Source organism: Christiangramia sp. (assembly GCF_029937855.1).
Lineage (GTDB): Bacteria > Bacteroidota > Bacteroidia > Flavobacteriales > Flavobacteriaceae > Christiangramia.
In genome coordinates, this window is the sequence record NZ_JAPYPC010000017.1 from 1 (window position 1) to 57671 (window position 57671).

Genomic DNA, 57671 nt, shown 5'->3' on the forward strand with positions numbered 1-57671 from the left:
GCCGTTGGCTTTAGGGTTAGATTATCTGGCCATTGCACTTTCAGAACTCGCAAATATTTCAGAAAGAAGAATATATCAACTGGTTTCCGGACTCAGGGGGCTCCCTAATTTCCTGGTGGAGAATCCGGGATTAAATAGCGGCTTTATGATTCCTCAATATACCGCGGCCAGTATTGTGAGCCAGAATAAACAATTATGCACACCAGCTTCTATAGACTCTATAGTTTCTTCAAACGGACAGGAGGATCACGTAAGTATGGGAGCAAATAGTGCCACCAAACTACTTAAAATAGTTGAAAATTTAAATTCTGTATTAGCGATTGAATTGTTCAACGCATCACAAGCCCTACATTTTAGAGAACCTGCAAAAACTTCAGACAAATTGAATAAAGTAATAAAGCTTTTTAGAGAACATGTTCCTGTGCTTACTGAAGACAGGACTATGGCTCCATTCATCAAAAAAGCAAAAAGCTTTGTGAATCAGTTTGAAGTAGAAGAATACCTGGATTAAATTCTGGTATTCATCCAGGCTACTGCCTCTTCGAGAGTTTGGAAAACCCCAAAACAATTATTGTCTTTATAAAATTTCTTTTCCACTACTTCAGCGTTTCTGCGAGTCATACTAGTTTCACTTACTACTGCGATGGCTTTTAAGTTGGAAGTTTTCGCAGATTCCATATAAACCATTGGATCTACCGCATAAGAATTTACTCTATGTGAAATATAACCGTAGTCTTTTCCTTTAAAAATTTCGGCTCCTATTTCAAGTAGCTTATTATTTGATGCTACATCGAAAAGGATACCTTCGTCAAGCTTCGCGATTAAAATATTATCGTGAATAAAAACTTTTCCAAAGTGGAGTTCAATCTGTTTTGTTAGCATGTTGGGTAGGGCTGTTTTGTGCTAATTTATGATATTTAAACAACTCATAAAAGCATATTAAAAAAAAAGCCGCTTCGTGAAAAGCGGCTTTTTTTTGTGACTATAGTAACTTCTTAAGATTCAGTTTCTTTTACTGATTTTTGAATATCTATAGTTAGTTCATTTTTTTCTTCATCCAGGTCCATTTTAATCTTATCACCTTCTTTTAAATTAGAAGTAATAATTTCTTCTGCCAATGAATCTTCGATATACTTTTGAATGGCACGATTTAAAGGACGTGCACCATATTGTTTGTCAAAACCTTTTTCGGCTATAAAATCTTTAGCTTTATCTGTTAAGGTTAAGTCGTATCCAAGACCCTGGATCCTGCCAAATAACTTTTCCAGTTCAATATCGATGATTTTATGAATATCTTCTCTTTCAAGACTATTGAAAATTACTACATCATCAATACGATTTAGAAATTCAGGAGCGAAGGCTTTTTTAAGCGCATTTTCAATTACACTTCTTGCATTATCATCCACCTGGGACTTTTGCGCTGAAGTTCCAAATCCAACACCCTGCCCAAAATCTTTCAGTTTTCGCGCCCCAATATTAGAGGTCATGATAATAATAGTATTTCTAAAGTCAATCTTTCTACCTAAACTATCTGTTAAATACCCATCATCCAATACCTGAAGTAGCATATTGAAGACGTCTGGATGGGCTTTTTCTACTTCGTCCAGAAGGATTACGGCATAAGGTTTTCTTCGAACTTTTTCAGTTAGTTGACCACCTTCTTCGTAGCCCACATATCCTGGAGGTGCTCCAATTAGGCGTGATACCGCGAATTTCTCCATGTATTCACTCATGTCTATTCGAATAAGGGTATCCTCATTGTCAAATAATTCACGGGCAAGTACTTTGGCCAACTGGGTTTTTCCAACTCCAGTCTGTCCAAGAAAAATAAAGGAACCAATTGGTTTATTTGGATCTTTAAGTCCAGCCCTATTTCTCTGTATGGCTTTAACAACTTTTCCTACAGCTTCATCCTGGCCAATTACTTTACCTTTAATCTTTTTTGGAAGCTCTACGAGTTTGTTACTTTCTGTTTGGGCAATTCTGTTAACAGGAATTCCGGTCATCATAGACACTACATCTGCCACACTATCGTCTGAAACAGTTTCTTTATGCTTTTTGGATTCTTCTTCCCATTTTTCCTGAGCAATGCTAAGCTCTTTTTCAAGATTTTTTTCATCGTCCCTTAGCTTGGCAGCCTCTTCATATTTCTGTTTTTTAACTACAGAATTTTTACTCTCCCTTACTTCCTCAAGTTTTCTTTCTAATTCCAGAATTTGCTTGGGAACATCAATATTTGTAATGTGAACACGGGAACCTGATTCATCCAGGGCATCTATGGCCTTATCTGGCAGGAATCTATCCGTCATATATCTATTGGTAAGTTTCACACAAGCCTGGATCGCCTCATCTGTGTACACCACGTTATGGTGATCTTCATACTTATTTTTAATATTATTAAGTATCTCAATTGTTTCCTCAACTGTCGTTGGCTCTACAATCACCTTCTGAAACCTTCTTTCTAAAGCACCATCCTTTTCAATATATTGCCGGTACTCATCCAGAGTCGTAGCTCCAATACATTGAATTTCACCTCTGGCCAAAGCCGGTTTAAACATGTTGCTGGCATCCAGGCTACCTGTAGCGCCCCCGGCACCAACAATGGTATGAATCTCGTCAATAAAAAGGATGATATCATCATTCTTTTCAAGCTCGTTCATAACGGCTTTCATGCGTTCTTCAAATTGGCCCCTGTATTTTGTTCCTGCAACAAGGCTGGCTAAATCTAAAGTAACCACTCTTTTATCAAATAGGATTCTTGAAACTTTACGTTTTACAATTCTAAGTGCTAATCCTTCGGCAATGGCAGATTTACCAACGCCGGGTTCTCCTATAAGGAGTGGATTGTTCTTTTTTCTCCTACTTAATATTTGCGAAACCCTTTCAATTTCTTTTTCTCTTCCCACCACCGGGTCTAATTTATCAGCTTCCGCCAGGGCAGTGAGATCCCTTCCAAAATTATCCAGCACCGGCGTTTTGGATTTCTTGGATGGTTTTCCTGTGGTTCCACCACCACTGAATGGGTTTTCCCTGGTAGTATCATCACCATCGTCATCTGAAAACGACTCAGCGGTAGGACTATCAGAAAAATCGTTTTCATCGCTGGCGATCATATATTTAAATTGATCTTTTACGCCGTCGTAATCTATCTTCAATTTATTCAGGAGTTTAGTTGTGGGGTCGTTCTCGTTTCTTAAAATACATAACAAAAGGTGAGCAGTATTTATTGACGAACTCTGGAAAAGTTTAGCTTCCAGAAAGGTCGTTTTTAAAGCACGTTCAGCCTGTCTTGTTAAGTGCAGGTTCTTCTTCTCGTTATTTATAGTAACGGTATTTGGATTTGCGGGGCTTAAAATTTCTACTTTACGTCTTAAATGACTAAGGTCTATATCAAGTGCGCTAAGTATATCTATAGCTTTCCCGTCTCCATCTCTTAGTAAGCCAAGCATTAAATGTTCTGTACCAATAAAATCATGGCCCAATCTAAGAGCTTCCTCTTTACTGTATGCAATAACATCTTTTACTCTCGGTGAAAAATTGTCGTCCATTTTATCTTCCTTTCTCAAATTTTATTTCACTACGAATTAAGTCAAAAACTATACCTAATAGGGAGTTAGTAGCTAATTGACAAAATTACTTTCAATTATCAAAGGGTAAAATACTGAACTTATTAACCAAACCACGATAAAAATTTGTTAATAAAAAGAAGGGTATCTGGTGCTTCAATGCCCGTTAAAATTGATAAAATATGTAAATTGCCCCTTAGATTTTTTGAGATAAATTAAATTTTAAAATATGGCTGAAGGAGAAAAGCTAATTCCTATCAACATTGAAGATGAAATGAAATCGGCCTACATTGATTATTCAATGTCGGTCATTGTGTCACGTGCCCTACCAGATGTTCGTGACGGATTAAAACCAGTACACAGAAGGGTTTTGTACGGTATGTACGAGCTTGGAGTTCTTTCAAATAGGGCCTATAAAAAATCAGCAAGAATCGTAGGAGAGGTATTAGGTAAGTATCACCCGCACGGAGATTCATCAGTATACGATACCATGGTTAGAATGGCGCAGCATTGGAGCATGAGGTACATGCTTGTGGATGGTCAGGGTAACTTTGGTTCAGTAGACGGCGATAGCCCGGCTGCGATGCGTTATACTGAAGCACGTATGCGTAAGATAAGCGAAGACATGCTTGCTGATATTGATAAAGAAACTGTTGATACTCAGTTAAACTTCGATGATTCGTTAAGCGAACCGGTAGTAATGCCTACCAGAGTTCCAAATTTACTTGTGAACGGGGCCAGTGGTATTGCTGTAGGAATGGCGACCAATATGCCGCCACACAATCTTTCCGAAGTTATTGACGGTACCATCGCTTATATAGATAATCATGATATCGAAATCGATGAGCTTATTCAGTATATTAAAGCTCCCGACTTTCCTACAGGTGGAATTATCTACGGTTATGATGGCGTAAAAGAAGCTTTCAAAACTGGACGTGGTAGAGTGGTGATGCGAGCTAAATCCCATATGGAAGAAATTAGTGGGAGAGAATACCTGGTAGTTACTGAAATTCCATATCAGGTAAATAAGGCAGATATGATAAAGAAAACTGCCGATCTTGTTAATGACCGAAAAATTGAAGGAATCAGCCTCATTAGGGATGAATCCGACCGTAATGGTATGCGCATCGTTTATCAGTTAAAGAGAGATGCCATTCCTAATATTGTACTTAATACTTTATTCAAACATACCGCATTACAGTCTTCTTTTAGCGTAAATAATATCGCACTGGTAAATGGAAGACCGGAGATGCTGAATCTTAAAGATCTTATTTACCATTTCGTAGAGCACAGGCATGATGTTGTGGTGCGTAGAACCGAATTTGAATTAAGAAAAGCAAAAGACAGAGCACATATCCTGGAAGGATTAATTATTGCTTCAGATAATATTGACGAAGTAATTGCCTTAATCAGAGCATCCTCAAATGCCGATGAAGCCAGAACCAAATTAATGGAGCGCTTTGAGCTTTCCGAAGTTCAGGCAAAGGCGATCGTGGAGATGAGGCTAAGACAACTTACGGGTCTTGAGCAGGATAAACTGAGAGCAGAATATGACGAAATTCTGAAAACCATTGAAGACCTTGAAGATATTCTAGCCCGCAAGGAACGTAGAATGCAGGTAATCAAGGACGAGCTTCTTGAGGTGAAAGAAAAATATGGTGATGAAAGACGTTCCCAAATAGAATACGCTGGCGGAGATCTTAGTATTGAAGATATGATCCCAGACGAGAAAGTGGTTATTACTATTTCCCACGCCGGGTATATTAAAAGAACTTCCCTTAATGAGTATAAAACTCAAAATAGGGGTGGAGTTGGTCAAAAAGGCTCAAATACCAGAAATGAGGATTTCCTTGAGTATCTTTTCGTAGGAACCAATCACCAGTACATGTTATTCTTTACACAAAATGGGAAGTGTTACTGGATGCGTGTTTATGAGATTCCCGAAGGAAGCAAAGCTTCTAAGGGAAGAGCGATTCAAAACCTTATAAATATAGAACCAGAGGATAAAGTAAATGCTTTCATCTGTACCCAGGATCTAAAAGATGAAGAATATGTAAATGATCATTTTGTTATCATGGCCACGAAAAAAGGTCAGGTTAAGAAAACAAGGTTAGAAAGATATTCCCGCCCCAGAACCAATGGAATCAATGCCATTACTATTAAGGAAGGGGATGAATTATTGGAAGCAAAGTTAACCACAGGGAATAGCCAGGTAATGCTTGGTCTTAGAAGCGGTAAAGCCATCAGGTTTGAAGAGTCTAAAACCAGACCAATGGGTAGGAATGCTTCCGGTGTGCGAGGAATTACCTTAGCCGGTGATAATGATGAAGTAGTGGGAATGATAGCCGTAAATGATTTTGAATCAGACATTCTTGTTGTTTCTGAAAATGGATATGGGAAAAGATCCAGTCTGGAAGATTATCGTATAACCAATCGTGGAGGTAAAGGTGTTAAAACTATTTCGGTAACCGATAAAACGGGACAACTTGTCGCAATTAAAAATGTTTCAGATGCCGATGATCTGATGATTATAAATAAATCTGGAATTGTGATACGTATGGCTGTGGAAGATTTACGCGTAATGGGTCGTGCTACACAGGGAGTTAGGCTTATTAATCTCAAAGGTAAGGATGCTATTGCAGCGGTTGCAAAAGTACTACATGACGAAGATGACGTAGAAAGTATGGAAGATGCTGAAAAGCCTGTAGGCAGTGAGGAGTCAGCGAATGGCACAACTATTGCAGATGATAGTGAAGAATAAATAAAAACCAAAATAACAATGAAAACTAATATTTTGACCGCGGCAGCAGTATCATTTTTAACTATGACTGCATTCGCACAGAAGGACCAGGTAAAAAACGCAGAAGACGCCCTGGATGATGGCAATTATACAGAGGCTAAGGCTCAACTAAAGGTTGCAGAAGCAAATCTTGGTGAACTTAATGATAAATGGCAGGAAAACTTTTATTTATATAAAGGTAAGGCATATGCTGGTGGTAACCCAACTGCTGAAGATATGAAAACTGCCGCAATGGCATTTCAGAAAGCTGCTGAAATGGGTAATGATGATGCTCAGGAAGAACTTGCTGCCTTAAAAAATAACCTTATTCAAAGTGCGATTTCAGATCAAAATAAGCAGGAATTTGCTTCTGCTGCCGATAAGCTCTATACCAGCTATGAATTAAGCAAGCAGGATACAATTTATCTGTATTATGCTGCTAACAATCTTGTACAGGCGCAGGAATACGGAAAGGCTGCTGAATATCTTGAGATGCTGAATGCACTTGATTACGATGGTTCAGGAAAAGCCTATACTGCTGTAAATGTGGAAACGGGGGAAAGAGAAAATTTAGGTTCAAAACAGCAAATGGATCTGATGATCAAAACTAATCAGTACAAAGAGCCACAGGTTGAAAATATTCCTTCTAAAAAAGGAGAGATTGCGGCTTTAATTGCGAGAATATACATCAATCAGGAGGATTACGAGAAAGCAATTGCTGCTATGGATAAGGCAAAAGCTACAAATCCTGATGATCTGGGTCTTCTTCAGGCAGAAGCTAATATGTACTACCAGATGGGGGAAAAGGATAAGGCCAGAGAAATTCTAGAAGAAGTAGCTTCTAAAGATCCTTCAGATCCTGCAACCTTCAATAATATTGCATTAATGTATGCTGAAATTGATGATACAGAAAAGGCCATAGAATTTTATAAGAAAGCTCTAGAGGTAGATCCTGAATTTAACGAAGCAAGAGTAAATATGATTGCTGCTATGTTGAGCGAGGAAAGAGGGATTATTGATGAAATGAATAATCTTGGAATGAGCAAAAAAGATAATGCTCGTTATGATGAATTAGATGCTGAGAGAAAAGAGCTTTATCGAGAAGTACTTCCTTATCTAGAAAAAGCGATGGAAGTAGATCCGGAAAACAAAGATATTATTAGAACAGCGATGAACCTTTACACTAATTTAGGTGAGGAGGAAAAAGCTGATGAATTAAAGGCTAAACTTTAATTAGATTATAATTTATAAAAAAAACCGCTGAATTATTTCAGCGGTTTTTTTATGTTATTTTTTTTAAAACAAGATCAAATGATTTTTTTGATCACCCGTAGTTTATGGGTATGTTTTTTCAATTCGGTATTAAAAATACCAGAGTGATCTATGCGATCTATCCGCACCTTGCCGTCTACGTGAATGATGTAGTTATCTTTCATCATTAAGCCCACGTGATTTATTACTCCTTCGTTATCATCAAAGAATACAAGATCTCCGGGTTCACTTTCTTCAATAAAACTTAATGCTTCCCCTTGTTTTGATTGATCGGCTGCGTTTCTTTTTATAGAATAGCCATTTAATTTATAAACTGTTTGTGTAAAACCACTGCAGTCTATTCCAAAGGGACTTTTACCCCCAAGAATATGAGGAGAATTCAAATATAATAATGCGGTGTTTATGAGATTTTGCTTTTTCAAAGATGAAGGTTTCACTTTTTCGCCCTCAAATGCATGACCTAATTTGTTAGTATAGTTTAAAACAGATCCCAATACCACAGGCATCAATAAACCATTATCATCGGTTATATATTCAATAAGATCTGAAGAAAGCTGAAGATCATCCTCTTTTAGAGCATCATATTCAGCTTCATCAATCTTTTTATACTGCTTATTATCGATCCAGGCTTCAAAATCATCAAAGGCATTTCGAATCCTGCTCCAATGGACACGTTCTTCTAAAACTTTAAAAAACTCCCCATATAGAAGCTGAGAGGTCATTTCACTTTCGTGAGATGTAGAAGCCCTAAGCGGTACAATACTTAAATGGCAAATCCCGTATTGCATTAATTACTTATTGATCAATTTTAGGAATTACGTTCAATTACCATTGCTGAAGCACCACCCCCGCCATTACATATGGCAGCAGCGCCTATTTTAGCATTATTTTGCTCAAGAACGTTTAGTAAAGTGATGAGGATCCTAACACCACTGCATCCTAAAGGATGTCCTAAAGAAACAGCTCCACCATTTACATTTGTATTTTTATCACTTAATCCTAAGATCTTCATATTGGCAAGGCCAACCACAGAAAATGCTTCATTAAACTCAAAGAAATCTACCTCGTCCATTTTAATACCTGCTTTATCAATAGCTTTGGGTAAGGCCTTAGAAGGGGCGGTGGTAAACCATTTAGGTTCTGTTGCCGCATCTGCAAAACTCTTTATGGTAGCCAGTGGCTTTAACCCAAGTTCATCTGCTTTTTCTCTACTCATCAGTACAACTGCTCCACCACCATCATTTATGGTAGATGCATTGGCTGCGGTTACAGTTCCTTCCTTTGAAAATGCAGGTCTAAGAGATGAAATCTTATCCATTCTTACATTTTTAAACTCTTCATCTTCTTTTACAATTATGGGATCACCCTTTCTTTGAGGAACTTCTACCGGCACAACTTCATTATCAAATTTTCCTTCTTTCCAGGCCCTGGCAGATCTTTCGTAAGATTGAATTGCAAATTTATCCTGGTCTTCACGGGAAAAGTTATGTTCAGAAGCACAAAGATCGGCACAAACACCCATTGCGTTATGATCGTAGGCATCTACCAATCCGTCTTTTTGCATACCATCTTCCATAGCAGCCGGTCCAAATTTTTTCCCGTTCCTTAAATGAATATAATGCGGGATTAAACTCATATTTTCCATTCCCCCAGCAACTACAATCGAGGTATCTCCCAACATTATAGATTGTGCTCCCTGCATAACCGCTTTCATACCACTGGCACATACCTTATTAATAGTAGTACATGGAACGGTGTCTGGAATTCCAGCACCAAGGGAAGCCTGTCTTGCCGGAGCCTGACCAACACCCGCCTGAACCACATTACCCATCAACACTTCTTCTACCATTTCGGGTTTCAGATTGATTTTTTCCAGAGCCCCTTTTATGGCAATAGAACCTAATTTTGTTGCAGGAACGCTTGATAAGCTACCTAAAAAACTACCAATAGGTGTTCTCGCAGCGCTTACTATTACTACTTCTTTATTCATGTTTTAAGTTTAATTAATTCAAGAAATGCGAAGTTAGTGATTTTATAAGGAATTAAATAACCTAAGCTTATTCAAGCCTATTTTTACTACATTTGGGCATTACCTGAATATCTATGAGCGATTTTGTTAATAAGCTTTACAAAAATCAGGCGCTTTTTTATAAAGTTTTCCTGTTTGTGCTTACCTCAGTATTAATCGTTTACCTTCTTCCGAAAGGTGGTAAATTTAAATATGATATCCCAAAAGGGAAGCCCTGGCAATATGAGAATTTATATGCGCCTTTTGATTTTGCCATTCTTAAGACAGATGAAGAGGTAGCTGCCGAAAAGCAGGATATCACCAAATCCCATATTCCTTATTACAATTTTGATTCAGAGAAACCCGGAGAGGTGAAGGAGGAGGCTTTAAATGAGGTTGAAAATGTATTTGCAGATACTACATTGAACGTTTATGAGACTATTATTGATGATTTTGTTGCAAAAACCGTTGATGATATATATGAATTTGGATTATTGCAGGAAAGTAACCGGTTGAATGCAGATCAACTTGTTTATTTATTAAAAGGAAATGAAGCTTCTGAGGTTGCTTATAAAAGAATCTTAAAACAAAACCAGATCAGGGATTTTTTAAGTGATGAAATAGCTAATGCGGGATTTTCTTCTTTTAAAACCGAGTTGCTCGAAGTTTTTTTTAATTCCGTAGAGCCCAATGTAACCTTTAACAATGAGCTTACTCAAAAAGAACTTGAAAGCAAACTCAATAATATTTCATATACACGCGGTATTATCGAACAGGGTAGTAGGATCATAGCCAAAGGCGAAGTTGTAGAAGGTAATAAATACAATATCCTGAGGTCCCTAAAAGCCGAATATGAGTCACAGGTATGGAGTCAGTCTAATTATAACTGGATCATAGTTGGTTACAGCACTTTAGTGGCGCTGGCTTTATTAATGCTGCTTCTCTTTATGAGAAAATATCGCATGAGTATTTTTGAGAATAATGTGAAAGTGACTTTCATTTTTTTCAATATTATCTTTATGTTAATGCTCACCACGCTGGCTGTAAACTTCAATATAGATTATGTGTATGTGGTCCCCCTGTGCATTCTACCCTTAACCTTAAAAGCATTCTTTGATGCCAGGCTTGGGCTCTTTACCCATGTTATTACCGTATTGCTTTTAGGTTTTATAGTCCCTAATAGTTATGAATACATGTTCCTGCAAATTATTGCGGGAATTGTAACTATACTTACGGTAAGCGAATTATATAAAAGGGCAAATCTCTTTATTTCGGTTGGGCAGATAACGTTGGTTTATATTATCGCCTATTTTGCCTTTACAGTGATTCAGGAAGGAAATATTGATGATATGAAGCCAGAAGTTTTCCTCACATTTTTGCTTGGAGGTTTGGCAACTTTATTTGTGCAACCTCTTATCTATGTTTATGAAAAAATCTTCGGAATGGTTAGCGATATGTCTTTGCTGGAACTTTCAGATACTAATTCCAGGCTATTAAAAGAATTAGCTGAAAAAGCTCCCGGAACTTTTCATCATAGCTTAAATGTTGCGAATCTGGCTGAAGCTGCTGCCAATGAAATTAATGCAAACGCCATGCTAGCCAGGGTAGGAGCGCTATATCATGATATAGGTAAAATGCATAATCCAACTTATTTTACAGAGAATCAAACGACTTCTGTAAACTCTCACGATGAATTATCGCCAAGGGAAAGTGCCCAGATAATTATAGAGCATGTGATTAAAGGGATAGAAATTGCTAAAAAGAACAATCTGCCAGACAGGGTAATAGATTTTATTAGAACGCATCACGGCACCAGTACGGTTTACTATTTTTACATGAAAGAAAAGGAAGCCAATGAAAATACCTCTTCCGAAGATTTTAGATATCCGGGACCTATTCCTTTTAGTAAGGAAACTGCTATTTTAATGATGTGCGATAGTGTGGAGGCTGCTAGTAAAAGCCTCAAGGAACCTACGGCAGTACTTATAGATAATTTTGTGGAGAAGATCATTGATAAACAAATGGAGGAAGGTCAATTCTTAAACTCCAATATTACCTTTAAAGAAATACAGATGGTAAAGAAAATCCTTAAGCGTAAACTCAAGAATATTTACCATCTGCGTATAGAATATCCGGAATAAAATTAATGCACATTGAGTATTTTATGCTCTTTATCATTAAAAGAAAAGCTTTCCCCTGATTTTTTTCCTTTCATTTCCTGATATATTGGTGCATCTGTGGAAATAGCGTATACTGTACTTCCTTCCTCCAGCGTAATTTTCCCTAGTGCAGCAGATATAAAATAGTAATTTTCAGAAGTCTCTACAACACTTCCAAAATCAATTTGCTCTGTGTAGTGCTTTTTATCTATTCGATTAAGTTTTTCTTTCATTTTTCGTGAATGATCCAGGTATTCGGCATATTTTTCAAAATCCCCCAGTAGCTGGCCTTTGCTGTCATCTTCATCATAATCTGTATGGGCGTCATTATTTTCCATGGATTCTTTTATCTGGTCCATTTCATTTTGATACTTCTCAATTTGCCTGTTTACTGTATCCAGGCATTTATAGAATAATTCCTCTTTATTTGTTACCATTTTTTATAAATTTCTTGTTTGAAATTAAAATTAGTCAAGCTTTACTTGCTTACCGAAGTTTTAGCAAATATTTAATACCTTGTTTTTATTAGTCTGAAACCTTATAATCATACAATATAAGCCTAAAAGCTTATATTTATAAATTATAAGCTTGTAAGCTTATTTTTTATATATTTGTTTTATGGTAGCAGTAATTTCAGCCGATCTTTTGTCTTCTTCCAGGTATTCAAAGGCATTATTAGAAAAAGTGATTTCAAGCCTGAACATGGAATTTAAAGCTTTAGAAAAACATTCTAAATACGACCTGGGATTTAAAATTTTTAGAGGCGATAGTTTCCAGGGAATGCTTAAAGACCCTGGCTTATCTTTAAAAGTGGCAATTCAATTAAAAACAGCCATCAACAAAATTCATTTACACGACGAAGAGCGAAATAAAGCTTTTAAAAAAGAAGCCGATCTTCGATTAGCCATAGGAGTTGGCACTTACGATTTTAAGCGGGATTCTATTTCAGAATCCAATGGCCAGGCTTTTCAATTTTCAGGGCGAACCCTTGATGAGATGAAAAAAGAAAATCGTAAACTCCAAATAAAAACACCTATAGAAAATATCAATAACGAGTTCAATACATCATTGTTCTTATTTGATGCAATATCTGATAAATGGAGCACAGCTTCCGCTGAAGTTATTTATTATCTTCTGAAAGGATTCATCGAGACTGAAATTGCTTCAGAACTTGGAATAAGCCAGTCAGCCGTAAATCAAAGAAAAAAAGCAGCGGGATGGGATGCAATCCAGATGTTGTTAACTCGTTATGAATCGGTAATTAAAGAACATTTCTTGGATGGAGAATAGCACGCTCATACTTTTACAATTGTTATTAGCACATATAGTTACAGATTTTGTAATTCAACCCACAAAATGGGTAAATCATAAAAGAAAATATAAAGGGAAATCAAAATTTCTCTATCTGCACGCCTTTATTGCCGGTTTCCTCACATTTTTATTCCTTTCGGAATTGAAGTGGTGGTATATAGCTGTTTTTATTGGAATAACGCATTTTCTAATAGATCTTTGGAAATTACAATTTAAGAAAGATAACCTTAAAATGTTTGTTTCAGATCAATTACTTCATCTCCTGTTTATTCTGCTTGCGTGGTTATTTTTAATAGCTGGTTTTCAGAAAGTTCTTCCCTTTATTTCAAATTTAATTTCTTCGGAAACCATTCTGGCACTGGTCATAGGTTACCTAATCATTATTTTTCCTACAGGGTTTCTTATAGGCAAGGCTACAAAAAGATGGCAAAATGAAGTACAGGACGATCTGAAAAAAAATAGTCTGGATGCTGCCGGGAGGTATATTGGTATTTTTGAAAGAATTTTAGTTTTAACCTTTATTTTAACCACTAATTTTTCAGCAATAGGTTTTCTTATTGCCGCAAAATCCATACTTCGTTTTAGCGATAAATCTGAAACAGGAGCTAGAAAACAAACCGAATATGTACTCATAGGAACCCTGATGAGTTTCACAATTACAATTATGATAGGTTTTCTAGTACGCCATATGGCTTTCTAAAAGCTGGATGTTGCTTTGTATTCTTTCTTTTACAATATTCATCATTCTTTTATTCAGGGCAGAAGAATTTTTGATGTATCTGTCATATTCCGCTAAGGTAAACTGGCCAATAATCACTCCCTTTAGACTATTCCTGAATTTGATATCCCTTTGAATGGCATTTTCTATATACTCAAACCTTTTCTCCAGTTTAAGTTCATAGAACTTATTCTTATGCTTAGTAATATAATTCCTAAACATAGCCAATAACAGTTCATCCTGTAATTTGGCCACAGGGCGAAGGGTTTCATTTTGAAACCTTTCATCTAAACTCATGTTTGTGCTAATTTTTGCTGAAGGGATCTCAGGCCTTAAACCCATTAGGTTAATATCTCTCGTATTCATGGCAGGTAATGTTTCTTAAATATAATTATTAAAATAACTGCATTTACTATGCCGCTATGAGACTTGTAAACGGTTTATAAACAATAGGAGTTAAATATGTCTTAATCGTCTGTTGTTCTTGTATTCATCTTATTATATTTAAAAGAAAAGCTAATTAACATAGTATGATAGAATCAAAAAATCCATATACAGGAGAAGTCCTTGAAAAATTTAAGGAGCTTACCAAGACAGAAATCGATGACGCACTGGATAAGGCAGATTCCAGGTTTAAAAATTGGAGAAAAACCAGCTTTAAAGAAAGAGCTGATTTAATGAACAATGCGGCTGCCGAATTAAAAAAAAATAAACAGGAATACGCCAGGGATATGAGTCTGGAAATGGGAAAACCCATAACTCAGGCTATTGCAGAAATAGAAAAATGTGCGTGGGCATGTGAATATTATGCTAAAAATGCTGAAAAACATTTATCTCGAAAAAATATAAAAACCGATGCTGCTAAAAGTTATGTGAACTATGAGCCTATAGGCGTAGTTCTGGCTATTATGCCCTGGAATTATCCATTCTGGCAAGTATTTAGGTTTGCAGCTCCTGCTTTAATGGCTGGTAACATTGGAGTTTTGAAGCACGCCAGCAATGTGATGCGCTCTGCAAATAATATTCAGAAAGTCTTTCAAAGAGCCGGTTTCCCAGAAGGCTGCTTTCAAAATCTTGTGTTGGGGAGCAGTAAAATAGAAGATATCATTAAGGATCCACGAATAAAAGCCGTGACTTTAACCGGAAGCAAACCTGCTGGTGCTGCTGTAGCTTCTACGGCAGGCGGAGAAATTAAAAAATCTGTTCTAGAGTTAGGCGGAAGTAATGCGCTGGTAATATTTAAAGATGCTGATATTGCTAAAAGTGTAAGTACCTGTGTTCAGGCAAGATTTCAAAATACAGGACAGAGCTGTATCGCAGGAAAAAGACTTATTATCCACGATAGCATAGTGGATGAGTTTATGGAAGAATTCGTAAAACAGGTTCGCGAATTAAAAAGCGGAGATCCCTTAGATGAAGAAACTTTTATAGGCACCCTTGCCAGGGAAGACCTGGCTGTAGATCTTGAAAAACAAATTCAGGATTCGGTGAAGGCAGGAGCAGAGATCATCCTGGGAGGGAAAAGGAACCGTGCTTATTTAGAACCAACTATCCTCAATGGGGTAACTCCGGAAATGAGCATGTTCAAAGAAGAAACTTTTGGCCCTGCCATTGGCGTTACTACCTTTCATGAGGATAAAGAAGCCATAGAACTGGTTAATATTTCAGATTTTGGACTGGGTGTTTCCATATTCACTAAAGACATGGACTTTGCAGAAAAGATAGTGCCTGAATTTGAGGACGGGGCTGTATTTGTAAACGAACTCGTGAAAAGCGATCCGAGGCTTCCTTTTGGCGGTACCAAAACTTCAGGTTACGGTAGGGAGCTTTCTGAAGATGGAATTCAGGAATTCGTGAATAAGAAAACCGTTTATTTTAAATACAATAAATGAAATTTGGAAAAGTTGAGGATCCCGGAAGTATTGATTTTACCCTGCCACCCACGCATATACAAACTAAAGAAATACTCAACTCATTTAAAGATTCCAGTTTTGAGGATGTAAGAATTGGCTGTGCGAAATGGAACAAGGCAGATCTAAAGAATTTTTACCCAAGGGGAACTAAAGATGAACTGGAATATTATTCCACACAATTTAATTCAATTGAATTGAATGCTTCTTTTTATAGAATGTTTCCCGAAGAGCAATTTGCAAAATGGGCGTCTAAAGCAGCTGAAGATTTTAAGTTTTTTCCAAAGGTCCCAAGGCTCATTAGTCATATTAAAAGGCTAAATGAAACTGAGGTAATTACCGATGATTTTGTGAAGAATATATTGCCTTTGAAAGAGAAGATGGGAATGGTATTTCTTCAACTTCGTGATGATTTTGGCCCTAAAAATATAGACAGGCTTGAAAAATTCTTTAAACACTGGCCAAAGGAAATTCCTCTGGCAGCTGAATTCCGTCATGCCGGGTGGTATCAGGATTCTAAAGTTGCAGATACATTGAACGAACTTATGGAGGAGCATGGAATAACTCATGTAATTACCGATTCTGCCGGTAGAAGGGACCTGCTCCATATGAGATTAACTACCGGTTCCGCTTTTATTCGTTATAACGGGGCTAACCATCAGAGTGATTATGATCGTTTAGACGAGTGGTTAGAACGAATTGATGAATGGTATAAGATGTGCCTTAAAAATCTATATTTTTTCGTTCATCAAAATGTGGAAGAGGCATCACCATTATTATCGGCATATTTTATTGAAAAGTTCAATAAAAGATTTAATACCGGAATTAAGATTCCAGAAACATTAAACTAATATGGCACAAAATATATCTGTTACAGTTGATAGTGTTGTTTTCTGTAAAGCAAACAACCAATTTAAAGTACTGCTAATTCAGCGAAAAAATGATCCATTCAAAGATCAATGGGCGTTGCCCGGGGGATTTGTGAATGAAGATGAGAATTTAGAAACTGCGGCGAAAAGAGAATTACAGGAGGAAACCGGCGTAAAAGTAGAGTCCATGCAGCAGGTGCAGGCGTTTGGTGAACCGGGAAGAGATCCCAGGGGACGAATGATCTCTATTGCCTTCTTAAGTAGAATATTCTGCGAAGAACAATTAAAACCTTCAGATGACGCTAAAGATGCACAATGGTTCGCAATTGAAAAATTGCATACGATGAAACTCGCTTTTGATCATGATGAAATTATCAATGTAGCACAACAGTTTCTGTAATTATATCTTTTTAAAATTCATTAATCAGCAAATTTTTTATTTCATTTTGTGAATTAGGTAAATCTATAGCGATCCCTTTAATTACTCACTTATTCTGATTAATTTCAAAATAAAAACATGAGATTTCATACCCGAAAATGGATAAAACCAGAGGATCTTAATCCTAATGGAACATTATTTGGCGGACGCTTACTGGAGTGGATAGATGAAGAATGCGCTCTATACAGTATCGTTCAGCTTGAAAACCCGAAGACGGTTACCAAGTATATGAGCGAAATTGATTTCAGAAGTTCTGCACACCAGGGTGATATCATTGAAATAGGTATAGAAGTTCTAAAGTTTGGAACGGCGTCGTTAACCTTAAAATGTGAAGTTCGGAATAAAATGACCAGAGAAAGCATCATCACGGTAGATAAAATAGTAATGGTTGCTCTGGATGAAGCTGGAAAACCCAAGCCTCATGGTAAAACTGAAATCGAGTTCGTCAAAGACCGATTGAAATAAGCTCTTAACTTTTTTTAGCCGGAGATTCGGTATTAGGAGCAAGACGAACAGGAAATTCCTTTTCACCACCATACAGTTTGATTTCCTGAATATCTGCTGGCATATAATAACCATTGTCCTCTAATGCTTCTTTTACCGCTCTAACCACATTCCCTTTTGTTATGAGTGCCTGCATCCTGAAATCTGTAGTATCTACCCAAAAGAAAACTTTTAGATTTACCGTGCTTGTTGCCAGTTCGTCTTCTATTACAAAATTTTGATGGTCTTTGTCTTCAATTACTGTAGGTTCCTTTCTCAAAGCTTGCATTACAGTTTTCTTCGCGCCATCTATATTGTCTTCATACGCGATACCAATAATAAAACTCCACCGAAAAAAGCCATCTTCAGTATAATTGGTAACAGGCTCGGTAAGCACATCACTATTGGGAATATAAACATCTTTCCCATCAAAGGTTTTTAGCTTTGTATATCTAAATTCCAGCGCTTTTACCTTGCCAAAATTACTTCCAATTTCTACTGTATCTTCCACATCAAAAGGCCTGTTAAATGCCAGAATGATCCCTGCAATAAAATTTTCACCAATATCTTTAAACGCAAATCCAAGCACTACCGCGCTAGCCCCAGCCGCAGTTAAAATTCCTGTAGCAATGCCTCCAAGACCTGCAGCGCGCAGTGCCAGCATAATTGCGGTAATAATTACAATAAATCTGATCGCCTTGCCCAAAAATCGACTCATTAAAGGATCTGAAGTTCTGGCCGATATTCTTCTTTGAAAAAACTTACCCAACCAAATCCCCAATAAAACCCCGAGAATTATAATTAGAAGTCCGATTCCTATCCCCGGAAGCTGATCTAACAAGTTGTAATAAAACTGATTAAAAGCTTCTGAAACAGTTTCAGTTTCATCGGAACTAGGATTTTGCATTTTATTGTTTTTCTTTTAAAAGTATAGGCTACCTGATGTTATCTCAAATACTCCTGCTATTTATTGATTGCTGGATCCATTCTGGCCTTTTTCGGAATTCTCTCTCTTTTCTTCAGCAATTTGCTTTTTAGCTGCTTTAATTACTTTTTCACTTGCAGGTTCTGGCTTTTGCTCTGCGCTAAGTTCTGGCTGAAGGTATAATTCCGCATAGAATGGAAAATGATCAGATTTTATATCACTACCAATTCCAATCTTTTCAACCCTAAACTCCTCAGAAACAAAAATATGGTCCAAAGACCATCGCATTATAAAACTGGTGACATCGAAAGTATTATAAAAGCTCCTTCCTTTTCTTACATCCAGAAGTTCTCCAATACTCTGGAACATACTGGTTGTATTAGACCAGGCTACATCATTAAAATCGCCTATTACCATCACAGGAATTTCAGCATCTCTGGCCATAAATGCTATTTTCATCATTTCAGCATCCCTATCAGTAGAAGAAGGATTATGTTGTGGCATGGGCGGAGTGGGATGTATGGCATGCAGTTGCACCCAATCGCCGGATCGTAACTGGATTTGTGAATGAATGGATGGAATACTATCGTCTACCAAATATTTCACCTCTGCATTTTTTAATTTCAATTTGGAATACAGAAGCATTCCGTAGGTGTTATCCAGGGGGACTATTTTTTTATAAGGATAATTAGCTCCTATCCCTTCCTCAATGGCTAAATCCCAGTTTGTATCTGTTTCAGTAAAAATAGCGACATCGGGATTTAATTTTTTAATTTCCGCAATTAAAAGTGCCGTTTCTTTATTCTTTTGAAGTACGTTTGAAGTTAATAATTTTAAGCCGGTATTTTTATTCACTGTTTCAGTAGGCTTACCTACATCATAGGGGGCAAAAGGGGTATAGGGGTATATTTTTATGAATTGAAAAATAAAGCAGGCCACTAAAACTGTCATAAAAGTATAATCTCTCCATGACCTGATCTCAAACCTGAAAAAATACACAGCAATGGCCGTAAGAGTTAAAAGCGTTAATTCTATATGAGGATAATCAAACATCCTGATCCACCAAAAGTCGGCAGCAATAAGGGGAATTAAAGTGATTACAACTGCCAGGATACCGAAGCCCTGAAGAAAAGGTTTTAATTTCATAGGTGGATTGAGGAATTAGGAGTTAAGTATTTTTTTCCAAAAAATCACGAATATCATCGCCAGATGGAGATTCAAACAATTTCAGATCAAAATAGGGGATAGCCGCTATAAGATGGTCAAAAATATCTGCTGAAATATACTCAAAATTTTCCCAGCGCTTGTCCCTGCTAAAACACAGTATTTCTAAAGGTATTCCATTTGCGGTAGGAGCAAGGTGCCTTACGATGATGTACATCTCTTTATGGATGGCAGAATGTTCATGCAAATAGGAGTCGGCATATTTTCTAAAAATACCAAGGTTGGTCTGGTTTCGTCCATTGATCAAAAGACCCTTGTCAATATTATTGGCTTCATTGAATTTATCAATTTCTACCTGCCTGTTTTCAAGATATGGAGCAATAAGTTTGATTTTCTTAAGCTCATTTATTTTTTCCGGGCTAAGGAATTTTACAGAATTCTGCTTGATATAAACAGAACGTTTAATTCGTCTACCCGGCGATTCCTGCATTCCCCTCCAGTTCTGGAAAGAGTCTGAAATCAAACTATATGTAGGAATGGTAGTATAGGTATTGTCCCAATTTTGCACACGAACGGTAGCAAGGTTAATTTCGGTTACGGTACCATCTGCTCCAAATTTTTCAAAAGAGATCCAGTCTCCAATTCTAACAATATCGTTCACTGAAACCTGGATGGAGGCTACTAAACCTAGAATAGTATCTTTAAAAATCAATAGGATTACCGCAGATGCCGCACCTAAAGAAATAGCGAATCCAACTACAGATTTTCCTGTAATTTCAGAAAATATAAACATAAAACCCACGATCCAGATAAAGATCATGATGATCTGGCTAAAACTTTCGAGGGGTTTATCATTGAATTCTTCCCGGGTCTTTAAATAATTTCTGGTAGATCTAAGGATGCTCCGAAAAATCCAGATCAACAGGATAATCACATAGATCTTCAAAACGAAGTGAAATACTCGTAAGGTTTCCGGAAAATCGGCAAAAATTAAAGGAAAGGTTTTATAGACCAATAGTATGGGCAAAAACCGGCCTACATATCGGGGAAAATTACTTTTGATAAGAAAATCGTCAAAAGTGGTCTTTGTTTTATTGGTAAAAAGCTTAAATCCTTCAATGATAAAATGCTTGATTATATAATTTATACCTATTACTAAGAGAGTAATCGCTAGAAGATTGATAAATAAATTTAGATATTGAGCGATTACAGGATTCATCCCATAGTCAATAAATAATTCCTCAAAAAAGCAGATAAGGTCTATAAGTCCTTCTTCAATATCCATGAACTAAAGGTATTTCTTTTCAACATAAAAAGGACCAAATGGCAGGACAGAGCAGCCCAGTATGATCCCTAATTCCTTTAAAGTCCAATTCATAGGCCTGAACAATAATATCCCGCCCAGCACATACGTGATAAAGAGTATTCCGTGCGCCATGCCTACCTGTTTGACCATTTCGGGCATTTCGAATAGATATTTTAATGGCATAGCGATAAATAAGAGCAGGAGAAAGGAGATTCCCTCCAGAATGCTTATCCATTTAAAGACTTTGACCTGATTTTCCAGTGACATACGTAATATTTAAACCTGCACAAAGATAATTGAATAAATAGACATGAGCTTAAAGAGTAAAACCAGCTTTAGGAAGTTTTTTTTATGAAGATAGAACCTTTCCAGTTTATCAATTTTCTTAATTTGCAGGTGTAAAATAAATATATGAGCACTAAAAGAGTATTGGTCACGGGCGGACTTGGATTTATTGGTTCGCATACTGTGGTAGCCCTTCAAAATGAAGGTTTTGATGTTGTAATTATAGATAATCTTTCTAATTCGTCTATAGATGTTTTGGGAGGGATCACCCAGATAACAGGAAAAAACCCCGAATTTGAGAATATCGATCTACGGGAAAAAGCCGCGGTAAAGAATTTTTTTGATAAGTATCCGGATATTGAAGATGTAATTCATTTTGCAGCCTCTAAAGCTGTAGGTGAAAGTGTGACCAATCCGCTTCTATATTACGAGAATAATATTTCTACCCTGGTTTATTTACTTCATGAGCTTAACAAAAAAGAAAATGCCCAATTTATCTTTAGTTCTTCCTGTACGGTATATGGCCAGGCAGATAGATTACCAATTACTGAGGATGCCCCGGTTAAAGAGGCGGAATCCCCTTACGGCAATACCAAACAGATTGGTGAGGAGATCATTAAAGATACCTGTAAAACCAATGCTAATTTTAAAGCAATCGCGTTAAGGTACTTTAACCCCATAGGAGCTCATCCTACTGCTGAAATAGGGGAATTACCTATAGGAACCCCTCAAAATTTAATTCCGTTTATAACACAAACAGCTATAGGGAAAAGAAAGGAGTTATCGGTTTTTGGAAATGATTATCCTACTGAAGATGGCACCGCCATTAGAGATTATATACATGTAATGGATCTTGCCGAAGCTCATGTGTATGCTTTAAAGCGATTGATGAATGGAAAGGAACAAAAGAATTATGAAGTTTTCAATCTGGGTACCGGTAAGGGGAATTCGGTACTGGAAGTGATCAGGTCTTTTGAAAAAGTTTCCGGAGAAAAGTTACCATATAAAATTGTAGGTAGAAGGGAAGGGGATATTACTGCTGCTTTTGCAGATACCACAAAAGCTAATAAAGAACTTAATTGGAAAGCAGATAGAAGCCTCGACGATGCTTTGGAAAGCGCCTGGAAATGGCAAAAAGTAGTTCAAAAGAAAGAGGAACAGGAAAATGAAAGTTGATACTCCTTATAAAACATTAAAATTATTCATTTGCTTTTAGAGAAAAGAAATTAAACCTGAACTTACTTAATTGATAAACAAAGGAAGTTTGATATGGTGTTTTTCAAAGAAAGTGAATTTGTAAAGCAGGAAAATTTTACCGGACACCACTGTATAAAATAAAAAGACCGGCAAATGCCGGTCTTTTTATTTTAGAATCAAATTCTTATCGTGATCCGTTTACCAGAAAAGCATGGATTACACCTGGAATCCAACCCAATGCCGTAAGCAATAAACTTATAAGAAAAGTTACTCCCAAACCGTGTTTCATAAATACTGCTAATGGCGGTAATAAGATGTTCAGAATAATCGTTAGTATAGACATAAATTTGGTTTTATTGGTTAATAGACCATACGCATTTTGCGTAATTTAAATCCAAGATAAAACGATTAAAAAGCTAAACCTTAAACCTTATGAAAAGTTTAAAGATTTGTTTAGGAAAGCGTTAAACCATTTCGAAAATTACCAGAGCATATAAATAAAATCTTGCATACCTGAGCAAGCCGAAGATCAAATAACTGGAAAAAGGAAACCTAATAATTCCAGCTGCTATACTGGTCATAGCAAATGGAATAGGAAGTAAGGCTCCCACTATAATTAGAAAACCACCCCATTTTCTGGTATTTTTTATGTGCTTTGCCATTTTTGATTCCAGAGCTTTATGAACGGCAGGAATTTTAGTAATGCTAACACCTATCCAGTAAGAAACAACTCCTCCCAGGTAAGAAGCCGTAGCTAGAAAGGTTAAGAAAAGCATAGGGCTTGCAGATTTTCCAGCCCAGGCAATGAACAACTCTGGCGGAATTAAACCCAGTAATGATTCAGAAAGAAAGAAAATACTCAGCACTTCAATTGGAGCATAGGTCTCAGTAATGGTAACCAGCATTTCTTCGATATCCAGAAGATATCGATCTATGGCCCATAATGCTCCCACAAACAATACAATGGGTATCACAGCCTTTTTGATACTCTTCCAAACAAAGGAATAAAAACCTGTATAATTGTAGTATTGATGTAATAAGCGTATTCGCGACTTCTTTTTAGATTTCGCTTTTTCTTTCATCAACTAATTTCTTTTATAGCATTTTCAGAAGAATTTCTGAAGGAAAATAGGGGGAGCTTAGTAGTCTTCCCCGGCATGTTCTTTTAATGCCTGTACATAATCACGAAGTTCCATTTCATTTACTTTGTTGGAATGTTCCGCCATTAGTGAAAGCAAATATTCCAAACTCTCCTGTCCAGTAACATCCTCGGTTTCTACAACTTCAGTATCTTCTTCTGCCTCTTCATCCAATTCCAAAGGTTCATCGTCTGGGATTGCTATTAAAAAGTCATCATTCTCATCGATATGTTCATAGGCCAACCTGGTCACTTTGGCAAGCAGCGGGATGTTCTCTTCTATTACAAGTTTTCTAAGTTCCTTTAGGTCTTCTACAATAGTATTTGTAATAATTCCATTGCGCATCAGGTCGCGCTGAATTTTGTTGAGTAACTTCTGTGCTTTTATATTTTCCAAGGTATCGCTATTAAATAGGTCAGTACTGATTTTGTAAAAATTCAATTATTTACTGCTGAATTTTTTTCAGCAACAAAGTTAGTTTTTTTAAGATTCTATAAAAGTCTTTTCCCAGGTTTTATAAAGTATTTAACCTTTAAAATTAACAGAATCTTAGAGCTTTAAATTTCAGGGACTTTGGCGTCTTTAGTAGCTTTAGATTTCAAAAAAAAAATTATGTCCAAGAATAATAAAACAGCTCTTGTTACCGGAGGAAGTAAAGGTATAGGTTATGGTGTTGCAGAATCCTTATTAAAAATGGGATATAAAGTAGCGGTTACCAGTAGGTCATTATCCTCAGCAGAGGAAGCTGCCAAAAAATTATCCAATCATGGAGAAGCCTTAGGTTTGGAAGCTGATGTTAGAAATTTTGAGAGTCAGGAAAAAGCCGTAGAAAAGCTGCTCGAAAAATGGGGGCAACTGGATGTGTTAATTGCCAATGCGGGAATAGGAAATTTTGGATCTGTAGAAGATTTAACGATTGAGGATTGGAATGATACTATCGACACTAACCTGACCGGAGTATTTTACAGTATTAAAGCAAGTGTAAACGCATTAAAAAAATCTGAGGGTTATATTATTACCATTTCCAGCCTTGCCGGTACCAACTTCTTTGCTGGTGGTGCTGCCTACAACGCGAGTAAATTTGGGGTTACAGGCTTTACCCAGGCAGTAATGCTGGATTTAAGGGATAAAGGCGTAAAAGTTAGTACGATCATGCCTGGATCTGTGGCAACCTATTTTAATGATCATCAACCTTCTGAAGCCGACGCCTGGAAGATACAGATCGAAGATATTGGGGAACTGGTAGGCGATCTTCTGAAAATGAATCCACGAACTTTGCCGAGTAAAATTGAAGTAAGACCTTCTAAACCACCAAAAAAATAATCCTTAAAAAATAGATGCCTGTGCAACACCAGGTTTTCATTTATAGATTTACTTAATTAAGAATGGGATGTCGTTTTATTGACATCCCTGATCTTTTTAATTATACTTTCACGAGCATTTTCCCTAAGTTTTTTCCATCAAAAATATCGATAAAAGCTTGTGGTGTTTTCTCGAAACCTTCTATAATCGTTTCATCGTATTTAAGTTTACCAGATTTTAACCAGCCGGCAAGCTCTGAAATTGCTTTTTCATACTCTTTCATATGATCCCTAATTAAAAAACCCTGCATCAATGCAGATTTCTTAATTAAAATACCTTCGGGTCGTGGGCCGGTAGGCGTTTCTGTCTTATTGTAGATAGAGATAGCGCCGCAATTAATTATTCTCGCAGCTTTATTGATATTCTGTAAAGCAGCATCTAAAATTTTACCACCCACATTATCAAAATAAACATCCACACCATCTGGACAGGCTTCTTCAATTGCTTTCTCCATATGAGCAGTGGTTTTATAATTAATGCCTGCATCGAAACCGAACTTTTCCTGGATATGCTGAATCTTTTCATCACTCCCGGCAATCCCAATCACCCGGCAGCCTTTTATTTTTCCTATCTGGCCCACCACGCTACCTACGGCTCCGGCAGCTCCAGAAACAAGAAGCGTCTCTCCTTTATTTAAGTTCCCAATTTTATCCAGAGCAAGATAAGCGGTAAGTCCTGTTAATCCCAGCACTCCTAAATATGCTGAAAGAGGGGCAATTGAGGGATCTACTTTTCGAAGATTCTCTCCGCTATGGGATTGTTGTTTTTTCCAATCCAGCATTCCAATTACGTAATCTCCTTTTTTAAATTCTTCATGATCGGAAAATGTTACTTCTGAAACAATCATAGATTCTACAGCCTCACCAACTTCAAAGGGTTCTATATATGATTCCTCATTTCGCATTCTTCCGCGCAAATAGGGATCTACCGAAATATATTTAGTCTCTAGAACGACTCTTTCATTTTTCGGGTCTTCAATTTCCTGTATTTCAAAATTCTCCAGGGAAGGTTTGCCTTTTGGCCGGGACTTTAATATGATCTGCTTGCTCATCGTGCTATGTTTTTTAATGAAATTAGATTGAAATATAAAAATCGACAAATTACAGATGCCAATTTCTCCTTAAATCTTGAAAAAAGACTGAATGCTATTATTTATTGAGGTTAAAGCTTTAATTTCAAGGCTTGAAATTTATACAACTTGACCATCCCATTCACCACATATCAAAATGATCTTATAAAGTTTTTTAGGAGTACCGATTTCTCTAAAGCTATAGTATTAACTGTTTCTATCGTGATTCCCATTATAATTTTTTCCAACATTGGAAATCTAGAAATAGGTATAAGCATTGCGATGGGATGTCTGCTTTCATCACCCAGTGATGTGCCAGGAAGTTTTAAGCATAAGGTATATGGAATCCTGGCAGCGGCATTCCTTGGAGCACTCTCTTATTTTTCGGCGGGTTATGCGGCCATTCTCGTATGGACGGTAATTCCTATGTTATTTATAATGATCTTCAGCATCTCTTATTTATCTATATATGGATTTAGGGCATCCCTAGTGACTTTTGCAGGTTTGCTGGCTGTGGTGCTTAGTTTTGCCAATCTTTCCTCCGGAATAGAAATCTGGCAAAAATCAATTCTAATATTAGCTGGAGGAATTTGGTATTTGCTTATAAGTATTTCCTGGTATTTTATAAGTCCTCAAAGGGCTACGGAACAGCTTCTGGCAGAAACCATGGAAATCACAGCCGATTATCTCAGGCTAAGAATTAAGTTGCTTAGATCCAACCAGGAAGATCAGCAGCTGCAAAAAGAACTTTTTCAGCTTCAAACAGATTTGAATGAGCATCATGAAACATTGAGGGATATATTAATACGGAGTAGGAAAATTTCCGGAAGCTCAGGTTATGAACGTAAGAGACTACTCATTTTTATAGACCTCGTAGACATGCTGGAACTGGCAATGGCGCACCCAATAGACTATGAGAAAATGCGTAAATCATTTAAAAATGATGAGGAAACATTAAATATATTCGGAGATTTTACGCTTAAACTGGCAGATCAACTGGAAAAGATAGGTTTGGCTATGCATAAGCATACAGCGCTTCCGGAGAATAAAGTTCCTGAAAATTTTAAGAATCTAACACAAACCTTGAACAGGTTTAGGAGTAGGATAAACATTGAGGAGAAGCGTGAAGCGATGCTTTTACTTAGAAACCTTTTTGATTATCAATCTAAACAGGTACAAAAAATCAATAATATAGACCGAATTTTAAGAAACCTGGAAAGCAAAAAGAACATCTTCTTTAAAGAAAAGGAAGTGCAAAAGTTCCTAACCCAACAGGATTATAGTATAAAAATCCTGCTAACGAACCTAAATTTCAGCTCTGCCATATTCAGACATTCTTTAAGGTTGGCTTTGGTTGTGGTAGTAGGTTATTTAATTGGAGATTATTTTTCAGTACAGAATTCATATTGGATCTTACTAACCGTTGTAGTAATCATGCGTCCAAATTATGGGCTTACGAAACAAAGAACAAGAAATAGGATCATTGGCACATTAATAGGAGGTGCTATCGCTATAGGAATTGTTTTTTTAACGCAGAATGCCATTGTATATGCGGTTCTTGGAATTTTATCTTTAACCCTTGCCTTTTCTTTAATTCAGCGAAATTATACTACCGCTGCGATCTTTATTACCTTAAGTATCATTTTCATTTACGCCCTGCTTCAACCTGAAGTACTCAATGTAATTCAATTTAGAGTTATAGATACCCTCATCGGAGCCGGATTGGCAGCACTTGGAAATCTTATACTATGGCCAAAATGGGAGTTTCAAGACATACACCATGTAATAGCATCTTCCATTAAAGCAAATCTTGAATATTTAGATGAAATTGATTCTTATTACCATGCAAAAAAAGAACTACCCTTATCTTATAAGTTGGCCAGAAAAAAAGCTTTTATTGAAATGGGAAATTTAAGCGGTGCTTTTCAACGAATGACGCAGGAACCAAAATCCAAACAAAAAGAACTCACTGTACTTTATGAAATTGTAGGTTTAAATCATACATTCTTAACAGCATCTGCATCATTAGGAACCTATATAAGAACACATCCCACCACAAAGGCTTCTTCAGATTTTGAGGCTTATACCAAATCAATTTCTGTAAAGCTCCATAATTGTGTGAACATCCTTGAGTATAAAGAAATAGAGGAGAAGCCTGATGATCAGGTTTCGGAAGCCGGAAAATCCTTACATAAAAAATTTGACATCCTCGCCGAAGAAAGGGATACTGAGATTAAGGCTGGAAAGGAAAAAATAGATAAAGAGATGAGATTAAGGCTTCAGGAGGCTCATTTAGTAACGGGACAACTGGAATGGTTGTTGGATATTTCCCTGAAACTTAAGGATAATGTTCAAAAGCTAAGTTAATAGAAGCATGAGTAAGAGGGCATTCAGGAAATATTTAAAAACATTGAAAAAAGAAGATTTAGAGGAGCAGTTGCTTGATCTTTATAATCGGTTTGATGATGTAAAGGTTTTTTACAATTTTGTTTTTAATCCAAATGAAGAAAAGCTGGTAAAGGAAGCGAAATTTAAAATTTCAAAAGAATATTTCCCACCGACTAACAGAAAGCCTAAAAAACGCAGATCTGTAGCACATAAACTGATTAAACATTTCCTGAAATTGGAAATGGAACCACATGCTTTGGCAGATATCATGTTTTACAATATTGAAATAGCGCAAACCTTTTCAAATGACATAGAAAAAACAACAGAAGCCTTTGAAAAAAGTATGTTGAAATCGTACGAGCAGGCAGCCGAATATGTTATTGTCAACGGAATAACATCTGAATTTTCTGCCAGGATCAATAAGATTGCCGAAGAAACCGAATCCCAAAATTGGTCCAACGCCTATCAATTTGATCGTGTAAGGGATCAGTTTTTATAGATATAAATTCATCTTTCTTAAGTTGGATTATTAGTATTCACTTCAATGAATTGCTTGTGTGATAGAAAGATTTTTGAATTTCTTTATTAAATCCATCTTATAATAAGCTTTCGGAGTTAATTGTAATTAAGTAAATTTGAAGTTGACTAATGCACTGCTATGGAGTTAGACAAAATTATTAAAGAGATTGAAGACCAAAAGTACCTTCCCAATCTCAATTTTAGTATCAAAGAAAAAACTGAAGCCTTTACTAAGAAGCTCTTTTATACCCTTTTTGATAAGCAAACTCCGGTTAAGGATAACCTTATGGAACTGGGTCTGGAATTTGAAGTTCTTGCAAAACTGGTTTGTTGGGAGCCAGGTTTGCCCTGCCAGGATATCTGGAAAGATTATCTAAACAAATTACCTGAAATCCTTAACAAATTGAACCTTGATGCCCAGGCAATAGCTAAAAATGATCCTGCGGCAAATTCAGTAGAAGAAGTTTATCTTTCTTATCCCGGCTTTTTTGCCATTGCTACCTATAGGCTAAGCCATGAATTTTACAAATTAGGTTTACCGCTGGTGCCAAGATTAATGACTGAATGCGCCCATAGCTTGACGGGAACAGATATAAATCCAGGCGCAAAAATTGGCAGATCATTTTTTATAGATCACGCAACCGGTGTGGTCATTGGGGAAACCGCGGTGATAGATGATAATGTGAAAATTTACCAGGGTGTAACTTTAGGAGCACTTACGGTTAATAAAACCCTGAAGAATATAAAACGTCATCCCACCATTGAAAAAAATGTAACTATATATGCCAACGCTACCATTTTAGGTGGAGAAACGGTAATAGGAGAGAATAGTGTGATAGGTGGAAACGTGTGGCTTACTAAATCTGTTCCTAAAGATTCGATGGTTTCCCATACTCCACAAATTAATATTAAAAATAATTCTGATAAATGAAGAATTCCATAATAGACCTGCTGGGAAATACGCCTTTGGTAAAATCCACACGGCTTGTGAACAACTCTGAAGTTGAGTTATATTTTAAGCTGGAAGGTCAGAATCCAGGAGGAAGTGTAAAAGATCGGGCAGCTTATAATATGATTAAAAGTGCTTTGGATAGGGGTGATATTACAAAGGAAACAAAACTTATAGAAGCGACCAGCGGAAATACGGGAATCGCCCTGGCGATGATCGCCGGTATTTTCGGTCTCGATATAGAATTGATAATGCCCGAAAATTCTACGGTGGAACGTGTACAAACCATGAGGGCCTATGGTGCAAAAGTTATACTTACCAATGCCGATGATGGGATAGAAGGTTCCAGGGATTTTGCCGAAGACAAAATGAATACTGGAGATTATTTTATGCTCAACCAGTTTGGTAACGATGATAACTGGAGGGCCCATTATAAAACTACAGGTCCGGAAATTTGGAACGATACGCATCATAAGATAACGCACTTTGTTTCTTCTATGGGGACTACCGGAACTATTATGGGGACAAGTACCTATTTAAAAGAAAAGAATAGTGATATCCAGATTGTGGGGGTGCAACCTACAGATGATTCCAGGATTCCCGGGATTAGGAAATGGCCTGAAGCATATTTACCAAAGATTTTCAATCCTAAAAAAGTAGATAGGATATTAGAAGTAAGTGAGAAAGATGCTGTTCTTATGAGCCGAAGATTGGCCGAGGAAGAAGGGATTTTTGCAGGAATGAGTAGTGGTGGAGCTGCCGCAGCAGCTGTGAGATTATGTAATGAGCTGGAAAGAGGCGTGGTAGTGAGTATAGTTTGTGATAGGGGAGATCGTTATCTTTCTTCAGATCTATTTGAGAAATAAGACTGCATAAATTTCAGTGTATTTTTGGTCTGAAAGATTTAATCTACATTCTAACCTTTTGATACTTATTAAAGTGTAGACATTTTCTAAAATTTATGCAGCCTTAAAAAATTTTCTCTAGTAATCTGTAGACGCTACTCCACTTATTGCTTTTCCAGGAATAATTTTCATTGTTGTTCGTTTCTTGCCTTTTTCAAGTTTAAAAGAATATTTCTCTTTATCTATTTGCTCTCCAAATCCTGAAGCAACATATTTGTTAGAAACCATAGTCCATCCCTGGAATTGAGAATAAACCTGATTTCTTACTTCATAAGGTAATGGAATGTCTTTAAACCGTTGAAAGTTGCTAACTATTTCCCCATTGTCATTATAGGTGGCGGTGATGAATCCTTTAGAGCTTTTTGCGGTTACTATGACCCCCCCTTTGTCCAGACCCTGGGCTTCCAGGAATCTTGCAACGTCAAAATTCTTTTTCATAAACGAAATTGCATTGGAGTGGAATTGACTTGAAAATTTCTCTTTAACTTTTACGATTCCGTTGGCGTAATCTTCAAAAACAATTTCTGCGCTTGGATCAAAATTCAATCTGGTTTCTTCCAGTTGAATAACTTTTTGAGAATAGGAGGTAAAAACCCATCCTACGACCAGAATTAATGTGATAAATTTTTTCATAATGTGATCTTTTAATTGATGAATAAATTTTGTGAGAAGCTAAAATAAAACATAAAATATTGTTAATGAAATACTTAAGTAGCACAAAACTGTTATTTTTCACTAGTGTCCGATAAAATTTTAAAGAACGAATCTGAACCAGGTATTTTCAATAATTCAAAGCACTTTATTAATATCTATATCCTCCTTTTACAAATTTAGGCATGGTAGGATCCTTTGAAAACAGAGTTTAAAACTTCTTTTGTTTATTAATTTGTTAAGTTCAAGTCTAATTTCTTATAGCAAAAAGCGAAGCACCCTAGTTTCTTAAACCGGACCTGAATAATTATTTTTTTCAATATTACAGATCCCCCGACGGCTAAGGGTTCCTGCTTTACTATACCCTGGGAGAGGTCGGAATTGTTTTTTGGCAGTTCCAGGTGAGGGAAATAAAAATTTTAGTTTTTAGCCGGGAGGTAGGCCAAATTTATGGCGATAACTATCGGTACGCCGAAAACTTCTAAGACTTGCCTTTGAGAGAATCGGTATCAGGAAATTTTTTATCATGTTTCTGCAATTCTTTCAGTAAAAGTGAAATATCCCGGATCTTAATCTGATTTCTTTGTAATGAGATAGATCCATTTTTCTTTAATTTCTGAAGATGTCTATTTACCACGGCCCTTGTAGAACCTATTAAGTGGGCTAATTCTTTGTTGGGTAAGTCATTTATTAATTTTAACTGATTAGAGTTTTTATCCACATTGTCCACTAACAGTTTTAAAAGACGGGTGGCAATATTAGCGAAAATTAATTGTGAAACATTTTCCTCCAGCATCCTCATCATCTTTGCTGAATAGGATAGAAAATTTTTATAGTGAATTGGGTATTTGTTCAACCATAACCTTAATTGTTCCATCGGGATTGCTAAAACATAGATGTTATCCAGGCATTCATAATATACTTTGTGTTTGTCACCATCCAACAGGCAGAAAAGATCAAATACATCTGCTTTTTTGAGTAAAAAAAGGGTATGTTCTTTATGAGTAAGTTCATCCATATTATACATTTTTATCCTGCCGGAAATAATGATGAAAAAATGGAAAAGAAATTTTTGATGGTTTATAATGCAGGTGTTTTTAGGCCATTTTTCTTCATGAAAATGAATCAGTAGCTTCAGCCATTCTTCTTTGTCAAGATCAGCAAAAAGTTCGCAGTTGGAGAGCGTGCTATAATGTTTGGAATATAAATTTTCTGCTGAATTCAATTTACCGGATTTTAAAGGATTAAAATTCCGGGGGATTTTAAAATGATTTTTTCACCTCTGAAAAAATTATCATCTTAAATAGGATAATGCTAATTTACGATATTTTCAAAATAAACTTTGATTTATAAAGGCTTATAAACTGTAATATTTTTTTGAGTAATGCTTAAAATGGCTTATTTTTGCAAAATTGCTTACTTAAAAAAATCTATGGCGTCAGAAACATTTGGTATTGAAAAGAAGAAAGTAGACAAGGAATTATATGATTACCAACAAAAGGATATAGATAAGATCTTTGGTGTTATTGAGGAACATCCTGAAAATTATAACCTTCTTTATCAGTTACCTACAGGTGGTGGAAAAACGGTGATCTTCTCTCAAATGACGAGGGAGTATATCCAAAGAACAAATAAAAAAGTTTTAATACTAACGCATAGAATAGAACTATGTAAGCAGACTTCTAAAATGCTTTCCGGTTTTGGTGTGCGCAATAAAATCATTAACAGTAAGGTCAAGGAATTACCAGATCAGAATGATTATATGTGTTTTGTTGCCATGGTGGAAACCCTGAATAACAGGCTTAATGATGAAAAACTTGAAATTCAGGATATAGGATTGGTAATTATTGATGAAGCGCATTATAATTCATTCAGGAAATTATTTAAATTCTTCGAGAAATGTTTTATTCTTGGAGTTACTGCCACGCCATTAAGTTCCAATATCAAACTTCCTATGAAGGATAATTACAGGGAACTTATTGTAGGGGATTCTATATCCTCTCTTATAGAAAAAGGTTTTCTGGCAAGGGCGAATATATATAGCTACAATGTTGGATTAACCAACCTAAAAGTGGGAATGAACGGGGATTATACCGTGAAATCTTCAGAAGAATTATATTCCAACTATAGTATGCAGGAAAAACTTCTTACTGCCTATTATGAAAGATCAAAAGGAAAAAAAACACTGATTTTTAACAACGGTATTAATACCTCCGTAGAGGTTTATTATACTTTTAAAAATGCAGGTTTACCTATAAGACACCTGGATAATACCACTAGTAAACAGGATAGAAAGGATATATTAAAATGGTTTAAACATACTCCAGACGCCATCGTAACTTCGGTAAGTATTTTAACCACTGGTTTTGATGAGCCTACGGTGGAAACGATCATTTTAAATCGAGCTACAAAGTCTCTAACCCTTTATTTCCAGATGATAGGTCGTGGTTCCCGGGTTCTTAAAAACAAGGATGAGTTCAATGTTATAGACCTTGGGAATAATATGGCCAGATTTGGTCACTGGAGTACGCCTGTAGACTGGAAACAGATATTTAGATCTCCAGATTTTTATTTTGAAAACCTATTAAGCGATGAAGATATTGAAAGGGATTTTCAATACCAGATGCCTCCTGAACTTCGCGAACAATTTTCTAAAACAGAGGATGTTACCTTCGATATAGAAGAAGCTTACGATGAAGTAATTAAGAAAGGATTAAAATCTAAAGCAGTTCTGGAGTGGTCTATGGAACAACATGTAAAAATGTGTGTTGAGAATAGTGAAGATGTTTTTGATGCAAGAATACTTGCCAAGGAACTAAAAGATGATATCTCCTCTCGAATTAAACAATATTCTTATTGTATAAGTAAAAGCACCAAAAATTACCGCGACTGGCTTGAAGAGGATTATTCTCGAAAATTAAGGATGCAGATTAATAAAGAATTTTAGGATTCTGCATCTGAGGATTTAATTTTTTTATTGACGAATTCTCGTTCCCGAATATTTCCTCCTACTACTATGGCGGCTCCTATTATTAATAAATTTTTAATAATGTACTGCCCTTCCATACTTAACTGAAGTGGAAATTCTTTGAAAGCAACTTCCGGAAGGATAAAAAGGGGGAGAAAAGTACCTGGAATTTGAAAAACTAATAAAAGTATTGCCAGTCTTACCAGCTTTCTAAAACAGAGAAGCAAACCTATAAGTACTTCCCATACACCTAATATAGGAATAAAGCTATCTGGATCAAACCAGAAAACGGTAGCCGTAATGATATCATTAGCGGGACTTGCTCCAACAATCTTTAAATAGCCAAACCATATAAAAATTAGTGCTAGGAAATATCTTAGAACAGGTTTCCCGTAGATGTACATCCACCGGGAAATTTTAAAATCAAGCTGGCTGAGTTTTGGTGGAATTGAATTTTTTTCCATAGCTGAACATCTTATTTAAAAATATAGTGGTGAATCAGTTATCGTCTTTTTTACCAAATAAGCGTTTAAAAAAACCTTTCTTCTTTTCGTCTTTTTCCTGCCTGGTATTCCGCTCTTTTTTACCGGAAAATAATCTTTCAAAAAAATTATCCCTCTCCTGGGGTGGACATTCCATTAATTCGGCTAAATCTGAAGGTAATGGTTGAAATCTACTATCGGTGATATCATTAAATTCTGAATTTGAGTTCATTTTTTGCAAGAGTTTGGCGAATATGGGTAAAGCAGAATTCGCTCCCTGGCCTATACCTGTATTTCTAAAACCAATCCTGTGGTCATCTGCACCCACCCAGGTAACGGTAACTAATTCTGGCATAATACCTACAAACCAGCCATCTTTATTATTCTGAGTGGTTCCGGTTTTTCCAGCGATATCATTGGGAAGATTATACGTATATCGTAACCTGGAAGCAGTGCCTTCATTAACAGTTGCCTGCATCATATTAAGCATGATTTTTCGAGTGTCTTCTGAAAATGCTTTAGTTTCAGATACTTCCGGTTTAAATTCAGCTAGCAGGTTTCCATTACCATCTTCGATCCTGGTAATATAGTAGGCTTTGGCATAATGTCCTTTATTCACAAAGCTGGTATATGCTGAAGTTAATTCTGCCAGGTTAAGAGAGGCAGTTCCTAAAGCGATGGAGGGAACTGCAGGAAGATCAGAACTTATGCCCATTTTCCTCGCCTGTTCTATAACATTATTTATTCCGGTCTCCATTAATACCTTAACCGCAATAGTGTTCATAGACCGGCTCAAAGCAGTTTTTAGGTTATAATTCATATTGGGATCGTCTCCTTCCGAAGATGAATTGGAAGGTTTCCAGCCGTTCTCGTAAGTAACTTCCCTAACCGAGAAGTAGGAGCATGGATCCATGCCGTTTTCCAGGGCAGCGGTATATACAAATGGTTTAAAAGTAGAACCTACCTGTCTTTTGCTCTGCGAAACATGGTCATATTTAAAAAACCTAAAATCTACTCCGCCAACCCAGGCCTGAACGGCACCATTCTTTGGATTTACTGCAAGCAATCCTGAATTTAGGAATTTCAAATAATGAGAAATACTATCAATAGGACTCACATTCTTAGTTTCCATCCCCTCGTACTCAAAAAGTTCAGTAGGATGTTTTTGCTCTAATTTTTTAAGGATTTCCTTTTCACTAAATCCTTCTTTCCGAAGATTTTGATAGCGTTCAGATCTCTTTATAGCATCATTTAAAATAGCAGTATTACGAATCCAGGGTGCATTATTACCATAAGACTTTTCGTGTTCTAATTGCAATTGAGCCATATGCTCTTTTGTTGCTTCTTCAGCCAACTGCTGCATTTCATAATTCAAAGTGGTGTGAACAATGAGTCCGTCACGATAAATATTGTATTTCTGTCCGTCTTTATTTTTTAGAGTGTCAAGAATCTTACTTACATCTTTTCGTATCTGCTCTCTAAAATATGGTGCAACTCCTTTATTGTTACTATAGCTTTTGTAGTCCAGGATCAGCGGTTGCATTTTTGCTTCCTGGGCCTCTTCGGTGGAGAGGTAATTATACTTTGCCATTTGCATTAAAACCACATCACGTCTCAACCTACTTCGTTCCGGAAAGATCCTGGGGTTATAATAATGGCTTGCTTTGAGCATTCCTACTAAAACAGCGGCTTCTTCCAGACTTAATTCAGAAGTATGTTTATTAAAGAATTTTAAGGAAGCGCTTTCTATTCCATAAGTATTATCGCTAAAAGGGACGGTATTAAAATAAAGTTGAATGATCTCATCTTTTGAATAAATGTCTTCAAGCCTTTTTGCAATTACTGCTTCCTGCATCTTATTTATTACAATGCCCAGCATTCCAAAATCCCGGCGCCCATAGATGTTTTTAGCCAACTGCAGGGTAATAGTGCTTCCTCCACCGGCAGAATCATCCTGCAGTAAAATGGATTTAAAAAATACCCGGAGCAGACTTCGATTATCTATTCCATCATGTTCATAAAATCTGGCATCTTCGGTTGCGATGAGCGCCTCGACAAGATAGGCTGGGAGCTGCTCAAAAGTTATAGGTTGCCTATCGAAAATATAAAATTTCCCAATTAGTTCTCCGTTCGAAGCAAGTACCTGGGTGGCTTTATTTTGTTTTAGTTCTGTAAGCTCTTTAGAAGTGGGGATCTTCCCCCACATTCCAAAATAGATACTCCCGAAGAATAAAAAGAATAGGGCGATTAAACTAACTACAATTATTAATGCCCATTTAAGTTTGGGATGTCTTTTAATTCTTGTTAACATTTGTTGGGTGTAAAGTCTGCAAATAAACAAATGTTTGACTCAGCTACTTAATTTTTAAGCAAATTTTAATGTTTTAAATCCCACATGTCCGGTTGAAGAAACTAGAATGCTTCGTTTTTAGATATAAGGAATAAGACCTGAAGTTAATTAACTGATCAACAAAGTAAATTTGAAATTGTGATTTCAAACCATACCATCATTTCAAGAATTTGTAAAAGAGGGGTATAGATAAGTAATATATTTTCTGCTATTAAAAATACTGGGTTTAGGTTCGTTCTTAAAATTTAATTGTCCACCAGGGTTTTAAACCAATAATTATAGCCGGTAAAAAAAATTTACCGGCTAGCTAAAAAGCTTTTCAGCTCGTAGATCTTTGATGTAACAAAAGCATCTTCTCAAATTATCCTGATCGGGACATTCTAGATTTAATGGTCAAATTAGGCGTAGGTTCTGCGGCTATACCAGTTAATATGGCCATGGCCGCAGGTATCCTTTAAGTTAAGAAATGGCCTGCGATGAGTTAAGCCTCCTTCTTTACTGGTTCCAAAATCCTGGATAATGCTGTCTAGCGATTTCATGATGATAGTTTTTTGATGATTAATTTGACTTAAGAAAATTTTCTTCGGTTCAAGAAGCTTAAATTTTTAGTACTGGCTTCAGTGCTCATAAAGGATTTTCTGTTTTTGGTGTTTCTTACTAAAGTTGTCATAATTGATGATTTTAATGATTGATGAAATTGTACTTTTTCGGTAATAACTATGCGAATCTTCTTCGGTTTGTATAGCTTATTCTTTCAGAATTTGCTTCCGTGTTCATAAACGATTTTCTGCTTTTGGTGTAACTTAATAATGTTCTCATGATTGATGATTTTAATGATTGTTTCTACTAAATAGACGATGAGAAACGAAAGGCGTTACAGTACTATGTAATAAAAGGTACTAATTTAACAATTCATTAACTAAATTCATTTTCGGTGCTTATTATTAATTCCGGCAGGCATGAAAGTATTGTTAATCTTTTTGAAGCCCATATACATTAATGTAATTTTAGATACCTAAATATAAATTGATGAATAAGTGGGCAATTGCTATTATCGTGTTTACTCTTATTTTGGCAGGAGTAGTGTATGCTATTTATGAAAAGAATGACTACGATTATGATGATGCCAAAAAATCTTATGAAATCGTGAACAAATGGGAATTACCCCTCGAACTGAATGAAATTTCAGGAATTCACTGGATGGGTAATGAACAGATTGCCTGTGTGCAGGATGAGGAAGGAATCATATTTATTTATGATTTGTCTGCTTCAAAAATTGTTAAACAATATAAGTTTGCTGAAAATGGGGATTATGAAGCCATGGCTTTTTTGAATAACGAATTTTGGATAGCAGAAAGTAACGGTAAACTTTTTAATATAAAAAGTCTTGATGGCACTGAAAAAGAGGCTGAAGTAACAGAACTCGAATTTGAATATCGAAATAATATTGAAGGCCTTGCCGCAAATAAAGATGGTGATCTCTGGTTAGCTGTAAAGGAAAAAAACCTTGATAATAGTAGCGGTTATAGAGGAATCTATTCTTTTAATCCTGAGACTAAAATCCTTAATAGTGATCCTGTTGTTAAAATTCAATATGACGATCCTAAATTTGAGGTTTTAAAGACAAAAAATCCAAGAAAACTTATCCGGCCATCGGGACTTGCATTTTCTCCTTTAACAGGAGAATTGCATGTGCTGGATGCAGAATTTCAAAAAATCCTTATTATAAATGCAAGCGGGAAAATAAAAGAATTATACCTTTTAGATCCAGCTGAATTTGCGCAGCCAGAAGGCATATGTTTTAGTCCCACTGGCAGATTGTTTATTGCGAACGAGTCTCTTGGAGGACCGGCCAACATTACTGAAATTAAGATAAACTAGGATTTCTGAATATTGTTCGCTACTGCCTGAACTTCGTCTAATACCCTTAGCAGGTTTTCGCCCCAGAGCTTTTTAATTTCTTTTCCGGTATATCCACGTTTTACAAGTTCCACAGTCACATTAAGTGTTTCAGAGGCATCATCCCAGCCTTCAATGCCACCACCCCCATCAAAATCTGAACTTATTCCCACGTGATCAATTCCTATTTTTTCTACCAGATAGTCTATATGGTCTACAAAATCTGAAACATTTACAGGCTCCACTTCTTTTTTTAATTTATCTATATCAGATTGCGCTGCAGCTTCCACTAATTGTAATTGTTGATAATATCTCTTACGCTCATCTTTTGAAAATTCCCTCACCGTATCCCGGGGAAGAATTGAAATATTCATATCTGCAGCCTTATTTTCATAAATTTTACTGCTGGCTGCATCAAAAGCTTCATGCTTTTCTGAATTCAAATAGGAACTAAACGCGACCGTTTGAACCACTCCACCATGTATTTTGAACAATTCCAACAGCTCATCATCAAGATTTCTACTATGATCACATAAGGCACGTGCCGAAGAGTGAGAAGCGATTAGCGGTGCTTTGGAAATTTCAAACATTTGTTTGATCGCTTCTTTGCTGGGATGGGATACATCTATCATAATGCCGTATTTATTCATCTCCATTATGGCTTCTTTCCCCAATTCACTCAAGCCATTATGCAGCCAATCATCATTTTCTTCTCCGGTATTAGAATCGCTAAACTGGCTATGGCCATTATGTGAAAGTGACATATACCTGGCTCCGCGATCATAAAATTCTTTTATCCTATCAAGATCGGTCCCTATTGGATACGCATTTTCCACACCTATCATGGCAACTTTTTTTCCCTGGCCTACTAATTTGCGAACTTCTTCAGAAGTTCTGGCTAATCCTATTTTATCAGGGGCTAATTCGTCGGTTAGGCGATGAATCGCTTCAAACTTACTTATGGCATTTTTATAAGCAGTTTTATAGCCTTCGTCGTTCAATTCTTCCTGCCCGGTATACACAATTAGCCAGGTTACATCTATCCCTCCCTTTTCCATTTTAAGGAGATTTACCTGTGTGTCCAGATCCATAGTATAATTTTTTTCTTCCGTGAAATTATCTACATTGATATCGTTATGAGTATCAATGGTAATGGCTTCCTGATGAATCTTTTTTGCTCTTTTCAAAAGTTCCTGATCAGTTTTTTGCGCATGAAGGCTAATTAAACTTGAAAAAAACAGGAATAAACTTAGTTTTAGGTGCATGAAAATTTGATTATCATTTAAGAGCCTGAATTTAAGAATTTATATTAAGCTATACTTAAATTCTAAAATCGGATTCGATTTTAATATACATTTGACCAAATATTATCCTCCTTAATGAATAAATATATTGTAGTAAATCAGCCGGAGACCTGGACGTTTGCCTCTGAACATGTTCAGATAATTTCGTCTAAAGATTATCTGACAAATCCAGAATTTTCAAAATTGAAAAAGGCGCGGATATTTAACCTTTGCAAGGATTATTCATATCAGTCTAAAGGATATTATGTTTCACTTTTAGCGGAAGCCAGGGGTCATCTTGCTATTCCTAACATAAAGAACCTGGTAGATCTTGCTGAACCTAAATTGGTTAAGATCGTTTCTGAAGAATTTGATGATCTTATTCAGCAGTCATTTAAAAGTATAAAATCCCAGGAATTCACCTTAAGTATTTATTTTGGGCAGAATGTAGCTGCAAAATATAAAGAATTGAGTGCCATGTTCTTCAGGCATTTTCAAATTCCTTTTTTACGTGTGAAATTCAATTTTACCACACGATGGAATATTAAAAATATTAAGGCTATTTCAGAAGCTGAAATTCCGGAAGACCATAAAGAAAGTATGCTGGTCTTTGCAGAACAATATTTTGCAAAAAAAAGGTATGATACCCCAAGGACGAACGTAACAGAATATGATCTTGCAATATTGGTTCAACCTAATGACGTTGCTCCGCCCAGTAATCCCAAAGCACTGAAAAAGTTTATGGAAATAGGAGAAAAACTCGGATTTTATACAGAAATTCTAGCGCCAAAAGACTTGTCTAAGCTGTCTGCTTTTGATGCCCTTTTGATACGACAGAGCACAGAGGTTAACAATGAAGCCTATGCTTTTGCTCGAAAAGCACAACAGGAAGATATCGCTATTGTAGACTATCCAGACGCTATATTAAAATGTTGTAATAAAGTTTTTATGGCGGAAGCCCTGGAAAATGCCAAAATATCCACTCCAAAGACGGTAATTGTGCATAGAGATAATGTTAATTCTGTTCTGGAAATTACCAAATTGCCGGTAGTTTTAAAATCTCCCGATTCCACTTTTTCTTTTGGCGTGAAAAAGGCGAGCACAGAAGAAGAATTTAATGAACTGGTTTCCACTATGCTGAAAAAATCTGAGCTAGTGATTGCCCAGGAGTTTTCTCCTTCAGATTATGATTGGAGAATCGGGGTGTTGGATGGAAAAGCTTTTTATGCCTGTAGATATTATATGGCTAAGGGACACTGGCAGATTTATAACTGGGATGCTAAAGTAAAAGATGACCAGGATGGAAATGCAGATTGTTTACCTATTGAAGAAGTACCTGAACAAATTTTAAAGATTGCCATAAAATCCGCCAGGCTTATGGGTAAAGGCCTCTACGGAATAGATATAAAAGAGGTGAATGGTAAAGCCCTGGTGATAGAAATTAATGACAACCCCAATATAGACGGAGGGGTAGAAGACGGATATTATGGGGATCAGGTTTATATAGATATCCTTTTAGCATTGAAAAACCGAATTGAAAATAAAATATAATGGCATATCATCTTTTTGAAGTAGTTGGAATTGAACTGGAATATATGCTGGTTAAAAAATCTAATCTTAAGGTTAATCCCATTGTAGACCAACTTTTTATTGCGAAGAACGGCGCAATTACTTCAGATATCGAAAATGGTAAAATAGAATGGAGTAATGAACTCGTGGCTCATGTAGTGGAAATGAAAACCAATGGCCCCACAGAAGATATTTCTAACCTTGATAGCCTTTTTCATGACAACATTCAGGAAATGAATCAGTATTTAGAAGAATTCGATTCCTGCCTTTTACCAACAGCGGCCCATCCCTTAATGGATCCAAATACGGAGACCCATTTGTGGGAACATGATTATAATGAAATGTATACACTATACAACAAGATATTTAAATGCAAAGGCCATGGTTGGAGCAATGTGCAAAGTATGCATATAAACCTTCCTTTTTTTGATGATACAGAGTTCGAAAAACTTCACGCAGCGGTAAGGATTTTATTGCCAATAATCCCCGGTCTTTCTGCCAGCTCACCTGTTCTGGACGGAAAATTTACAGAATTTAAAGATACCCGGATGCATTATTATAAAAGCAATCAAAAGGAAATCCCGCATATGACGGGAAAAGTAATTCCAGAGCAGGTATTTAATAAAGCAGATTATAAAGAAATAATTTTCAACCCGATTATCAAGGCAATAAAGCCTTATGATACGGAAAACATTCTGGATCATCATTTTCTAAATTCTCGTGGAGCCATTTCCAGATTTGACCGGAATGCCATTGAAATAAGGGTGATAGATGTCCAGGAGAACCCTTCTGCAGATATTGCCATTGCTGCTTTGATTATAGAAGTGCTGAAGTTACTGGTAAGCGAAGAATTAGTTTCTCTTGAAGATCAAAAATCCTGGCACGAAGATGATCTTTTTCTAATCTTTGATGAAGTGATCCAGTACGCGGAAAATACTCTCATCACCGATAGAAAATATTTGGCCATATTCGATCTTCAAAAAGATACCGATGTAAAAAAGATATGGAAAAAACTGTATGCTAAAGTAGGAGAGAAATTAACTGAAGAACAACAAAAGCATATTGAATTCATCCTTCAGAATGGTAGTCTTTCTACACGTATTTTGAAGGCCTTGAGAAATGATTTCACAGTGGAAAATATTCATAAAATATATTTTAAACTTGCCCAGTGCTTACGAGAAAATAGAATGTTCCGCCCATGAAGCTTGTCTTAACCTGTGAGCATGCATTTCCCGATATTCCTGAAAAATATCAGTATTTGTTTATGCAGGAAGCTGAAATACTTGAGACCCATGAGGCCTACGATACCGGAGCATTCGATTTATTTAATCACTTAAAAGTACTGGCAGATTATAGCAAATATCAAAAGATTGGCAGGTTATTAATTGAAACCAACAGGTCTGAACATCATCAAAAACTTTTCTCCCGATATTCTGAACACTTACCAGAGCAGGATAGAAATATGCTTTTACAATCTTTTTACAGACCCTATCGTGATGAAATTATAAAAAAGATTGAAGCTTTTATTCAGAATGGAAATTCTGTTTTACATATATCTGTACATACATTTACTCCAATATTAAACGATATAGAAAGAAATTGTGATATTGGATTTTTATATGATCCTAAGCGAAAGGCAGAAAAGAAATTTTGTAGAAAATGGAAACGATCAATATTAACGGAGAATCAGGATTTAAAGATTCGGTACAATTACCCGTATTTGGGAACCGCAGATGGATTTACAACAACACTTAGAAAGATTTTTCTGAAAAATTATTTAGGAATAGAGATAGAAGTGAATCAAAAATTGGTAAGTAGAAACGAGCTGGATGCTCATATCAGGAGCTTGGTTGTAGAATCATTAAAAAAAATTATTGAAACCGACTATGCCTGAGGCAAGCCTTAGGAGTATTTCGCCGTTCCGATAGTTATAGGTATAATTGTGACCTCCCCCAGCCATAAATCGAAATTTTTTATTGCCTCTCATCCGGATCTGGTAAAAAGTAGTTCCAACCTCTTCCAGGGAAGAGTTGAAGCGGAAATCCCGAGGCAGAGTCGTCGGGGAATTTATAAGATTAAAGAATTTGATTAGGAAACCTTTATAGCTCCATAGCTAAGCCTTTATGGAAGCTTTTTTTTCTAATTTAAAAAAGCCACTAATTCTCAGATTTTCTGGCGAATTAGTGGCTTCTCTTTCCAGGAGGTGATGCAATATTTATTTTAAATCATATTCCAGCGTGATTTCAGCTTTCAATAATTTGGACAATGGGCAATTCTCTTTAGCTTTATTTGCAATTTTTTCAAATTGATCTTTATCTATTCCAGGCACTTCAGCATTTAAGATTAAATGAGACTTTTTGATTTCCCCATCCTCAAAAGTGATTTCTGAAGTAGTTTCTACTTTATCTGGTTCAAATCCATCTTCTGTTAAGAAGGCTGAAAGTTGCATGCTAAAGCATCCGGCATGAGCTGCTCCTACAAGTTCTTCAGGATTAGTTCCGTTCCCATTTTCAAAACGGGTTTTAAATGAATATTGTGCATCTTTTAGAACCCCGCTTTCAAGGCTTACAGTTCCTTTTCCTTCTTTTAATGAGCCTTTCCATACGGCCGATCCTTTTCTTTTCATAATCTAATTTTTATTGATTTCTCCCTAAATTAAGCAGCAATGCCTGAAATAGAAAAGAATTATAAAAATCTTAACCATAATAAGAGTCTACTATAAATGAAAAAGCCTGAAAGTTTATTTTCAGGCTTTTAAATATTCTTAAGAAAAGTGGTAATTACTTAATCTCCACAACTTCTAGATCGAAAACTAGATCTTTTCCTGCTAATGGATGATTGGCATCTACTACGATACTCTCATCTTTAATTTCTGTCACTACCAGATTGATCTCACGACCGTCAGGACCTTTAGACACAAGTGGCATACCAACTTCTGGCTTAAGCTCTTCCGGCAATTGACTTTTTTCAACTTCCTGGATTAATTCGGCTTTTGGTTCTCCATAAGCTTCTTCCTTTGGTATGTTGATCGTCTTTTTCTCCTTCACTTCCATACCGATAAGGCCTTGTTCAAAACCAGGAATAAGTTGACCCTGTCCCAGAGTGAATTCTATTGGTTCTCCTCGTTCTACTGAACTATCGAAAACCTGCCCGTCTTCTAACTTCCCTGTGTAATGTACCTTAACGGCGTCATTTTGCTTTACTTGACTCATAAAAAGTATTTTTTCAATTTTAAATTTGGCTACGAACTAATTTTCAGCCATTTATTGGCATGTCGTGCAAGTACCCTGCCGAATGACAAATAACCCGACAGAATAACCGATCATGACGCAAATTGTCATAATTTCATTAAATTGGGTGACGGTTCATATGAATAAAACCTTAAAATGATCAAACTAATTAATTTAGAATATGAGTAAAACAAAGAAAATCAGCAGCTTAAATTCCAGAAGGGATTTTATGAAAAAATCAGCTATCGCCGCAAGCGGGTTTATGATTGTACCCCGCCATGTGTTAGGGGGCCCCGGTTTTACAGCTCCCAGCGATAAATTGTTGATTGCAGGAATAGGAGTGGGAGGTAAAGGGCAATCAGACCTTCTTAGTTTTTACGAAAGCGGAAAAGCTGAAATTGCTTTTTTATGTGATGTAGATGATCGTAGGGCGGCAGTTTCGAGGGAGCGTTTTCCCAAAGCCAAATACTATAAAGATTACAGAGAGTTGTTTGATAAAGAATCGAAAAACTTTGATGCTGTTAGTGTTTCCACTCCAGATCATAACCATGCAGTACAAACAATGGCCGCAATGGAAAGGGGAAAACATGTGTATGTGCAAAAACCTTTAACCCACGATATTTATGAAGCCAGAAAATTAACTGAAGCTGCTGAAAAATATAAAGTCGTTACACAAATGGGCAATCAGGGAGCTTCTGGTGATGGAGTACGGAAAATGAAAGAATGGTATGATGCAGGATTAATAGGTGATGTGGAAGAAGTATATGTGTGGACCAATCGTCCGGTGTGGCCACAGGGAATTTCATGGCCACAAACCTCTTCTACTGTTCCTACTGAACTGGACTGGAAACTATGGCTGGGAACAGCACCTTATAAAGAATATGTCGACGGTCTCGTTCCATTCAACTGGCGTGGCTGGTGGGATTATGGTACCGGTGCTTTGGGCGATATGGGCTGTCATCTAATAGAACCACCATTTAGCGTATTAGGTCTTAAATATCCAAAAGATGTGGAATGTAGCGTTGGGAGTGTTTATGTAGATGAATTCCAACGAGGATATTTTCCAGAAAGTTGCCCTCCATCAAGTCATGTGATCATGAGTTTTGATAATCCTAAGGCAGCTTCAAAAGATATTAAATTACACTGGATGGACGGTGGAATAAAGCCAATGCGTCCTGAAGAACTGGGGCCTGAAGAAACTTTTGGTGATGGAGGTAATGGAGCTCTCATCATAGGTTCCAAAGGAAAAATGATGTGTGGAACGTATGGATTGAATCCGCGACTACTTCCTACATCTAAAACCGAGGAGGTAAATGTGCCTCAAAAATATGAGAGAGTAAAAGGCGGAATGGACGGTCATTATGCACAGTGGGTAGAGGCAGCTATAGCAGGTTATGGGAAGAAAGATCTTAGTTCCCCGTTTGAGATTGCAGGACCTCTTACTGAATCATTATTAATTGCCAATTTAGCGATTAGAGGTTATGATATTCAAAAAAACCGCAAAGATGAGAAAGGCAATGATCAAATTTATTATCCTGGAAGGGATATTAAAATGATCTGGGATGCAGAAAATATGAAAGTGACCAATTTTGATGATGTGAATCAATTTGTAAAACGAGAATATCCGGAAGGATTTACTTTATAGTCTTTTATGATATACCAGCTTCATCCAGTACTACTTCTAAAAATTGGAGTTTTTTGTGTTATGATGATGCTGGTTATTTCCTGTAAACAATTTAATTCTAATGAAGAAGAAGAAGTAGACTGGGATACCATTTGTGTCACTGCTACCGCTTATAATTCATTAGGATATCAAACAGAAGGTGATCCCCAGATAACAGCCTGGGGAGACACCTTAACTCCCGGCATGAATGCCATTGCAGTATCCAGGGACCTTTTGAAACTGGGGCTGGATTATAACGAGAAAGTGAAAATTGAAGGATTTGACAGCGTTTTTCTGGTGAAAGACAAAATGCACTATCGCTGGCGTAATCGTATCGATATCTATATGGGAGAAAATGCGCAGAAGGCAAAAAAATTTGGGCGGAAGAAGCTAAATATTGCTTTCATTTTTCAAAAGGACTCTCTGTAAGGTTTAGGCTTTAAAATATCTTTATTTTATATTCGAAGTTTAAAAAACCATCCATGCTATTTTCCCAAAGAATTTTAATTCTCATAATTACACTTTTATATTTTTCCCAGGCTCAATCCCAGGAATCAGATTCCCTTGCAATCAATAAAAAACTGGTAATAGGAATAACCGAAACTCCACCTTTTGTAGAAAAGCGTCCGCAGGGGTATTCTGGTTTAAGTATCGCTTCCTGGAAAATGGTAAACGAACAGCTTCAGTTAGCCTATGAGTATAAAGAATATGATGATCTAAGCAGTTTGCTGAAGGGGATTGAGAATGGAGAAGTAGACCTGAGTGTTAATCCTATCACGGTTACCGATAATCGTATGACTCGAATGGATTTTTCTCAACCTTATTTTATTTCGCATACCAGTGTGGCCAAAAGAAAAGAGTCAGAATTTTTGAAACATATCAAAAATTTTTTTAGCTGGGATTTTTTTTCTGTTGTAGCATTATTGTTACTGGTCATTTTTATTTTCGGAATCCTGGTTTGGTTCTTTGAAAGAAAAAAGAATCAGGAAGAATTTGGAGGGAACTTTAAAGGCATTATGCAGGGATTTTGGTGGAGTGCGGTAACGATGACAACCGTTGGATATGGCGATAAATCACCAAGGACTACCGGTGGTAGGATCATTGGCCTTATCTGGATGTTTATGGCTGTAATTATTATTTCAAGTTTTACGGCCGGAATTGCTTCTTCTTTAACAGTAAAAAGTATTAATGAAGAGATCACTAGTATTCAGGATTTGGAAAGATTTGAAGTAACCACGGTTAAAAGCTCAAGTTCTCATGAATTACTAAATCTTTATAATATTGAAAGCAAGCTTGTAAATAGTGGAACTGAAGGATTAAAGGCTGTTCTTGATGAAAAATCTACCCTTTTCGTTTATGATGAACCCATTTTAAAATATGAGATAGAAAGGGGTGAACTTTCAGATGATCTTGAAGTTTTAGGACAGAGTCTTAAAAAAGATTATTATAGTTATGCTTTTCCAAAGGACTCACAATTACTTCGAGTTATTAATCCTGTGTTGATTCGAACCCTGAAGAGCATGGAATGGGCTACCTTAATAAAGGATTATAATTAATTGTTCTGAATAGCTTCGTTTCTCTGATTAATTATAACTTGAAATTTAGAAATGTCCCTCTCCAATACATTTCTTGAAACCGACTATCTCTGTGGCAAAGCCGTCGGAGAAATTTGTAAGATTACTAAAAATAAGAATTTTTTAAATATTTGATTTTTAGTATATTGTAAAACCTGTATTATTAACTAACCACCAATGTTTCTTCAGAATAAATCAAAGCCCGATAAGAAATTGAATCCCGAGTTCTATTTTAAAGCTGCAAGATGTATTACCAAAACAATTTATATTGTCATCGCAATTATTATTTTTATAACCGGAATAGCTTTGACCGGAGTGTATTATGAATACTGGTAGATCATTGTTTGATCTCATTCATTAATAAAAATGCTTTGTTCACATATTCTTTTTCCAGAAAGAGAGCGAAATAGTTTGAAGTCGAGATCATTTCAAAAACCGGTATTCCTTCATAAGCCAGTAACTTAAAAATATAGAAATATAATCCCACACTTTGGGAACTATTTTTAGGCAATTCTATGGTAATGGAAGAAAGTTCTTCTTTAATAGAAACACGCACTTCATTTCTAAAGCATTTTTCAACCAGATCTGTTAAAGATGAGGAAACCAGAATATTACTTTCCTGGTAATTGCTGGAATAATTAAGATATACCCCGGTTTGATCTTTAACAGCATCCATCAGCCGAATCTTATTGGCAATGATCGTTTTCGAGTTAAGAAAAGTATATTCTGTAATCCCCGAGCGCACTATAATATCCCCCAATTCTCGAAGGCTCTGCATATTTACCTTAGTTCTGCTGGGAGCATAACGTCTAAGAGCCATAATTATACTACCCTGTTTAACCGGTTTTCTCATTTCTTTTTCTACCTGTTGCTGGATATCTGCCGCAAGTCCGCTGAAGTTTACAATATCACGCGCAATGGCATCGTCCAGGAAAGGCTGGTGCCTAATAATATCGTGTACACAGGTGGTAATAGTTTTCATTGTTAATTATTGAACATTTTGTACAAATGTATATAAAATGAAACATAATTTTTGCGCCACTTTCTTTTAATAATATCTATGCAGCCTGAATTTACTGAATATGAAAGTTTTAAAATTTGGAGGAACTTCTGTTGGTTCTGCAGCAAGTATTAGAAATGTAAAGAATATTATTTCTGAGGTTTCAGGAAATAAGCTGCTTGTACTTTCGGCTATGTCGGGAGTTACCAACGAACTGGTAAGCCTATCTGAAATGCTTAGAAATAGAAAGTTAGAGGAGCTTCCAGATAGAATTGAAATTTTACGACTTAAACATTATGACCTTATAGATGAATTGATTGCTGAAGCCTCATATAATCTTTCTATTAAGAAGAATATTGCTTTGCAAATCGATGATCTTATGGCCATTTGCAAAAAAGAGTGGAGCAAAGAAGTGGATGCAAAAATCATAACCACTGGGGAGCGACTACTTACTTCTATATTCAGTGCTTATTTAAATTTTGAATCGGTTGAGAATACATTGCTTGATGCACGTGATTTTATGCATATAAGCAACCTGGAAAACCCGGATACTGGCCTGGTGGGGGAATTATTCAATGAAAGTCTTAAGAAAGCTAAAGAAAGTTCTATTGTGATCACCCAGGGTTTTGTTAGGCTTGATGCTGAAAGAAAATTAAGCACCCTTAAAAGGGGAGGTAGTGATTATACCGCCACAATACTGGGTGCAGCTATAAGGGCTACTCAAATTCAGATTTGGACAGATATAAACGGCTTACATAATAACGACCCGAGATTCGTAGAAAATACGCATCCTGTTTCTCAATTAAGTTTTGAAGAGGCTGCGGAATTGGCCTATTTTGGAGCTAAAATCCTGCATCCACAAACTATTTCCCCAGTAATTGGGAAAAACATACCGGTTTATCTTAAGAATACCTTTACTCCAGGTGCGACGGGAACCTGTATTAGTGCCATAGCTGAAAAAAAAGGTCTTAAGGCTATCTCTGCGAAGGATGAAATTACTGCCATTAAGATCAAATCCAACCGAATGCTGATGGCGCATGGTTTTCTAAAAAAAATATTTGAGGTTTTTGATACTTATGAAACATCCATTGATATGATCACGACCTCGGAGATCGCAATTTCGTTAACCATTGACGATACTTCAAATCTTGACCTTATCCTTGCTGAATTAGATCACTATGGAGAAATAAGTGTAGATACAAACCATTCTATAATTTGTGTGGTAGGAGAAGGGCTTATTGAGGATCGTGGAAGTTCAAGGATCTTTGAAATCCTTCAGGATGTCCCTGTCAGGATGATTTCTTATGGAGGAAGTAATAATAATATTTCACTCTTGGTAGATACCAGGAATAAAATCGAAGTTCTGCAAAAACTGAATGAAAAGCTTTTTGTACATCAACTTAATTCTGTTAACAGTTAGTTTTGTTTAGAGTTTGAGCAACTGTTTTTTTGTGTAGTGAAAACCGCCGGATGCTAATGCAGATGGCGGTTTTTTATTGTAAATTCTTCGATATTTTCACATCGGAGTTTCATTTTTCACCTCTCCCTCGGGAGAGGTCAGAAGTGCTTTTTCGCAGTTCGGGGTGAGGGGAGAATAAAAAATTTCAGGTGTTTAGTAGAAAGATCAAATTAAATCGGTGAGATAAGTCTCAGACTTGCCTTGACTTTAATTGATTTTTAGAAATTTATACTTCTATTCTTTTCTTCAATAAATTTCGACATAAAATAAGTGCTTCTATGCAAATGGTGTTTTAACATCATTCCTGTAAAATTTTCTAATCGATGCGATCTTATATTCTTGTGAATTTTCTTTAATCTGTTTCTGAAGGAGTTTAAGTGTTCTTCTTTATTAAAACGTTGATTGATGATCTCAAAACCCAGGTTTTGCTTCGCTTTCCATAGATCTTCAGAAGAATAAAGTTTAACAGCCTGCTCTATAAAATCATCTTCGGTATGCACTATAAAACCATTCCATTCAAAATTTCCGGGGATTCCTTCAGCTCCTACAGCAGTAGTAACAGATGCAGTTCCGTTTTGCATGGCCTCTACAAGTTTTCCTTTTAAACCCGCACCAAACAGAATAGGAGCGAGGCAAATTTTGGCATTTCTCATCACCTCCGCGGAATCTTTTACCCAACCATTTACAATAAAACCCTCTTTTGGATTATGTAGGTTTAGTACTTTTTGCGAAGGATAAGCTCCGTAAACCTGCATTTTTGCATCCGGAAGTTTTTTTCTTATTTCCGGCCAAATCTTTTCCTTCAGGTGTAAAACCGCCTTCCAGTTTGGTTCATGTAGAAAGTTTCCAATGCTTATAAAGTCTTTTCTATCTTCAAAAAGAGGGAGGTTTTTAATATCTCTTTCGGTAATCTTCTTCAGAAGAAAGGGTAAGTATAAAAGAATTCTTTCTGAAACCTGAAATTTGCCAGTAAGTAATTCTAATTCTTTTTCAGAAATAATCAAACTAAGATCACATCTATACATCGCCGAGATTTCCCTTTTAGCAAGATCTGAATCCATATAGATATCCTCTGCATCTTTTTTTTCCTTACATCCACGCTGACGTGCATTTCTTAGAAAATGAAGGTCTTCTGTATCCAGGATTTTTATAGCTTCAGGACAAATTTCATCGACTCTCCAGCCAAATTGTTCTTCCATCATAAACCTGTCAAACAAAACCACTTCTGGCATTAATTCTTTCAGAAAAACATCAAAATCAGGATCGTTTAATTTGATCTTTTCCGTTTTAATTTCATGCTTGGTTAAATCTGCCTTATTATTGGTTTCACGTGCGGTAGTGGCGAAGGTAATTTGGTAATCTTCATTTTTGAAGAAGTCCAGTAATTGCATCATTCTTGTTCCTGCAGCCGAAGACTTCGGTTCAGGCCAGACGTAACCAATCACGAGCAATTTAGGCATTTACTTTTTTTCAAAAATAACATTTTATAACTGCCCCGAAAGCCAAATAGGAGTCTTAATAGTATGCATTAAAGCTGCGATCTAATTTTTGCGCTATAAGGATACTTTTTTATGAATTTCTTTCTGAAATATTTATGACTGTAATTTTGGCCGAAACCATGCATTTAAATATTATTCCATAAATTATAAATAAAATCAAGCTTATGAGCAGGGGATTTGTAAAAGAAGAAGACCAGGAAGAACCGGTATTAATACCACCCAGAACGGCCATACCGGAAGGAGTGACCAATTACGTTACCCCGAACGGACTTGCTGAACTAAAACAGGAATTGAAGGATCTTGAATTTAAGAGAGCACATGTAGAAGCTGAAAATGATACGGAAAAAAGAAGATCTCAAAGTTTGATCGACGGGAAAATAAACCTATTGGCAGAAAGACTTCAAACTGCAAGATTACTGGATCCAAAAGACCAGGCAAAAGATGAAGTTAGATTTGGAGCCCTGGTGAAACTAAAAAATGAAACCTCCGGACAATTGCAGGAATTCCAAATCGTAGGAGTGGATGAAGCTGATATTAAAAAGAAGAAGATTGCTTTTGTAGCACCAATTGCCAAGGCGGTAACCGGCAAGAAACTAGGAGAGCAAATTAATTTTAAACTGGGAAATGAGATAAGAAAACTGAAAGTTCTAAAAATCACTTATTGATTCTTCTGAAGGATAAACTCCAGATCGTCCACGATATCACCATATTTATTTATTTCAATGTCAAATGGTTGCGCTTCTGAACTATGAAGCTTAATTTTTTCAAGTTGCTGCTCATCAATCTTAGCGGTATAACTTCCTGTAGCCAGTCCTAAATAACTAAAATATCCGTCACCTTCGGTGAGTACAGAAGCAACTTTTTCAGAATTTTCTTTAAAGATATTAATCAGGATTCTTCCCTGACCCCGGGTTTTACCTTCATTCTTTAAAAACACGTATCCCGATACTTCTCCCATAACCCTTACTGGAATATAAATAGCTTTATACTGGTTTGGAACTGTCTCTACGGCGATATTGCGATTTTCGATCTTCCAGGCAATATTGTCCAGACTATTTTCGTCTATTTGAAGTAATGTTTTTACATAAGGTTGAAGGTCATTTAATCTAAGGATAGTTTTGTCCTGATTATAGGTCACAAGTGCCGGATTGGATTTTAGCTCTATCCCGGGAACTCCTTCTTCCATAGGATCCATTTTTCCATTTTCATTAAGATCCAGGAAAGGAATTAGCGTAATGCCTCCACGCGCAACTCCCGGCCGGTTTGAAACACCCACAAAACCTGTATGATCATCCCATCTTAAACTTCCCCGGGCAGCTTGTATATGAGAAGAATTTTGGTTACCAATGCGGGAGGTGGTAGATGCTTGTGCAAAATTGAAGGTATATCTTAATCCAACTTCAAAAGTGTGGGCATTCCGCAGAAAGTTATTTTCATACGAGAAATTTACGAAGCCTCTTTCAAAAATTACACGTTCTAATTCCAGATTCAAATTTCTTACCGAATTTTCTGAAATATCATATTGTACCTGAGGTGAAAATAGAAACTGGTATGGTAATCTATAAGTCTGGGAAAGTGAAGTATAAATAGTGGGGTCGTCCAGCCTGGCGTTATATATGGCATAGGTCGTAAGGTTTGTGCTAATCCCAAATAAGGCCCCGGATAATAAGAACTGGGCTGTGGTAAATTCAGTATTTGGAAGAAGTATTTGATTCAGGCTAAATCTGGTATAGGCTGTAAATGCATTGGTTCTAATAGGAGCGGAAAAACGAAATTCCCGTTCTTCCAGATAATTATAATTAATCGCGGTTTGATCTTCATGATATTTTATATAATTGAGGTCAAACTGCATATTGGAAGGAGTCCTGTAACTCAACAATCCTTCACCTTTTACACCGTAGGTATATTCTCCGGAAAATAATAAATTAGAGGCCAGCCTTATGGAAGTGTTCAGGAAAGGCATTACTTCTCCGCTGGTTATTTCTGAAAGATATTCTACCCCTCCACCTATGGTAATAGTGTTGGAGAGTCCGTAATTTAAATTAAAACGGGAGAATTTCTGATTATCCCCATCTTCCACCACACCGGCACTTAAAGTATACTGCAACTCTTTTTCGGGAACAAAATTATAAGGAATGTTGATCATACGGTTTTCAGAAAGTTCTTCTCCATAAGGTCCATAGAACCTAAGGTCGACATTGGTGTTTCCGTACATTAAGGGAACTTCAAAAGAATAAAAACCTGAAGCATCTGCCTTAACAAAATCAACCAGCACATTGTTCACGTACAATTCTACCGTCCACCTTGGCTGAGTATAATCATTTAAAATATAGGTGCCATAAGAGCGTCTGTTTTGCAAAGGGGCATTGGTAAGCTGAATTCCTACCACCGGAGCAAAAAGGGAGGAGGTAGCACCGCTAAAAATCTTTCCCGCGGTGACCTGTTTAAAAATCCTGTTTTCGTTATTTACGTATTTCCATTGATAGAACTGGTTCCTACTGGTAAAGGGAACCCGATTGGAATAATTCAGTAAAATATTGGTCTCTCCGCCGGCCAACATAGTGCCAAGACCTAAATTAAACCTGTTATCTTCAGGACCATTTGTTTGTTGAGTAGTGGTAATTCCCCAGTCTAAAATTCCTCCTTTAAAGAAGGGATATTTTCGCTCAATCACTGTATCGGGTTCTACAATTCCTTTTATTTTGTTGAGATTACTACGGGCTTTTTCCCTGCGCTTCTCTATAAAAATTGGCAGATCTATGTCTGTATCAAACTTTATAGCGAGTTCCCTAAAATTAAAATTTGTATTTAAATTGAAAACTTTACCAAAAAGTTCGGAGCGTAGATAGAAAGAGGTTGGGGTCTTAATATAATCTTTGCTGGTTAAGGGGATTGATTGCTCCTTAAATGTTATAATGGAAGCCTGAAGATCTATTTTATAAATCGATTCAGGATTTAAGATATACCCTGAAATTATCCCGGTTTCAGGATCTGTTTCATTTTTAAGGCTAAAATGATCAAAAAGGGCTGAAAAAGAAATATAAGACTGTTCGTCTTTAATTGCAATCGGAATTTCCAGTGTACCGATTCTGGGAGAGCTAAGTTCCACCACAAGCTCGTCGTATTCGGGAAACTCCTGGGCAAATATTAATTCATTACTGAGAAGGACAGGGATACTTATTAGTAACTGAAAAAAGAATTTGTTAAGCTTAACAGAATTCATGCAGTTGATTATTCCTGAATAAAAGTGATGGTAAAAGATCCGTTGTACTCTCCGGGGCCGTTTGCAGAAATTGCACCTAAATTAAGTGTTCCACCAATATATACAGGAGTCGGCGTTTGGGAGTTTGAATTGGTAACAAAAGTTTTTCCCGTGCTATAACTATCTATTTTAAGTTCTATGGTCTGGCCACTGGTACCTGTAAGGGTAAAAGACGGACTATGGGCAATATTAATTAACGTCCCCGGGTTTGCGTACACATCAAACAGTGCAGGAGAAACTGTGGCTCCTGTGGTAAGCAAGACAACATCTCCAGTCCAGGTCCTGGTTCCGTTGGAGTCTACACTAACCGTCCCAAGAGAATTTCCAACTGCAAAAGCCCCAAAATTTAAAAATTGTACGGTACTAACCTCTACTTCAATAGGCACTGGAGGATTCTCCTGAGCTGTAAGCTTCTCTACTGATTGCACAAATAGTGTAAGAAGCAGAATAAAAACAATCCTAGAATTCTTCATTTTTATCATTTTCTCACAATTATTTTTTTTGAAAACTGACGCTTATCGGAAATAAAAGTCACCAGGTAAATTCCCGTACTCCTGATTTCAGTGAAATTAACTTCTTCGTTTCTTCTTACTTTGCGAAGTTGAAGTAACTGACCGTGTATAGTGCTAATCCTTAAAATTCCCGATTCCTCTTCTTTCAAATTCATTCTAACTATCACTTCCCCTGTATTATTCTTTATACTGAAAGGATCATTAAATAGAGTAGGGGAATCCACAAATTTTGCCGATGAAAAAGAGAGATAAAACCTATCCTCATGTTTTCCTTTTTCAAGGTTCAGACTATAATTTTCTTCCTTTAAATTAACCGAAACCCTCCTGTGCTTGTCTATTAGAAATAGATCAGTATCAAAATTTTCAATATCTTCAGGTTTTATAATTAGCTGGCCAGATCTTTTAGTTTTAATACCTAATGGAAGTCTGAAATTATTTGTTGTTTCCTGCTCTGAAAGACCGTTGATCGAGGATTCTTTTCCATCAGCTGTAATAGAATAAAAATTTGGCAGATCAATATTCGAGTTATATAATTTTAAAGCATCTTTATTTCTTTCAAATTTCCAGGAAGCAGCCCTGTCTAAATAAATCACTAATGGATCGGAAATTTTTTCATCCTGAAATCCAGCTGAAATCCTTACGAGCGGTCTATTTAAGGGTTCTTCCTGTTCTTTATAAAATTCCTGAGAAAAGTCATTTACCCGAACGCTATTATTCATCCTTAAAACAGAATTTGTAGTGCCGTCACTGGCATGCACAAAAAATCCCTGCATGGAAGAGATAATACTCCCGGAACTACCAGAGCTGGTAATATCTGCAACATATGAGGTGTAGGCACCTCCATAAATATCTGACGCATCAGCCTTGAAAAAATATGCTGCACCATCAATATTGGTGGATAAACCAGGTACTTTATTCCAATCTATCGGTGAAGGATAAGGATTCGAAACAAGATGAAAACCTTTGGTAAATGTTCCATGGGTGGTGTTCAAACTACGGGAAACATCACCGTTGTTAATATTACCTTCTATGTCTATCGTTACCGCTCCTCCAATATCACCAAAATTAAAGGCATAACCTTCCATAACATTCATTGGAGCCGTGGCTGCTGTATAAGCTTCCCAGCCTGAAAGATCATTTCCATCACTATCCTGCCTGGATTCATTATAATTGTAAACAGCGGGAAAAGTTGAATTTAAATCTATATAAGAGGAAAAATCCCCCACTGTAGTATTACTAAAAGGGGAGCCAATATATTTATATCCAAAAGCAGGATCTATATACCGTTGCATCCTCACTCTTCCTATGATTTCTCCGGTGCCTGAACCATCGATCAAAGCTGTTTGTGAAGCATCAGAAATCAGGGTGAAATTATTATTGTTAGAAAAATTTCCGTTGGATAATTTTAACCATCCTCTTAGATTTATTGAGGTGTTGGATGTTACTCCGGCAGCATTGTCTATTTCCAAATTTAAAACTCCACCATTTACAAATAAACCTGAATCCAAGATTTGATTTACTGTTCCTTTTAATGCCAGAGTACCGGCG

The 57671-nt window shown here is 36.5% G+C and carries 53 protein-coding genes (1 of these 53 running past the window's edge); 26 read left to right on the plus strand and 27 right to left on the minus strand.

Annotated elements, in window-relative coordinates:
* Positions 1 to 511, plus strand: a 511-nt coding sequence (locus Q1K34_RS10095; protein ID WP_300438041.1) for an aromatic amino acid lyase, incomplete at its 5' end; no start/stop codon positions are given.
* Here the strand turns inward: Q1K34_RS10095 and Q1K34_RS10100 are convergent.
* On the minus strand, positions 508 to 882 hold the full coding sequence (locus Q1K34_RS10100) for a hypothetical protein (protein WP_300438043.1): 375 nt from the start codon (positions 880 to 882) through the stop codon (positions 508 to 510). The two genes, Q1K34_RS10095 and Q1K34_RS10100, sit on opposite strands and share 4 nt — an antisense overlap.
* 113 nt (positions 883 to 995) lie before the next feature.
* Complete coding sequence (locus tag Q1K34_RS10105; protein WP_300438230.1) at positions 996 to 3548, minus strand: ATP-dependent Clp protease ATP-binding subunit; 2553 nt, start codon at positions 3546 to 3548, stop codon at positions 996 to 998.
* Positions 3549 to 3795: 247 nt separating this feature from the next.
* Between Q1K34_RS10105 and gyrA the strand changes: the two genes are divergently transcribed.
* Entirely contained in the window at positions 3796 to 6327 is a 2532-nt protein-coding gene (gyrA, locus tag Q1K34_RS10110) for a DNA gyrase subunit A (RefSeq protein WP_300438045.1), read from the plus strand.
* An 18-nt stretch (positions 6328 to 6345) separates the two neighbouring features.
* Entirely contained in the window at positions 6346 to 7578 is a 1233-nt protein-coding gene (locus Q1K34_RS10115) for a tetratricopeptide repeat protein (RefSeq protein ID WP_300438047.1), read from the plus strand.
* A gap of 74 nt (positions 7579 to 7652) precedes the next feature.
* Here the strand turns inward: Q1K34_RS10115 and Q1K34_RS10120 are convergent, their stop codons facing one another.
* Positions 7653 to 8405: a C40 family peptidase gene (locus Q1K34_RS10120; RefSeq protein ID WP_300438049.1), complete on the minus strand. Its 753-nt coding sequence runs from the start codon at positions 8403 to 8405 to the stop codon at positions 7653 to 7655.
* Between the two features lie 20 nt (positions 8406 to 8425).
* Positions 8426 to 9607 (minus strand): acetyl-CoA C-acyltransferase, encoded by a 1182-nt coding sequence (locus Q1K34_RS10125; RefSeq protein WP_300438051.1) that lies wholly within the window; start codon positions 9605 to 9607, stop codon positions 8426 to 8428.
* 113 nt (positions 9608 to 9720) lie between these two features.
* On the opposite strand from Q1K34_RS10125, the gene Q1K34_RS10130 reads away from it, so the two are divergent.
* Entirely contained in the window at positions 9721 to 11766 is a 2046-nt protein-coding gene (locus Q1K34_RS10130) for an HDIG domain-containing metalloprotein (protein WP_300438053.1), read from the plus strand.
* A gap of 2 nt (positions 11767 to 11768) precedes the next feature.
* On the opposite strand, the gene Q1K34_RS10135 is transcribed toward Q1K34_RS10130, so the two are convergent.
* Complete coding sequence (locus Q1K34_RS10135; protein WP_300438055.1) at positions 11769 to 12221, minus strand: transcription elongation factor; 453 nt, start codon at positions 12219 to 12221, stop codon at positions 11769 to 11771.
* Between the two features lie 181 nt (positions 12222 to 12402).
* On the opposite strand from Q1K34_RS10135, the gene Q1K34_RS10140 reads away from it, so the two are divergent.
* Positions 12403 to 13074 carry a hypothetical protein gene (locus Q1K34_RS10140; RefSeq protein WP_300438057.1) on the plus strand — a complete coding sequence of 224 codons (672 nt, stop codon included), beginning with the start codon at positions 12403 to 12405 and terminating at the stop codon, positions 13072 to 13074.
* Positions 13064 to 13795 carry a DUF3307 domain-containing protein gene (locus tag Q1K34_RS10145; RefSeq protein ID WP_300438059.1) on the plus strand — a complete coding sequence of 244 codons (732 nt, stop codon included), beginning with the start codon at positions 13064 to 13066 and terminating at the stop codon, positions 13793 to 13795. Before Q1K34_RS10140 ends, Q1K34_RS10145 begins: the two co-directional genes overlap by 11 nt.
* Here Q1K34_RS10145 and Q1K34_RS10150 read toward each other — a convergent pair.
* On the minus strand, positions 13772 to 14179 hold the full coding sequence (locus Q1K34_RS10150; RefSeq protein WP_300438061.1) for a glyoxalase: 408 nt from the start codon (positions 14177 to 14179) through the stop codon (positions 13772 to 13774). The genes Q1K34_RS10145 and Q1K34_RS10150 overlap by 24 nt on opposite strands.
* A gap of 164 nt (positions 14180 to 14343) precedes the next feature.
* On the opposite strand from Q1K34_RS10150, the gene Q1K34_RS10155 reads away from it, so the two are divergent.
* The 4 genes from Q1K34_RS10155 to Q1K34_RS10170 all read left to right on the plus strand — a co-directional run bounded on the left by Q1K34_RS10155 (position 14344) and on the right by Q1K34_RS10170 (position 17496).
* Complete coding sequence (locus Q1K34_RS10155; RefSeq protein ID WP_300438063.1) at positions 14344 to 15705, plus strand: NAD-dependent succinate-semialdehyde dehydrogenase; 1362 nt, start codon at positions 14344 to 14346, stop codon at positions 15703 to 15705.
* The gene (locus tag Q1K34_RS10160) at positions 15702 to 16574 is read left to right on the plus strand and encodes a DUF72 domain-containing protein (RefSeq protein WP_300438065.1); all 873 of its coding nucleotides are present in this window, start codon (positions 15702 to 15704) and stop codon (positions 16572 to 16574) included. Before Q1K34_RS10155 ends, Q1K34_RS10160 begins: the two co-directional genes overlap by 4 nt.
* Position 16575: 1 nt before the next feature.
* The gene (locus Q1K34_RS10165; RefSeq protein WP_300438068.1) at positions 16576 to 16992 is read left to right on the plus strand and encodes an NUDIX hydrolase; all 417 of its coding nucleotides are present in this window, start codon (positions 16576 to 16578) and stop codon (positions 16990 to 16992) included.
* A gap of 117 nt (positions 16993 to 17109) precedes the next feature.
* Positions 17110 to 17496 (plus strand): hotdog domain-containing protein, encoded by a 387-nt coding sequence (locus Q1K34_RS10170; protein WP_300438071.1) that lies wholly within the window; start codon positions 17110 to 17112, stop codon positions 17494 to 17496.
* A 4-nt stretch (positions 17497 to 17500) separates the two neighbouring features.
* Here the strand turns inward: Q1K34_RS10170 and Q1K34_RS10175 are convergent, their stop codons facing one another.
* From Q1K34_RS10175 to Q1K34_RS10190, 4 genes are read right to left on the minus strand one after another with little or no spacing between them, the layout of a single operon-like run.
* Complete coding sequence (locus Q1K34_RS10175; protein WP_300438074.1) at positions 17501 to 18421, minus strand: mechanosensitive ion channel family protein; 921 nt, start codon at positions 18419 to 18421, stop codon at positions 17501 to 17503.
* A 60-nt stretch (positions 18422 to 18481) separates the two neighbouring features.
* Positions 18482 to 19585 carry an endonuclease/exonuclease/phosphatase family protein gene (locus Q1K34_RS10180; protein WP_300438077.1) on the minus strand — a complete coding sequence of 368 codons (1104 nt, stop codon included), beginning with the start codon at positions 19583 to 19585 and terminating at the stop codon, positions 18482 to 18484.
* Positions 19586 to 19607: 22 nt separating this feature from the next.
* Positions 19608 to 20888 carry a mechanosensitive ion channel domain-containing protein gene (locus Q1K34_RS10185; RefSeq protein WP_300438080.1) on the minus strand — a complete coding sequence of 427 codons (1281 nt, stop codon included), beginning with the start codon at positions 20886 to 20888 and terminating at the stop codon, positions 19608 to 19610.
* A gap of 3 nt (positions 20889 to 20891) precedes the next feature.
* Entirely contained in the window at positions 20892 to 21176 is a 285-nt protein-coding gene (locus tag Q1K34_RS10190; protein WP_300438083.1) for a DUF3817 domain-containing protein, read from the minus strand.
* A gap of 144 nt (positions 21177 to 21320) precedes the next feature.
* On the opposite strand from Q1K34_RS10190, the gene galE reads away from it, so the two are divergent.
* Complete coding sequence (galE, locus tag Q1K34_RS10195; RefSeq protein ID WP_300438086.1) at positions 21321 to 22370, plus strand: UDP-glucose 4-epimerase GalE; 1050 nt, start codon at positions 21321 to 21323, stop codon at positions 22368 to 22370.
* A gap of 205 nt (positions 22371 to 22575) precedes the next feature.
* Here the strand turns inward: galE and Q1K34_RS10200 are convergent, their stop codons facing one another.
* The 3 genes from Q1K34_RS10200 to Q1K34_RS10210 all read right to left on the minus strand — a co-directional run bounded on the left by Q1K34_RS10200 (position 22576) and on the right by Q1K34_RS10210 (position 23926).
* Positions 22576 to 22734: a YqaE/Pmp3 family membrane protein gene (locus tag Q1K34_RS10200; protein WP_300438089.1), complete on the minus strand. Its 159-nt coding sequence runs from the start codon at positions 22732 to 22734 to the stop codon at positions 22576 to 22578.
* A 121-nt stretch (positions 22735 to 22855) separates the two neighbouring features.
* Entirely contained in the window at positions 22856 to 23473 is a 618-nt protein-coding gene (locus tag Q1K34_RS10205) for a VTT domain-containing protein (protein ID WP_300438232.1), read from the minus strand.
* Positions 23474 to 23530: 57 nt separating this feature from the next.
* Complete coding sequence (locus Q1K34_RS10210) at positions 23531 to 23926, minus strand: hypothetical protein (RefSeq protein ID WP_300438092.1); 396 nt, start codon at positions 23924 to 23926, stop codon at positions 23531 to 23533.
* Positions 23927 to 24142: 216 nt separating this feature from the next.
* Between Q1K34_RS10210 and Q1K34_RS10215 the strand changes: the two genes are divergently transcribed.
* A complete protein-coding gene (locus Q1K34_RS10215; protein WP_300438093.1) occupies positions 24143 to 24853 on the plus strand; it encodes an SDR family oxidoreductase in 711 nt (236 codons plus the stop codon).
* A 100-nt stretch (positions 24854 to 24953) separates the two neighbouring features.
* On the opposite strand, the gene Q1K34_RS10220 is transcribed toward Q1K34_RS10215, so the two are convergent.
* A complete protein-coding gene (locus tag Q1K34_RS10220; RefSeq protein WP_300438095.1) occupies positions 24954 to 25943 on the minus strand; it encodes an NADP-dependent oxidoreductase in 990 nt (329 codons plus the stop codon).
* A 147-nt stretch (positions 25944 to 26090) separates the two neighbouring features.
* Here Q1K34_RS10220 and Q1K34_RS10225 point away from each other — a divergent pair, with 147 nt between their 5' ends.
* From Q1K34_RS10225 to cysM, 4 genes are all read left to right on the plus strand, one after another.
* Complete coding sequence (locus tag Q1K34_RS10225; protein WP_300438097.1) at positions 26091 to 28328, plus strand: FUSC family membrane protein; 2238 nt, start codon at positions 26091 to 26093, stop codon at positions 28326 to 28328.
* Between the two features lie 7 nt (positions 28329 to 28335).
* Positions 28336 to 28848 (plus strand): DUF6155 family protein, encoded by a 513-nt coding sequence (locus Q1K34_RS10230; protein WP_300438100.1) that lies wholly within the window; start codon positions 28336 to 28338, stop codon positions 28846 to 28848.
* Between the two features lie 159 nt (positions 28849 to 29007).
* Positions 29008 to 29799: a serine O-acetyltransferase EpsC gene (epsC, locus tag Q1K34_RS10235; RefSeq protein ID WP_300438103.1), complete on the plus strand. Its 792-nt coding sequence runs from the start codon at positions 29008 to 29010 to the stop codon at positions 29797 to 29799.
* Positions 29796 to 30683: a cysteine synthase CysM gene (cysM, locus tag Q1K34_RS10240; RefSeq protein ID WP_300438106.1), complete on the plus strand. Its 888-nt coding sequence runs from the start codon at positions 29796 to 29798 to the stop codon at positions 30681 to 30683. Before epsC ends, cysM begins: the two co-directional genes overlap by 4 nt.
* A gap of 117 nt (positions 30684 to 30800) precedes the next feature.
* Here cysM and Q1K34_RS10245 read toward each other — a convergent pair whose 3' ends face one another.
* Both Q1K34_RS10245 and Q1K34_RS10250 read right to left on the minus strand, forming a co-directional pair.
* The gene (locus Q1K34_RS10245) at positions 30801 to 31355 is read right to left on the minus strand and encodes a hypothetical protein (protein ID WP_300438109.1); all 555 of its coding nucleotides are present in this window, start codon (positions 31353 to 31355) and stop codon (positions 30801 to 30803) included.
* Between the two features lie 499 nt (positions 31356 to 31854).
* Positions 31855 to 32598, minus strand: coding sequence for a Crp/Fnr family transcriptional regulator (locus Q1K34_RS10250; protein ID WP_300438112.1), 744 nt, complete (start codon positions 32596 to 32598; stop codon positions 31855 to 31857).
* A gap of 207 nt (positions 32599 to 32805) precedes the next feature.
* Between Q1K34_RS10250 and Q1K34_RS10255 the strand changes: the two genes are divergently transcribed.
* Entirely contained in the window at positions 32806 to 34320 is a 1515-nt protein-coding gene (locus tag Q1K34_RS10255; RefSeq protein ID WP_300438116.1) for a DEAD/DEAH box helicase, read from the plus strand.
* Here Q1K34_RS10255 and Q1K34_RS10260 read toward each other — a convergent pair.
* The 3 genes from Q1K34_RS10260 to Q1K34_RS10270 all read right to left on the minus strand — a co-directional run bounded on the left by Q1K34_RS10260 (position 34317) and on the right by Q1K34_RS10270 (position 37712).
* Complete coding sequence (locus Q1K34_RS10260; RefSeq protein WP_300438119.1) at positions 34317 to 34805, minus strand: DoxX family protein; 489 nt, start codon at positions 34803 to 34805, stop codon at positions 34317 to 34319. The genes Q1K34_RS10255 and Q1K34_RS10260 overlap by 4 nt on opposite strands.
* Positions 34806 to 34839: 34 nt before the next feature.
* Complete coding sequence (locus Q1K34_RS10265; RefSeq protein WP_300438122.1) at positions 34840 to 37134, minus strand: transglycosylase domain-containing protein; 2295 nt, start codon at positions 37132 to 37134, stop codon at positions 34840 to 34842.
* Between the two features lie 437 nt (positions 37135 to 37571).
* On the minus strand, positions 37572 to 37712 hold the full coding sequence (locus Q1K34_RS10270; RefSeq protein WP_300438125.1) for a hypothetical protein: 141 nt from the start codon (positions 37710 to 37712) through the stop codon (positions 37572 to 37574).
* 490 nt (positions 37713 to 38202) lie between these two features.
* On the opposite strand from Q1K34_RS10270, the gene Q1K34_RS10275 reads away from it, so the two are divergent.
* A complete protein-coding gene (locus Q1K34_RS10275) occupies positions 38203 to 39054 on the plus strand; it encodes an SdiA-regulated domain-containing protein (RefSeq protein WP_300438128.1) in 852 nt (283 codons plus the stop codon).
* Here the strand turns inward: Q1K34_RS10275 and Q1K34_RS10280 are convergent.
* Positions 39051 to 40337 (minus strand): dipeptidase, encoded by a 1287-nt coding sequence (locus Q1K34_RS10280; protein WP_300438131.1) that lies wholly within the window; start codon positions 40335 to 40337, stop codon positions 39051 to 39053. The two genes, Q1K34_RS10275 and Q1K34_RS10280, sit on opposite strands and share 4 nt — an antisense overlap.
* Before the next feature lie 114 nt (positions 40338 to 40451).
* Here Q1K34_RS10280 and Q1K34_RS10285 point away from each other — a divergent pair, with 114 nt between their 5' ends.
* From Q1K34_RS10285 to Q1K34_RS10295, 3 genes are read left to right on the plus strand one after another with little or no spacing between them, the layout of a single operon-like run.
* Complete coding sequence (locus tag Q1K34_RS10285; RefSeq protein WP_300438134.1) at positions 40452 to 41906, plus strand: RimK family protein; 1455 nt, start codon at positions 40452 to 40454, stop codon at positions 41904 to 41906.
* Complete coding sequence (locus Q1K34_RS10290; protein WP_300438137.1) at positions 41906 to 43126, plus strand: glutamate-cysteine ligase family protein; 1221 nt, start codon at positions 41906 to 41908, stop codon at positions 43124 to 43126. The genes Q1K34_RS10285 and Q1K34_RS10290 overlap by 1 nt, the downstream gene beginning before the upstream one ends.
* Positions 43123 to 43818: an N-formylglutamate amidohydrolase gene (locus Q1K34_RS10295; RefSeq protein ID WP_300438140.1), complete on the plus strand. Its 696-nt coding sequence runs from the start codon at positions 43123 to 43125 to the stop codon at positions 43816 to 43818. The genes Q1K34_RS10290 and Q1K34_RS10295 overlap by 4 nt, the downstream gene beginning before the upstream one ends.
* 321 nt (positions 43819 to 44139) lie before the next feature.
* Here the strand turns inward: Q1K34_RS10295 and Q1K34_RS10300 are convergent, their stop codons facing one another.
* Positions 44140 to 44550, minus strand: a complete 411-nt coding sequence (locus Q1K34_RS10300) for an OsmC family protein (RefSeq protein WP_300438142.1) — start codon at positions 44548 to 44550, stop codon at positions 44140 to 44142.
* Between the two features lie 154 nt (positions 44551 to 44704).
* A complete protein-coding gene (locus tag Q1K34_RS10305) occupies positions 44705 to 45136 on the minus strand; it encodes a peptidylprolyl isomerase (protein WP_300438145.1) in 432 nt (143 codons plus the stop codon).
* Between the two features lie 199 nt (positions 45137 to 45335).
* Between Q1K34_RS10305 and Q1K34_RS10310 the strand changes: the two genes are divergently transcribed.
* The 3 genes from Q1K34_RS10310 to Q1K34_RS10320 are packed head-to-tail and all read left to right on the plus strand — an operon-like array spanning position 45336 to position 48373.
* Positions 45336 to 46799 carry a Gfo/Idh/MocA family oxidoreductase gene (locus Q1K34_RS10310; RefSeq protein ID WP_300438147.1) on the plus strand — a complete coding sequence of 488 codons (1464 nt, stop codon included), beginning with the start codon at positions 45336 to 45338 and terminating at the stop codon, positions 46797 to 46799.
* A 6-nt stretch (positions 46800 to 46805) separates the two neighbouring features.
* Positions 46806 to 47246 (plus strand): hypothetical protein, encoded by a 441-nt coding sequence (locus Q1K34_RS10315; protein WP_300438149.1) that lies wholly within the window; start codon positions 46806 to 46808, stop codon positions 47244 to 47246.
* Between the two features lie 53 nt (positions 47247 to 47299).
* Positions 47300 to 48373, plus strand: a complete 1074-nt coding sequence (locus Q1K34_RS10320) for a transporter substrate-binding domain-containing protein (RefSeq protein WP_300438151.1) — start codon at positions 47300 to 47302, stop codon at positions 48371 to 48373.
* 355 nt (positions 48374 to 48728) lie between these two features.
* Here the strand turns inward: Q1K34_RS10320 and Q1K34_RS10325 are convergent, their stop codons facing one another.
* Positions 48729 to 49373: a hypothetical protein gene (locus tag Q1K34_RS10325; protein WP_300438153.1), complete on the minus strand. Its 645-nt coding sequence runs from the start codon at positions 49371 to 49373 to the stop codon at positions 48729 to 48731.
* Positions 49374 to 49473: 100 nt separating this feature from the next.
* On the opposite strand from Q1K34_RS10325, the gene Q1K34_RS10330 reads away from it, so the two are divergent.
* A complete protein-coding gene (locus Q1K34_RS10330; RefSeq protein ID WP_300438156.1) occupies positions 49474 to 50811 on the plus strand; it encodes an aspartate kinase in 1338 nt (445 codons plus the stop codon).
* Between the two features lie 257 nt (positions 50812 to 51068).
* Here Q1K34_RS10330 and Q1K34_RS10335 read toward each other — a convergent pair whose 3' ends face one another.
* Entirely contained in the window at positions 51069 to 52310 is a 1242-nt protein-coding gene (locus Q1K34_RS10335) for a glycosyltransferase (RefSeq protein ID WP_300438159.1), read from the minus strand.
* A 203-nt stretch (positions 52311 to 52513) separates the two neighbouring features.
* On the opposite strand from Q1K34_RS10335, the gene Q1K34_RS10340 reads away from it, so the two are divergent.
* Positions 52514 to 53014, plus strand: a complete 501-nt coding sequence (locus Q1K34_RS10340; RefSeq protein WP_300438161.1) for a GreA/GreB family elongation factor — start codon at positions 52514 to 52516, stop codon at positions 53012 to 53014.
* On the opposite strand, the gene Q1K34_RS10345 is transcribed toward Q1K34_RS10340, so the two are convergent.
* The 3 genes in view from Q1K34_RS10345 to Q1K34_RS10355 are tightly spaced (at most 8 nt apart) and all read right to left on the minus strand, a layout consistent with a single transcriptional unit that may run on beyond the window.
* Positions 53008 to 55572, minus strand: coding sequence for a hypothetical protein (locus tag Q1K34_RS10345; protein ID WP_300438164.1), 2565 nt, complete (start codon positions 55570 to 55572; stop codon positions 53008 to 53010). The two genes, Q1K34_RS10340 and Q1K34_RS10345, sit on opposite strands and share 7 nt — an antisense overlap.
* A gap of 8 nt (positions 55573 to 55580) precedes the next feature.
* Entirely contained in the window at positions 55581 to 56084 is a 504-nt protein-coding gene (locus tag Q1K34_RS10350) for a DUF4402 domain-containing protein (RefSeq protein WP_300438167.1), read from the minus strand.
* A gap of 5 nt (positions 56085 to 56089) precedes the next feature.
* A protein-coding gene (locus Q1K34_RS10355) for a T9SS type A sorting domain-containing protein (RefSeq protein ID WP_300438170.1) crosses the window boundary here: on the minus strand, positions 56090 to 57671 show its 3' portion. The gene runs 1091 nt beyond the window's last position; only the last 1582 of its 2673 coding nucleotides appear in the window; the start codon falls outside the window, past its right edge — the gene reads right to left on this strand; the stop codon is at positions 56090 to 56092.

What these genes read in the sequence shown, in the direction of transcription:
- Q1K34_RS10350 (WP_300438167.1), bottom strand. Translation starts at nt 56,084, where the DNA reads ATGAAGAATTCTAGGATTGTTTTTATTCTGCTTCTTACACTATTTGTG.
- epsC (WP_300438103.1), top strand. Translation starts at nt 29,008, where the DNA reads ATGGAGTTAGACAAAATTATTAAAGAGATTGAAGACCAAAAGTACCTT.
- Q1K34_RS10335 (WP_300438159.1), bottom strand. Translation starts at nt 52,310, where the DNA reads ATGCCTAAATTGCTCGTGATTGGTTACGTCTGGCCTGAACCGAAGTCT.
- Q1K34_RS10125 (WP_300438051.1), bottom strand. Translation starts at nt 9,607, where the DNA reads ATGAATAAAGAAGTAGTAATAGTAAGCGCTGCGAGAACACCTATTGGT.
- Q1K34_RS10170 (WP_300438071.1), top strand. Translation starts at nt 17,110, where the DNA reads ATGAGATTTCATACCCGAAAATGGATAAAACCAGAGGATCTTAATCCT.
- Q1K34_RS10145 (WP_300438059.1), top strand. Translation starts at nt 13,064, where the DNA reads ATGGAGAATAGCACGCTCATACTTTTACAATTGTTATTAGCACATATA.
- Q1K34_RS10280 (WP_300438131.1), bottom strand. Translation starts at nt 40,337, where the DNA reads ATGCACCTAAAACTAAGTTTATTCCTGTTTTTTTCAAGTTTAATTAGC.
- Q1K34_RS10265 (WP_300438122.1), bottom strand. Translation starts at nt 37,134, where the DNA reads ATGTTAACAAGAATTAAAAGACATCCCAAACTTAAATGGGCATTAATA.
- Q1K34_RS10310 (WP_300438147.1), top strand. Translation starts at nt 45,336, where the DNA reads ATGAGTAAAACAAAGAAAATCAGCAGCTTAAATTCCAGAAGGGATTTT.
- cysM (WP_300438106.1), top strand. Translation starts at nt 29,796, where the DNA reads ATGAAGAATTCCATAATAGACCTGCTGGGAAATACGCCTTTGGTAAAA.
- Q1K34_RS10130 (WP_300438053.1), top strand. Translation starts at nt 9,721, where the DNA reads ATGAGCGATTTTGTTAATAAGCTTTACAAAAATCAGGCGCTTTTTTAT.
- Q1K34_RS10320 (WP_300438151.1), top strand. Translation starts at nt 47,300, where the DNA reads ATGCTATTTTCCCAAAGAATTTTAATTCTCATAATTACACTTTTATAT.
- Q1K34_RS10295 (WP_300438140.1), top strand. Translation starts at nt 43,123, where the DNA reads ATGAAGCTTGTCTTAACCTGTGAGCATGCATTTCCCGATATTCCTGAA.
- Q1K34_RS10315 (WP_300438149.1), top strand. Translation starts at nt 46,806, where the DNA reads ATGATATACCAGCTTCATCCAGTACTACTTCTAAAAATTGGAGTTTTT.
- Q1K34_RS10325 (WP_300438153.1), bottom strand. Translation starts at nt 49,373, where the DNA reads ATGAAAACTATTACCACCTGTGTACACGATATTATTAGGCACCAGCCT.
- Q1K34_RS10120 (WP_300438049.1), bottom strand. Translation starts at nt 8,405, where the DNA reads ATGCAATACGGGATTTGCCATTTAAGTATTGTACCGCTTAGGGCTTCT.
- Q1K34_RS10200 (WP_300438089.1), bottom strand. Translation starts at nt 22,734, where the DNA reads ATGTCTATACTAACGATTATTCTGAACATCTTATTACCGCCATTAGCA.
- Q1K34_RS10190 (WP_300438083.1), bottom strand. Translation starts at nt 21,176, where the DNA reads ATGTCACTGGAAAATCAGGTCAAAGTCTTTAAATGGATAAGCATTCTG.
- Q1K34_RS10180 (WP_300438077.1), bottom strand. Translation starts at nt 19,585, where the DNA reads ATGAAATTAAAACCTTTTCTTCAGGGCTTCGGTATCCTGGCAGTTGTA.
- Q1K34_RS10175 (WP_300438074.1), bottom strand. Translation starts at nt 18,421, where the DNA reads ATGCAAAATCCTAGTTCCGATGAAACTGAAACTGTTTCAGAAGCTTTT.
- Q1K34_RS10220 (WP_300438095.1), bottom strand. Translation starts at nt 25,943, where the DNA reads ATGAGCAAGCAGATCATATTAAAGTCCCGGCCAAAAGGCAAACCTTCC.
- Q1K34_RS10270 (WP_300438125.1), bottom strand. Translation starts at nt 37,712, where the DNA reads ATGAAATCGCTAGACAGCATTATCCAGGATTTTGGAACCAGTAAAGAA.
- Q1K34_RS10290 (WP_300438137.1), top strand. Translation starts at nt 41,906, where the DNA reads ATGGCATATCATCTTTTTGAAGTAGTTGGAATTGAACTGGAATATATG.
- Q1K34_RS10300 (WP_300438142.1), bottom strand. Translation starts at nt 44,550, where the DNA reads ATGAAAAGAAAAGGATCGGCCGTATGGAAAGGCTCATTAAAAGAAGGA.
- Q1K34_RS10185 (WP_300438080.1), bottom strand. Translation starts at nt 20,888, where the DNA reads ATGGATATTGAAGAAGGACTTATAGACCTTATCTGCTTTTTTGAGGAA.
- Q1K34_RS10140 (WP_300438057.1), top strand. Translation starts at nt 12,403, where the DNA reads ATGGTAGCAGTAATTTCAGCCGATCTTTTGTCTTCTTCCAGGTATTCA.
- Q1K34_RS10285 (WP_300438134.1), top strand. Translation starts at nt 40,452, where the DNA reads ATGAATAAATATATTGTAGTAAATCAGCCGGAGACCTGGACGTTTGCC.
- Q1K34_RS10275 (WP_300438128.1), top strand. Translation starts at nt 38,203, where the DNA reads ATGAATAAGTGGGCAATTGCTATTATCGTGTTTACTCTTATTTTGGCA.
- Q1K34_RS10100 (WP_300438043.1), bottom strand. Translation starts at nt 882, where the DNA reads ATGCTAACAAAACAGATTGAACTCCACTTTGGAAAAGTTTTTATTCAC.
- Q1K34_RS10340 (WP_300438161.1), top strand. Translation starts at nt 52,514, where the DNA reads ATGAGCAGGGGATTTGTAAAAGAAGAAGACCAGGAAGAACCGGTATTA.
- Q1K34_RS10230 (WP_300438100.1), top strand. Translation starts at nt 28,336, where the DNA reads ATGAGTAAGAGGGCATTCAGGAAATATTTAAAAACATTGAAAAAAGAA.
- Q1K34_RS10150 (WP_300438061.1), bottom strand. Translation starts at nt 14,179, where the DNA reads ATGAATACGAGAGATATTAACCTAATGGGTTTAAGGCCTGAGATCCCT.
- Q1K34_RS10245 (WP_300438109.1), bottom strand. Translation starts at nt 31,355, where the DNA reads ATGAAAAAATTTATCACATTAATTCTGGTCGTAGGATGGGTTTTTACC.
- Q1K34_RS10135 (WP_300438055.1), bottom strand. Translation starts at nt 12,221, where the DNA reads ATGGTAACAAATAAAGAGGAATTATTCTATAAATGCCTGGATACAGTA.
- Q1K34_RS10255 (WP_300438116.1), top strand. Translation starts at nt 32,806, where the DNA reads ATGGCGTCAGAAACATTTGGTATTGAAAAGAAGAAAGTAGACAAGGAA.
- Q1K34_RS10115 (WP_300438047.1), top strand. Translation starts at nt 6,346, where the DNA reads ATGAAAACTAATATTTTGACCGCGGCAGCAGTATCATTTTTAACTATG.
- Q1K34_RS10305 (WP_300438145.1), bottom strand. Translation starts at nt 45,136, where the DNA reads ATGAGTCAAGTAAAGCAAAATGACGCCGTTAAGGTACATTACACAGGG.
- galE (WP_300438086.1), top strand. Translation starts at nt 21,321, where the DNA reads ATGAGCACTAAAAGAGTATTGGTCACGGGCGGACTTGGATTTATTGGT.
- Q1K34_RS10330 (WP_300438156.1), top strand. Translation starts at nt 49,474, where the DNA reads ATGAAAGTTTTAAAATTTGGAGGAACTTCTGTTGGTTCTGCAGCAAGT.
- Q1K34_RS10155 (WP_300438063.1), top strand. Translation starts at nt 14,344, where the DNA reads ATGATAGAATCAAAAAATCCATATACAGGAGAAGTCCTTGAAAAATTT.
- Q1K34_RS10160 (WP_300438065.1), top strand. Translation starts at nt 15,702, where the DNA reads ATGAAATTTGGAAAAGTTGAGGATCCCGGAAGTATTGATTTTACCCTG.
- Q1K34_RS10205 (WP_300438232.1), bottom strand. Translation starts at nt 23,473, where the DNA reads ATGAAAGAAAAAGCGAAATCTAAAAAGAAGTCGCGAATACGCTTATTA.
- Q1K34_RS10105 (WP_300438230.1), bottom strand. Translation starts at nt 3,548, where the DNA reads ATGGACGACAATTTTTCACCGAGAGTAAAAGATGTTATTGCATACAGT.
- Q1K34_RS10260 (WP_300438119.1), bottom strand. Translation starts at nt 34,805, where the DNA reads ATGGAAAAAAATTCAATTCCACCAAAACTCAGCCAGCTTGATTTTAAA.
- Q1K34_RS10215 (WP_300438093.1), top strand. Translation starts at nt 24,143, where the DNA reads ATGTCCAAGAATAATAAAACAGCTCTTGTTACCGGAGGAAGTAAAGGT.
- gyrA (WP_300438045.1), top strand. Translation starts at nt 3,796, where the DNA reads ATGGCTGAAGGAGAAAAGCTAATTCCTATCAACATTGAAGATGAAATG.
- Q1K34_RS10345 (WP_300438164.1), bottom strand. Translation starts at nt 55,572, where the DNA reads ATGAATTCTGTTAAGCTTAACAAATTCTTTTTTCAGTTACTAATAAGT.
- Q1K34_RS10165 (WP_300438068.1), top strand. Translation starts at nt 16,576, where the DNA reads ATGGCACAAAATATATCTGTTACAGTTGATAGTGTTGTTTTCTGTAAA.